The following is a 57,671-nucleotide window of genomic DNA, read 5'->3' as shown; positions in this document are numbered from 1 at the left end:
GTCGCCGAAGCGGATCTCGTCGGTGGCGACCGTGTCGTTCTCGTTGACGACCGGCAGGGCCCCCATGGCCAGCAGTTGGTCCAGCGTCCGGTAGGCGTTGCGGTAGTGCGCGCGGCGGCTGGTGTCGTCGGTGGTGAGCAGCACCTGGCCGACCCGTACGCCGTAGCGGGCGAACGAGGCGGTGTAGCGGGCGACGAGCAGCCCCTGGCCCACGCTTGCGGCTGCCTGCTGCCGCGCGAGGTCGCGGGGGCGCCGCTGGAGGCCCAGGGGCGCGAGCCCGGCGGCGATGGCGCCCGAGGAGACGAGCACGATCTCCTTCTCGCCTCCGCTGCGCGCCTTGGCAAGGACGTCCACGAGTGCGTCGACGCGGTCGGCGTCGAGGCCGCCCGCCGCCGTGGTCAGGGACGAGGAGCCGACCTTGACGACGATCCTGCGGGCACCCGCGACACCGTCCCGAACCGATGCTGACCCTGCTGCCCCAGACACCTGTGTCCCCTGTCCCCCTGATCGACCGAGCCTTCCGCTCGCAATCTACGTCAGCGGGGACGGCCGGTGCCCGGCAGTCCCGTTCAGCGGACGCGCACGCGGACCGGGCCGGCCGCGGCCCGAGCGCGGCCGGAAGCACGGCGGGTGCGGCCGGCGTCCTCGACGGACGCGGCAGGTGGCGGTGCCAGCAGATGGGGGTGCGGGCGCCGCGGCGTGGCGGACGACACAATCGGCCAATTGGTTCACCGCCTTTGGCCCCTTTCGCGGTGATAGCAGTCACGGCAGATTGTCATTCAGGCGGCGCACGTCATACGGTCAGTGGTCGACCTGCGCTGCTGCTGCCCTTGTGCCGCACCGGCTCCGGCCCTGGCCGCCCCACACGGCCCACCCCCCCATCCGTTCGCCTCCCCCGCCAGGAGCCCAACCCGTGCCCTCAGCCGGACTCGCCCCCCGCCGCGTCGTACAGCTCTCCGCGCTGTCCGCGATGTTCGCGGCCTTCGCGGCCCAACTCGCGGGCGCTCTGCTGCCCAACGTGCCGATGTTCGTCGCCGCCACCGCGGCAGGCCTCTCCCTCGATCTCTATTTGCAGCGCAAGCAGCCAGGCCTGCTGTCGCTGCTGGGCAAGATCCGGTTCGACGTCACCGTCCGGCAGTTGCTGCGGGACATGCTGATCCTGGTCGGCCTGCTGCGTGTCGAGGGCATCAACCCGCTGCGCGAGCAGTCGCCGCTCACCATCGCGCTGCTCGTCCTCTACGCCCTGCACTTCCTCTGCCAGGCGGTCGCGGTGATGGTGCGGCGCAGCCGTACGATGCCGATCGTCACGCGGAACATCGACACCTCGGCGCTGGGCCTCTCCGCCGCCCCGCCGCGCATCCTCTCGCGCCGCCCCGGGCACCGGCTGCTGACGTTCTCCGTGCCGGCCACCGCCGGCCTGATGGTGACCGCCATCACCCGGGACGCCCTGTGGGGCGGCCTCGGACTCGGTGTCGCCCTGGCCCTCGCGCTCGCCGGAACCGTGTACCTGGGCACCTGGCTGCTGCCGGGCAAGCGGTCCGCGAACGAGAAGAGGACCCTGGAGTGGCTGGACGAGTGGCTCGCCGCGTACGAGCCGACCGTCGGGATGTACTTCTCCGGCGGCACCACATCCGCGTACCAGGCGAACATGTGGCTCTCGACGCTCGCCGCGCTCGACGGAAACCCGATCATCGTGCTCCGTGAGCGCTTCATGGTGCAGAAGATCGACGCGACGGACGTGCCGATCGTGTGCATCCCCAAGGTCGCCCATCTGATGCACCTGGAGCACTCGACGCTCAAGATGCTGCTGCACCCGGCGAACTCCGGCAAGACCTCGCAGGTGCTCCGGATTCCGTCGATCAAGCACGCCTTCATCAACCACGGGGAGAGCGACAAGCTCTCCAGCTGCAACCCGTACGCGAAGGCCTACGACGAGGTGTGGGTGGCCGGTCCGGCCGCGCGCGAGCGGTACCAGCTCGCCGACATCGGCGTCGAGGACAAGGACGTCGTCGAGGTGGGCCGGCCGCAGCTGGCGCCGATCCGGCCGTACGCGGGCGTGCCGACGGGCGAGTACACCACCGTTCTCTACGCTCCCACCTGGGAGGGCTGGACGAACGACCCGGGCAACACCTCGGTGATCCTGGCCGGCGAGAACATCGTCCGTGAGCTGCTGGCCGACCCGAAGGTGCGGCTGCTCTACAAGCCGCACCCGATGACCGGCTCCGTCGATCCCCGTGCCGCCCGCGCCAACGAGCGCATCAAGGCCATGATCGTCGAAGCGAACGGCCGACGCGGCGGCGACCGGCCCGGTCCGGAGGCGGCCGAGGAGCTCCAGCGCGCCACCGCCGAGCTCAACCAGCTGACCAGCACGGCCTTCGGGCCCAGCGCCGACGAGTCGGAGCGGATGCTGCTGCAGGGGTCCCCGGAGAGCGGCCGCGCGGCGGCGGTCGCCGCGGCCACGGCCGCCTGGGAGGCCGCGTACTGGGCCTCGTTCCCGGAGTGGGAGCACCAGATCATCACCGCGGCCCGCCCGGCCATCTACACCTGCTTCAACCAGGCCGACCTGCTCATCAGCGATGTGTCGAGCGTCGTCTCGGACTACTTGACGAGCGAGAAGCCGTACGCCGTCGCGAACACCAGCGGTATGGCCGAGGAGGACTTCCGGGTCGGCTTCCCGACCGTACGGGCCGCGACGATCCTGGAGCCGGAGGCGACGGGCGTCCCGGCGCTGCTGGAGGCTGTGCGGAATCCCGAGAAGGACACGCTCGCGGCAGCGCGGGCCGAACTCAAGGAGCATCTGCTCGGGCCCTCCGACCCGCCGTCCCTGGTGCGCTTCAACGAGGCCGCGCTGGCGCTCTGCGCGAAGGCCGACGAGCGGCGCGCCCGGATGGCCGCCCGCCTGGCGTCCGAGATCCCGGCGCAGCGTGAGGACGCCGAGGAGACCGAGACCGCGATGTCCGAGGAGGAGCGGGAGCTGGAGCCGAACGGTGCCTCGGAGGACGTGACGGCCTGATTCCTGCGGGCGCGTCCCGCGGCACTCACCTGCTGCGGTGGGGCGGCACAGAGCCACCCATACGGCCCCGGCAGCGTCATCCGACGCTACCGGGGCCGTCGTGCGAGGCCGTCCCTGTGCCCGCGGTGGCGGCGCGGTCCTCGACGGCGGCCGGGGCCTGCGCCGGGCCGACGTCGTGACCGTGACCGGCCGAGGAGCCGTCAGGCGAACGGGTCGAACCCGTGGTACTCCTCGTCCGCCGCGTCGCCGCGCTCCGCGTCCCGTTCGCGGCGGCGCTGAGCGGCCGGCCGCGGGGGCTCGAAGCGGTGGTCCTCGCCACGCCGGCCGAGCATCTCGGCGCCCGCGGCCAGCGACGGCTCCCAGTCGAAGACGACCGCGTCGTCCTCGCCGCCGATGACGACCTCGTCGCCCGCGCGGGCCCCCGCCTTCACCAACTCCTCCTCGACACCGAGGCGGTTGAGCCGGTCCGCGAGGTAGCCGACGGCCTCGTCGTTGGAGAAGTCGGTCTGCCGGACCCAGCGTTCGGGCTTCTCGCCCCGCACTCGGTAGGAGTCGCCCTCCGCGGTCACCGTGAAGCCCGCGTCGTCCACGGCCTTCGGGCGGATGACGATCCGGGTCGCCTCCTCCTGGGGCTTGGCGGCCCGGGCCTCGGACACGATCCCGGCGAGCGCGTACGACAGCTCCTTGAGGCCCAGCCGGGAGACGGCCGACACCTCGAAGACCCGGTAGCCGCGCGCCTCCAGATCGGGGCGGATCATATCGGCGAGGTCCTGGCCGTCGGGGATGTCGACCTTGTTGAGGACGACCAGTCGCGGACGGTCGTCCAGGCCGCCGTACTCCGCGAGTTCGGCCTCGATCGCATCGAGGTCGGAGAGCGGGTCGCGGTGCGACTCCAGGGTGGCGGTGTCGAGTACGTGCACGAGCACCGAGCAGCGCTCCACATGCCGCAGGAACTCCAGCCCCAGTCCCTTGCCCTGGCTGGCGCCCGGAATCAGCCCGGGCACGTCCGCGATGGTGTAGACGGTCGAACCGGCCGTGACGACACCCAGGTTGGGAACCAGGGTGGTGAAGGGATAGTCGGCGATCTTCGGCTTGGCGGCCGAGAGCACGGAGATCAGCGAGGACTTGCCGGCGCTCGGGTAGCCGACGAGCGCGACGTCCGCGACGGTCTTGAGTTCGAGGACGACGTCCCCGCCCTTGCCGGGCTCGCCCAGCAGCGCGAAGCCGGGTGCCTTGCGGCGGGCGGAGGCGAGCGCGGCGTTGCCGAGGCCCCCGCGGCCGCCCTGGGCGGCGACGTAGGTGGTGCCCTGGCCGACGAGGTCGGCGAGGACATTGCCCCGCTTGTCGAGGACGACCGTGCCGTCCGGGACCGGCAGGACCAGGTCCGTACCGTCCTTGCCGGAGCGGTTGCCGCCCTCGCCCGGCTTGCCGTTGGTGGCCTTGCGGTGCGGGGAGTGGTGGTATTCGAGGAGCGTGGTGACCGACTGGTCGACGACCAGGATCACATCGCCGCCACGGCCACCGTTGCCGCCGTCAGGGCCACCGAGCGGCTTGAACTTCTCGCGGTGCACGGAGGCGCAGCCGTGGCCTCCGTTACCCGCGGCGACATGCAGCTCGACGCGGTCCACGAAGGTGGTCATACGGGGTTCCTCCTGCGGTGCTGACGGGGGTGCTTCTCGGTGTCAGTGATGCTTCTCGGTGTCAGGTGGTGCTTGTCTGTATCAACAGACCGAGGGCGGACCGGCTTCCCCGCGCCGAAGCGGCGGGGAAGGGCGGTCCGCCCTCGGAAAGGTGCTGTGTGTCGCTCGACGGCGGCTGATTACTCAGCGACCGGAACGACGTTCACGACCTTGCGACCACGGCTGGTGCCGAACTCGACCGCACCGGCGGCGAGGGCGAACAGCGTGTCGTCGCCACCACGGCCGACACCGGCGCCCGGGTGGAAGTGGGTGCCGCGCTGGCGGACCAGGATCTCACCGGCGTTCACGACCTGGCCGCCGAAGCGCTTGACGCCGAGCCGCTGAGCGTTGGAGTCGCGACCGTTCCGAGTGGACGATGCGCCCTTCTTGTGTGCCATCTCTCCTCAGTCCCTTACTTCGCAGCCGTGGGGATGCCGGTGATCTTCAGCGCCGTGTACTGCTGACGGTGGCCCTGGCGCCGGCGGTAGCCGGTCTTGTTCTTGTACCGAAGGATGTCGATCTTCGCACCCTTGTGGTGGTCCACGATCTCGGCCTGGACCTTGATGCCGGCCAGCACCCACGGGTCGCTGGTCACGGTGTCGCCGTCGACAACGAGCAGGGTCGAGAGCTCGACCGTGTCGCCCACGTTGCTCGTGGAAATCTTGTCAACCTCAACGATGTCGCCGACAGCCACCTTGTGCTGGCGACCACCGCTGCGCACGATTGCGTACACGCGGATCTCACTCTCTCGCTCGAAACGGGACCCTTGATGCCAGCCGCTCACACGGGCGCGAGGCCCGCGATATCCGGAAGGACGAGCGGCCTCTCCCGGCGGACCGGGAGGGAGTTGCTCAGGGGTTCGGCGTACAGACGCCGACGGTCAAGGTTACGGAACCCTGACCAGGTGGTCAAACCGAGCCCCGGCCGCAGACGACGGCCGGGACGACCCCGCTGTCCGGCGGCCGGTGATCCGGGCGGGACCACCGGCCGCCGGCCTGCTCACGCCTCGTCGGCGGGGGCCGAGACGGACGGGTTGCTCTGCTCCGCCCCGACCGTCTTCTTCGCCGCCTTCTTGGCAGTCTTGGCCGTCTTCGCGGTCTTGGCCGTCGTCTTCTTGGCGGCCGTCTTCTTCGCCGCGGTCTTCTTGGCGGTGGCCTTCTTGGCCGGGGCCTTCTTCGCCGCGGTCTTGCGCGCCGTCTTCTTGGCCGGGGCGGGGGCCTCGCCCTCATCGGGTTCCGCCGCGGCCCCGGCCTCGGCCGCAACGGTGCCTGCTTCGGCCTCGGCGGTGCCTGCCGCGGTGTCCCCCGGCCGCGGCTGCTCCGCCGTCTCCGCCGTCGCGGCCGGAGCCGAGACGACCACAACGCCCGCCTCCTCGGAGCTCGTCGGCGAACCGGCCGGGGCCGACACCTTCCGGGTGGCACGACGGCGCGTACGGGCCGGGGCGGGCTCCGCCGCCGGAGCCGCCGGAACCTCGGTCACGGCCGGGGAGGCGGCCGCAGGCACCGCCCCGGGCTCGGGCCCGGGCTCCGGCTGCGCCTGCGGCTCGGTCCCGGCCTGGCCCTTCGATGCCGGGGCGACGACCACGACCGCCTCCTCCTCCGTCACCCTGGGCGGACCCGCGGGGGCCGACACCTTGCGGGTCGCCCTGCGGCGCGTACGGCTGGGCGTACCTCCCATGCCCTTGCGGCCACGGGGGAGCGTCGCCGCCGCCTCGGCCTCGGCAGCGCTGCTGAACAGCTCCTCGTCCGCGGCGAAGGCAGGCTCCGGCAGCGCCATGGGCTCGGCGGCCTCCGCGGCCACCTCGGCCACGGTCTCGGCCTCCTCCGGCTCCTCCTCGGCGACAGGCTCGTGCACATGCTCGACGACGAGATCGGGCTGCTGAGCGCCGCCCTTGCCCTTCTTCTTGCGCTTGCCGCCGCCCCCGCCGCCGACCGACGCCGGCTGTTCCATATGGACGATGACGCCGCGCCCGCTGCAGTGCACACAGGTCTCGGAGAAGGACTCCAGCAGACCCTGGCCGACCCGCTTCCGGGTCATCTGGACCAGGCCGAGCGAGGTGACCTCCGCCACCTGGTGCTTCGTACGGTCCCGGCCCAGGCACTCGAGCAGACGCCGCAGCACCAGGTCCCGGTTGGACTCCAGCACCATGTCGATGAAGTCGATCACGATGATGCCGCCGAGGTCGCGCAGCCGGAGCTGGCGCACGATCTCCTCGGCCGCCTCCAGGTTGTTCCTGGTGACCGTCTCCTCGAGGTTGCCGCCCTGCCCGGTGAACTTCCCGGTGTTGACGTCGACCACGATCATGGCCTCGGTCCGGTCGATCACCAGCGAGCCACCGCTGGGCAGCCAGACCTTCCGGTCGAGCGCCTTCATCAGCTGCTCGTCGATCCGGTAGGTCGCGAAGACGTCGACCTCCGAGTTCCACTTCTGCAGCCGGTCGCCGAGGTCCGGGGCGACGTGCGAGACATAGCCGTGGATGGTCTCCCAGGCCTCGCCACCGCTGACGATGACCTTGGAGAAGTCCTCGTTGAAGATGTCGCGCACGACGCGGACGGTCAGGTCCGGCTCGCCGTAGAGCAGCGCGGGAGCGTTGGCGCTCTTCGCCTTCTTCTGGATCTCCTCCCACTGCCCCTGCAGCCGCTCGACATCGCGGCGCAGCTCGTCCTCGCTCGCGCCCTCCGCGGCCGTACGGACGATGACGCCCGCGTCCTCGGGAACGATCTTCTTGAGGATCTGCTTCAGCCGTGAGCGCTCGGTGTCGGGGAGCTTGCGGCTGATGCCGGTCATCGAGCCCTCGGGCACATACACCAGGTAGCGGCCGGGGAGGGAGACCTGGCTGGTCAGCCGGGCGCCCTTGTGGCCGATCGGGTCCTTGGTGACCTGGACGAGGACGGACTGGCCGGACTTCAGCGCGGTCTCGATACGGCGCGGGCCGTTGGCCATGCCCAGCGCCTCGAAGTTGACCTCGCCCGCATACAGGACGGCGTTGCGGCCCTTGCCGATGTCGACGAAGGCGGCCTCCATCGACGGCAGCACGTTCTGGACCTTGCCCAGGTAGACGTTGCCGACGTAGCTGGTGGCCTGCTCCTTGTTGACGAAGTGCTCGACGAGGACGTTGTCCTCCAGCACGCCGATCTGGGTGCGGTCCCCCTGCTGCCGGACGACCATCACGCGCTCGACGGCCTCCCGGCGGGCCAGGAACTCGGCCTCGGTGATGATCGGCACACGACGGCGGCCCTGCTCACGGCCTTCGCGGCGACGCTGCTTCTTGGCCTCCAGGCGGGTGGAGCCCTTGATGGACTGCACCTCATCGGAGGGCTCCGCCTTGGCCCGCGGCTCGCGGATCTTGACGACCGTACGCTCCGGGTCGTCGGTCCCCCCCTCGCCCCCGACCTCGGCGGACTCCCCGCTGCGGCGGCGACGGCGACGACGGCGACGGCTGCTGCTGGAGCCACCGGCGGTGGACTCCTCCTCCCGCTCCTCCGCCTCGGTCTCCTCGGCGGCGGCGCGGTCCTGCTCGGCCTCGTCGGTGTCCTCGGGGCTCTCGGCCGTGTCCTCGGCGCCCTCGGCGGCCTCTCCACGGCGGCGGCGACGGCCACCGCGGCGGCGACGGCGGGCCGGGCGGTCGCCCGACTCCTCGTCGGTCTCGGCCCGGTCCTCGGCCTCGGGGCCCGCCTCGGCGGCCTTCTGCTCCGGGGCGGCGGCCTCGGCGGGCGCGGTGCTCTCCTCGGCGCCGCCACGGCGACGGCGACGGCGGGTACCGGGGGCCGCCTGCTGCGGCTCCTCGGTGGCCTCCTCACCCTGCTCACCTGCGGCGTCGGCGGCGGCAGCCGCCGCGGCGCTCTCCGGGGTCTGGAACATCGGCTCGGTGAAGACCGGGGCCTGGAACACGGCGGTCGGCGGCCGTACGGCCCGACGACGCCCACGTGGGGCGGCCTCGGGCGCTGCCTCGGTCGGCTCGGGCTTGCCTGTCGCCTCGGCCTGCCGGCTCTTCTCGCTCTGGTCGGCCTTCTCGGCCTGCGGCTCCGTGGCCGAAGCGGCGGCCTTACGGGAAGCACGGCGCCGGGTGCGCCCCTCCGGGGCGTCCACCGCGTCCGCGACGGTGACCTGCTCGGTGTCCGCCGCGGCAGCGGCTTCGGCCTCGCCGGCCTGCGGCGACTCGGAGGTCCGCGGCGCCTCGGCGGGGGCCGCGGCCTTACGGGTCGAGCGACGGCGGCCCCGTCCACGGGGAGTGTCCTCACCGGGCGCTCCGGCCTCGTGCTCGTCGCCACCTGCGGTGATGGAGCCACCGGACGTACGAGCGGTGGCCGTGGTCTCGTGCGCGCTCTCCTCTGCTGCGACAGCCCGGGTGGCCGGCTCGGCGGCCTCGGTGCCCGCCGGCGGACCTGCCGGGGCGGACGCCTGACGGGTCGCCCGGCGGCGCGTACGTGCGGGCTTCGACTCCTCGACGGACGCGACGGCCTCGGAGGGAATCCCACCGGCTCCGGACCCGGCGACCGGACCCTGATCACCGGACGCCGACGCAGCAGCAGAACCCGCCACCACCGTCACCACCTCCGGCTCACCAGCCTCCGCACCCTGCGGCGCACCAGCCGGAGCCGTCACCTTCCGCGTCGCACGACGCCGCGTACGAGCAGGCTTCGACTCCTCGACGGACGCGACGGCCTCGACCGGCTCCTGCGTACCATCCTCGGTCTCCTGTGCCCCGAGCGTCTCCTGTGCCCCGGGCGTTCCGGCGTCGGACGTTCCGGCCTCGGGCGTCTGCCGTGCCCCGGCCACTCCCTCGGCCTCGGCGGGCTCCTCCGCCACCGGTTCCTGCTCGCCGGACTCGGTGCCGGGCACGGCCGTCACGGCCTCTGCCGGAATCACGGCATCACCGCCGGAGGCACCGGCCGCGGCCGCGGCCTCCACCGAATCCGGGGCCGCCTCCGCGGGCTCCGCGACAGCGGACTCCGTGGACGGTATGGCCGGAGCCGCCGTGGCTTCCGCTCCGGTCGCGACCGGAGGTCCGGCCGGACGCGATGCCGCGCGGCGCCGGCGGCGCGGCGGCAGGTTGTCGCTGGGGCTGTTGTTGTTCTCTGAGCTGTCCCCGGCGGCGCTGTTGCGCGCCGCCTCCGTGGGCTCCATTGGCTCGAGCATGCGGGCGGTTCTCCCGTCACGCTCCCGGGCGCCGCGTCGGATTCCGGCCGCGGCCCGCGTGATGTGCGCGGTGCCGCCGTCCGGGGCGCGGGCGCCACACGGGAGCTGTCGTCTCGCTCGCCGGGGGCCGTAGGCCCGACACCCGGCGAAAGTCTGCTGTGTCAGTGCGTCTGCCGGACCCGGGTGGCTCCCGGTGCATCGGCGGCGCTTCGACGAGCCCTCAGCCCTCCACCGGCAGGGAGTGGCTCGCACGCCCTGCCGACGGACGACCTACGCGGAACCTTCCGGCGCCGTCGCGGTCAGCCCGGCGGCCGTGGGTGGGGCGGCCATGACTGCCTCGCGGTCAGGCGCGAGCGGGTCGGTCACCGTGCCGGACTCCTCATCGAGCAGCCCCTGCGCCAGCCTGGTCACCGCAGCGGGGACCGGCGGCGCCAGGTCGGCCGTGGCGCGGAGACCGGACAGGACGTCGTCGGGTCGCACGGCAGGTGTCAAATGCCGAACAACCAGCCGCAGTATCGCACAGGCGCTGACCCCGGGCCTATCAGCCGGCCCCTCGAACGCCTCGAGACGTGCGACCGCGCCCCGTGCGTCGAAGGTTCGCAACCCGTTTTTCGTCCGCCGCTGGACCTCCACGGTTTCCCGCGCGAGGAAAGCCGCGGCGGCCCGCTCGGCGTCGGCGGCTGCCACCCCGTCGAGCCGCAGCTCCCAGACGGACGCCTCCAGCCGCTCGGCGAGCCCGGAGGCCCGGGCCTCGACGGCGTCGGTGATGTCGAGCCCGGCCGGCAGCGACTCGTCGAGCAGCACCCGCAGTTCCTCGGGGTCCCGCGCTTCGGTGAGCGCGATCTCCAGATACTCGGCCTCGCTGCCCGTGCCGGTGGGTGCGGCATTGGCGTACGACACCTTGGGGTGCGGTGTGAAACCGGCCGAGTACGCCATGGGCACCTCGGCGCGGCGCAGCGCGCGCTCGAAAGCACGCTGGAAGTCGCGGTGGCTGGTGAACCGGAGGCGGCCGCGCTTGGTGTAGCGCAGTCGGATGCGCTGCACCGCGGGCGCGGGCGGGGGGCCTTCGGGCTGTCGCTTGCCCAGTGTCGTTCAGTCCTTCGTGAGAGCTGTCGTACTGCTACCAAGAGTACGTGTCCCGGGAGCGCCCGGTTCCCGGCGGGGCGTGCCGAACAGGGCCCGGCGGATCTCCGCCCGGGTCTGCCGCGCGGAGGCGCGCGCGGAGGCGACAGCCTGCCGGGCTCCGCGTCCGCCTCTCGTACGGCCCGGGCGGCCGGCGCCAGAGCTGGGCGCGGACGGCGTGACCGACCGGTGTCAGCACGGTCCGGTACGCCCAGCGGACGGGCAGGACGAAGAGCCTGCGGAACAGCCTGACGAGATGCGGCGTCTCCCTGGCCGGTCGACGCCGGGACGGTCGATGGTGCTCGGACACCTGCCGGCCGGAAGCGGCGTAACGACCTGATTCACAACTTCTGGCGCGAGCGCATCCAGCCAGAGCAAGGGCCCCAACCACCCGGCGAACGATCGGAAGATGGCGACTCAGCGGCTCGGCGAGCAACGACGACGGCCACAACCAGGCAAGACAGACCAGAGCCCCGGCTCACCCCTCCTTGCGAGGGTTGAGGCCGGGGCCCTTCTCTGCGTTGTGGGCAGGGTCCGCCTACACCCACTCGATCGAGGCGGAGACGGACACTCGGGGCGCCTTCACCTCTGTCGGCAGGGGCCTACGAGGAGCAGGGGCGGAGGTTCGCTCTGGACGTCGAGCGCCCATCCGAGAGAGCGCCTGCACGGCTTGCTCCCGCTCGCTCTCAGACAGCTTGGCCAGCGCCTCGGCTACCGCTTCACGGGCTCTCTCGGGGGCGGGGAGCGGCCTTCCTGACCTGCTCACTTCCCCTCACTGCCGGTGTTGACGGGAGTCAGGGGGAGCAGGCTCTTACCAGCGGTGGGGCTCAGTTGTGGCCATGTGTCGAACTGCGGGCAGACGCCACAGTCGAAGCACGGCGTCCAGCGGCAGTCCTCGACCTCGGTCTCGTCGAGGGAGTCCTGCCAGTCCTCCCAGAGCCAGTCCTTGTCGAGGCCGGAGTCCAGGTGGTCCCAGGGCAGGACCTCCTCGTAGGTGCGCTCACGGGTGGTGTACCAGTCGACGTCGACGCCCTGCTCGGGCAGCGTCTTCCCGGCGCACTCCATCCAGGTGTCGTAGGAGAAGTGCTCGCGCCAGCCGTCGAAGCGGCCGCCGGACTCGTACACCGCGCGGATGACCGCGCCCACCCGGCGGTCACCGCGCGAGAGCAGGCCCTCGACGATGCCGGGCTTGCCGTCGTGGTAGCGGAAGCCGATGGAGCGCCCGTACTTCTTGTCGCCGCGGATCTTGTCGCGCAGCTTCTCGAGGCGCGCGTCGGTGTCCTCGGCGGACAGCTGCGGGGCCCACTGGAAGGGCGTGTGCGGCTTGGGCACGAAGCCGCCGATCGAGACCGTGCAGCGGATGTCGTTCTTGCCGGAGACCTCGCGGCCCTTGGCGATGACATTGACCGCCATGTCGCCGATCTGCAGCACGTCCTCGTCGGTCTCGGTGGGCAGACCGCACATGAAGTACAGCTTCACCTGGCGCCAGCCGTTGCCGTACGCCGTGGCGACGGTCCTGATCAGGTCCTCCTCCGAGACCATCTTGTTGATGACCTTGCGGATGCGCTCGGAGCCCCCCTCGGGGGCGAAGGTGAGGCCGGACCGGCGGCCGTTGCGGGTCAGTTCGTTGGCGAGGTCGATGTTGAAGGCGTCGACGCGGGTGGAGGGGAGGGACAGGCCGATCTTGTCCTCCTCGTAGCGGTCCGCGAGCCCCTTGGCGACGTCGCCGATCTCACTGTGGTCCGCCGAGGACAGGGAGAGGAGGCCGACCTCCTCGAATCCGGTGGCCTTCAGACCCTTGTCCACCATGTCGCCGATGCCGGTGATGCTGCGCTCCCGCACCGGGCGGGTGATCATGCCGGCCTGGCAGAAGCGGCAACCGCGGGTGCAGCCGCGGAAGATCTCCACCGACATCCGCTCGTGGACGGTCTCGGCGAGCGGGACCAGGGGCTGCTTCGGGTACGGCCACTCGTCGAGGTCCATGACGGTGTGCTTGGAGACCCGCCACGGCACGCCCGAGCGGTTCGGCACGACCCGGCCGATGCGTCCGTCGGCGAGGTACTCGACGTCGTAGAACTTCGGCACGTACACACCGCCGGTCCTGGCCAGGCGGAGCAGCAGCTCGTCGCGGCCGCCCAGGCGGCCCTCGCCCTTCCAGGCCCGGATGACCTCGGTGATCTCCAGCACGGCCTGCTCGCCGTCGCCGATGACCGCGCAGTCGATGAAGTCGGCGATCGGCTCCGGGTTGAAGGCGGCGTGGCCGCCCGCCAGGACCACTGGGTGGTCCTCGGTGCGGTCCTTGGCCTCCATCGGAATGCCGGAGAGGTCGAGCGCGGTGAGGAGGTTGGTATACCCGAGCTCGGTGGAGAAGGAGACGCCGAGCACGTCGAAGGCGCCGACGGGGCGGTGTGCGTCCACCGTGAACTGCGGGACGCTGTGCTCGCGCATGAGCTCTTCGAGGTCCGGCCAGACGCTGTACGTGCGCTCGGCGAGCACGCCCTCGCGCTCGTTGAGCACCTCGTAGAGGATCATGACGCCCTGGTTGGGCAGCCCGACCTCGTACGCGTCGGGATACATCAGCGCCCATCGCACATCGCAGGCGTCCCAGTCCTTGACGGTGGAGTTGAGCTCTCCGCCGACGTACTGGATGGGCTTCTGGACATGCGGGAGAAGCGCTTCCAGGCGGGGGAAGACCGACTCGACAGGCATCGCGGCGTCTCTCGTGAGCTGGCGGGGGACGACCCGCCGATGGCGGCGGGCGGGTGACCATCCAGCGTACCGTGTGCCCGGGCGGTGCCTTCCGGCCCGGCCTGCACCGTATGCTCCGCGCCTGAGACGTACGCTCCGCGCCTGAGACGTACGCTCCGTGGGCTGCGGCGACCGCTCCGGGCGGGCCGCACCACTCAGCCCTTCAGCGCGGTGCGGTTCTTCTTCCGGGAGGCTTCCTTCCAGGCCCGGGGCAGCTCGTGCTCGCGGGCAGCCGCGCGCATCTCCTCGTGCCCGTAGAGCACGCCGAAGGTGAAGGCGCTCTCGCCCGCCGCCTGGGCCTGGAGAGCCAGCTCCCGCAGGGCACCGCGGGCGACGACGCTGTCCTGGTGGTCGCCCAGTACGTCCTGGAGGGTCGTCATGTGCCCGACGAACCGTTTGGCCGGTTTGCCGATGGCGGGGTGGGCGGTCTCGGCGGCGTAGCGGACGCGTTTGGCGGCTTTGCGGGCCTCGTGCATGGCGATGTCGCGCTCGCGGCCCTCGGGAGCGGCGAGGGCGGTGTCCATGCGCCCGGCGAGCCGTTCGAACTCGCGCAGTACGGCGTCGGGGAGGACGTCGAGCGGCCCGCGGCCCGCGGCGGGCAGCAGTGGCGGGTCGGCGAGGAGCCGGTCGAGGGTGCCCAGGAGAGCGAGATAGCGGCTGCTGTCGAGGACGGTGAGGAGCTCGTGGCGTGATCCGCTGCGCTTGGCGTTGGACCAGGTGCGCAGGCGTCCTCGCGCTGGCCCGATCAGCAGGGTGTGGGGCAGCTCGCCGAGGCGGTCGTACAGCCGCGCGGTGAGCACCTCGCGGTCACGGTCGACGCCGAGCTCGCCCGCGAGCCACTTCAGCTCCTCACCGACCGGGTCGGTGACGTCCCGGTCGAGGATGCGGCGGAAGGATCTGAAGGCGCTGCGCAGCCTGCGGGTGGCGACGCGCATCCGGTGTACGGAGTCGGGCTGGTCGCGGCGGACGGCGGGGTCGAGTTCGACGAGGGCGGTGACCTGGGTGCGGACGTAGCGGAGGAGATGGTCGCCCGCGGTGGCCCGGGCGGGCAGCTCTGTTGTCCCACCACGCGTCGCCTTCTCGCCGCCCTTGGCCTTCTTCCCACCCTTCTTCTCCGACTTCCCGCCGCCCTTCTCCTCGGTCTCCCCGCCCTGCTCCCCGGCTGAGTCGGCTTCTCCACCGCCGCCCGGGCGGGTCTCGGCGAGGGCGCGTGCGAGCTTGGAGGGTCCGGCCGCGCGCCGGATTCCGGCCTCGCGGAGGGTCTGCTCGACGGTGTCGAGGAAGGTGTGATCGACGCCCTCGCCGAGCTCGACCTCGATCTCGGTCCAGCGCGCGGTCCCCTGGCCGCCGTGGAGCCGGTCGGCCGTGACCGCGTCCACACTGACCTCGGCGAGCACCCTGCCGTCGGCGTCGAGGAGATGCCGCAGGTCACGCTCGGACCGCAGCCGGACGACCGCTACGAGCGGCTGGTCGCGCACCCGCGACCGTACGAGCCGGGCAAGCTCTCGCGGCAGCTCCTCGGAGAGCGGGGCGTGGATCTCCTCACGGGTGTCCGGGCCGAGGGGCAGTTTCAGATGCCAGCCCTCGTCGTCGCCTCCCGTGCGGCGGCGCAGCGTGATGCGGTCCGCGGCCAGCCGTTCCCCCGGGGTGTCGTAGTAGACGGCGTCGAGGTGGGTGACGCCCTGGTCGGCCACGGCCGCGACCCCGGGGATCTCCGACAGGTCTGGAAGCCTGCCGTCCGCAGGAGCCTCGTACTTGCGCTCGACCTCGCGTATCCGGTCCGCCATGACGTGAATCTACCCGCAGAAGTCCGTCCCGGTCAGTCCTCGTCGGGCGGATCAGGCCGACACCCGTCGCTGCACCTTGATGGACTCCAGCAGGCCGACGGCGATCCAGACGGCGAACATGGAGGTGCCGCCGTACGAGACGAAGGGCAGGGGCAGGCCCGCGACCGGCATGATGCCGAGCGTCATACCGATGTTCTCGAACGACTGGAAGGCGAACCAGGCGATGATCCCGGCGGCAACCACCGTGCCGTACAGCTCGGTGGTGTCGCGGGCGATACGACAGGCACGCCACAGGATGACGCCCAGCAGCAGGATGATCAGGCCCGCGCCGAGGAACCCCAGCTCCTCGCCCGCGACCGTGAAGATGAAGTCGGTCTGCTGCTCGGGCACGAACTGGCCGGTGGTCTGGTGGCCGTTGAAGAGGCCGGTACCGCTGAGGCCGCCGGAGCCGATGGCGATACGCGCCTGGTTGGTGTTGTAGCCGACGCCCGCGGGGTCGAGTTCGGGGTTGGCGAAGGCCGCGAACCGGTTGATCTGGTATTCGTCCAGGAGGCCGAGCTGCCAGACCGCGATCGCCCCGGCCGCGCCGGTGGCGATCAGCCCGATCACCCAGCGGTTGGAGGCGCCGGAGGCGAGCAGGACGCCGAGCACGATCACGACGATCACCATCACCGAGCCGAGGTCCGGCATCAGCATGATGATCACGATGGGCAGCGCTGCCAGGCCGAGGGCCTGGACGACGGTGCGGTGGTCGGGATGGATCCGGTCGCCGGCGTCCACCCGCGCGGCCAGCAGTATCGACATGCCGAGGATGATCGTGATCTTGGCGAACTCGGAGGGCTGGAGGGAGAAGCCGCCGCCGATCTGGATCCATGCGTGCGAGCCGTTGATGGTGGAGCCCAGCGGTGTGAGGACGGCCGCGGTGAGCAGGATCGACAGGCCGTAGAGCACTGGGACGGCGCCGCGCAGGGTGCGGTGGCCCAGCCAGATCGTGCCGACCATCAGGGCCAGTCCGATGCCGGTGTTGAGGACGTGCCGGAACAGGAAGTAGTACGGGTCGCCCTGGTTGAGCTCGGTGCGGTTACGGGTCGCCGACCATACGAGCAGCGAGCCGAGGCCGGACAGGGCGAGGGCCGAGCCGAGCAGCATCCAGTCCAGTCGGCGGACCAGCGAGTCGCGCGCGGTGAGCTTGCCCCAGGCGCCGGGTTCGGGGGTGTAGCGGCGGATGGAGAAGCTGGACGAGGTGCTCACTAGTGCCTCCGCCTGTCCAGGGCCGCCTGTTCCACGCCGCCGGGCGACTCGCTCGGCTTCGGGGGCTCGTACGGCTTGGCCTCCTCGGCCTGGATCGAACCGTCCTTCTCGATCTTCGGCAGCGACTTCTCAGGCTCGGGGAGCAGCGCGCGCTTCTTGTCGATGCCGCCCTTCTCGTCGGCCCCGTACAGCGCGTTGTAGATCTTGCGCACCGCCGGACCGGAGGCGCCGGAGCCGGTGCCGCCCTGGGAGATCGTCATGACGATCGAGTAGTCCTTGGTGTAGGTCGCGAACCAGGACGTGGTCTGCTTGCCGTAGACCTCGGCCGTACCGGTCTTGGCGTGCATCGGGATCTCGTCCTGGGGCCAGCCGCCGAACCGCCAGGCGGCGGTGCCCCGGGTGGCGACGCCGGCGAGGGCCTCGTCCATCTGGTTGAGGGTCTTCTTTTTCACCGGGAGCTTCCCGTGGGGCTGGGGCTTGATCTCCTCGATGTGCTTGCCGTCGGGGCTGATGACCGCCTTGCCGACGGAGGGGTTGTAGAGCGTGCCGCCGTTGCTGATCGCGGAGTAGATGGTCGCCATCTGGATGGGGGTGACGAGGGTGTCGCCCTGGCCGATGGAGTAGTTCACCGCGTCGTAGGCGTGCAGTTTCATGCCCTCGAGGCAGCCCTCCCGGGCGAGGAGGGTCTCGTAGTCCTTCTTCCCCGGCCAGGCCTTGGCCCGTTTGCACCAGCTGTCCTTGTTGGCCTTCCAGAAGTCCTTCTTCCACTGGCGGTCGGGGACCCGGCCGGTGACCTCGTTGGGCAGGTCGATCCCGGTCTCCGCGCCGAGGCCGAACTGGTGCGCGGTCCTGAAGAACCAGTCCTTGGCGTCCTTCTTCGGCTTGAGCCCGCCGTCCTTCTTCCACTGCTGGTGCGCGAGGGCGTAGAAGACGGTGTCGCAGGAGACCTCCAGGGCCCGCCCCAGGTCGATCGAGCCATGGCTCTGCGACTCGAAGTTCTTGAAGACCTGTCCGCCGATGCTGTACGAACTGCCGCAGTTGTAGCCGCCGTTGAAGTCGTAGCCGGCGTTGACCGAGGCGGCGGTGGAGATCACCTTGAAGATGGAGCCGGGTGCGGCCTGTCCCTGGATGGCCCGGTTGAGCAGCGGGTAGTTGGACTTCTTGCTGGTCATCCGGGTGTAGTCCTTGCCGGAGATACCGCCGACCCAGGCGTTCGGGTCGTAGTCGGGGTTGGACGCCATCGCGACCACCCGTCCCGTCTTGGCCTCCATGACCACGACCGCGCCCGCGTCCGCCTCGTACGGGCGGTTGGTGTTGCGGTCGATCTGCTTGCGGGCCTCCTTCATGGCCCCGTCCAGCTCCTTTTCCGCTATGGCCTGCACGCGGGCGTCGATGCTGGTGACGACGGAGGAACCGGCCTCGGACGGGTCGCTGCGCTCCTGGCCGATGACCCGGCCGAGGTTGTCCACCTCGTAGCGGGTGACACCGGCCTTGCCGCGCAGGTACTTGTCGTAGCTGCGCTCCAGCCCCGAGCGGCCGATCTGGTCGGAGCGCAGCAACGGGGAACGGCCGTCCTTGGCCTTCTCGATCTCCTCGTCGGTGACGGGCGAGAGATACCCGAGCACCTGGGCGGTGTTGGCCTTGAGCGGCGCGGGGTAGCGGCGTACGGCGGTGGGCTCGGCGGTGATCCCGGGGAAGTCCTCGGCGCGCTCACGGATCTGCAGCGCCTGCTGCGTGGTGGCCTCGTCGGTGACCGGGATGGGCTGGTAGGGGGAACCGTTCCAGCAGGGCTGGGGGGTCTTGGCGTCACACAGCCGGACCTTCTCGCTGACCTCCTCGGGCTTCATACCGAGGACTCCGGCGAGCCGGTCGAGGACGGCCTTGCCGTCGTCCTTCATCTTCAACAGCTCGGTACGGCTGGCGGAGACGACGAGGCGGGTCTCGTTGTCGGCGAGCGGCACTCCGCGGGCGTCCAGGATGGAGCCCCGGGTCGCGGGCTGGACGACCTGCTGGACGTGGTTGCTGGCGGCCTCGTCGGCGTATTCGTCGCCGTTGCGGATCTGGAGGTACCAGAGCCGCCCTCCCAGGGTGAGCAGCAGCGAGAACACCAGGATCTGCAGGGCGACCAGGCGGATGGTGACCCGGGGAGTGCGCCCGGTTTCGGGAATATTGCTCATAGTGCGGGGCGCCTCCGTTGAGGGTGGCGGTGGGCGACGGAGGGACGGTGGGCGACGGGTCCGTCGGGGCTCATAGCCGCTTGACCCCCTTGAGGCGCCCCGCCCGGCTCCTGACCGAACCGCCGAGCACACTGCCGCGACCGCCGCGGAGCCGGCCGACACCGTTCGTACGGCTGGTGCGCGCTCTCGGCTTGAGGAGGCTGCCGGTGGTCCCGAAGCCCCGCAGCGCCGCGTCCGTTCCGCCTGCGCTGCCCGAGGGCTCGGCCATCGGGTCGTTGTCGGCGCGCCGGGCCAGTGCCATGACCCCCGGTACCACGAAGGGCGCGAGCAGCAGGTCGTAGAGCGTGGCCGTGAGGACCAGGCTGACGAGGCCGACCTGGCGGGCCGCGGTGTCTCCGACGAGGGCGCCGACGCCCGCGTACATCAACGTGGTGCTCACGGCCGCGCCCACCACGACGAGCAGCGGTCCGGCCGCCGAGCGCAGCCGGCCGTTCTCCGGCTTCGCCAGCCCCGCGAGGTAGCCGACGATCGACAGCACCAGCGCGTAGCGGCCCACCGCGTGGTCGGCGGGCGGCGCCAGGTCGGCCAGCAGTCCGGCTCCGAACCCGACGAGGGCGCCGCCGACGTGCCCGTACACGAGGGCGAGGGCGAGCACGACGAGAAGCATCAGATCGGGCACCGCACCCGGCAGTTGGAGCCGGGCGAGGATGCTCACCTGGACGACGAGCGCGACGACCACCAGCGTGGCCGAGAGCAGCATCCGGTTGAAGCGCATGGGGGTCAGCTCCTGGTGGGACGCGGGGCGGGCGTTTCCGCGGCGCCGGCGGGACTCGCCCCGTCGCCGGCGGGACTCGCCCCGTCGCCGGCGGGACTCTCCCCGCCCCCGGCGGGAGTCGCCCCGGCGGCGGGCTCGCTCGCCTCGTCCATAGGGGCTCCCGAACCGTCGGCGGAGGGGGTGACGGTGACGGTCACCGTGGGCGTCGGCTTCGGCTTCACGGGCGGCGGGAGCACCGTGTCGCGGGGGTCCTTGCGCGGCGGCTGGACCACCACGCCGACGATGTCGAGCTTGGTGAAGCCGACGTACGGACGGACCTGGAGGGTACGGGTGAGGGCGCCGTTCGCGGGGTCGACACGGACGACCTCGCCGACCGGCACACCGGGTACGAACGGCTTGTCGGCGCGCGAGCCGAAGGTGACCAGCCGGTCCCCCTTCGCCACCCTGGCCTTGCCGTTGAGGAGCTGCACCCGCAGCGGACGGTCTCCCTGCCCGGTGGCGAAGCCCAGCTCGGCGGTCTTCTCCATGCGTGTGCCGACGGTGAAGTCCGGGTCGTTGGCCAGCAGCACGGTCGCTGTGGAGGGTCCGACCGTGGTGACCCGGCCGACCAGGCCGTCTCCGTTGAGGACCGTCATATCGCGGGTGATGCCGTCCTCGCTGCCCGCGTCGATGGTGACGGTCCAGGAGAAGCCCTGCGCGGCTCCTATGGCGATGACCTCGGCACCCTTGATGCCGTACCGGCCGGCACCCGCGGTCTTCAGCATCTTGTCGAGTTCGGCGGCGCGCCCCCGGGTGCGGACATCGCTGCCGAGCTTCACCTTGAGCGCCGCGTTCTCGCGTTCGAGTCTGCTGATCCGGTCGTGCCGCTCACCCGAGTCGCGGACGGCGCCGATGGCGTTGCCGATCGGGTTCACGGCGGAGGCGACGCCGTTCTCCACGGGCCCGAAGGCCGACGCGGCTGCCTGCCGGACGCTGTCGAGCGGGGAATCCTCGCCGCCACGGATATCCACCGTGATCAGTGCGAACGCGATGGCGATCAGCAGCACCAGGAGCAACCGGCTCTCTCGTGTGTCCCTCACGTGCGGCGGCCGTGCCTTCCTCGTCGGACCGGACGGCTGCGGGCCCGCCGGTCGGGAGTGTCATGCCTGAATGCGAACAGGGTGCGGATCGGAAGCTGTTGTTTTGTTGTGCGAACGATCCGCCGTGCGGAACACCGTCACCGCACGGCGGAATCCGTCCCGTGCGTCATCTGCGGGGCTGGGCGTCCAGCACCTGCTGGAGCGCCTCGAACTCCTCCACACACTTGCCGGAACCCAGCGCGACCGAGTCCAGCGGGTCCTCGGCGATATGGATCGGCATACCGGTCTCACGGCGCAGCCGCTCGTCGAGACCGCGCAGCAGCGCACCGCCGCCGGTCAGCACGATGCCGCGGTCCATCACATCGCCGGACAGCTCCGGCGGGCACTTGTCGAGCGTGGTCTTGACCGCGTCCACAATCGAGTTGACCGGCTCCTCCATGGCCTTGCGGACCTCGGCGGCGGAGATGACGACGGTCTTCGGCAGGCCGCTGACCAGGTCGCGACCGCGGATCTCGGTGTGCTCCTCCTGCTCGAGGTCGTACGCCGAGCCGATGGTCATCTTGATGTTCTCGGCGGTGCGCTCACCGAGAAGGAGGCTGTACTCCTTCTTGATGTGCTGGATGATCGCGTTGTCCAGCTCGTCACCGGCGACCCGGATCGACTGTGCCGTGACGATTCCGCCGAGCGAGATCACGGCGACCTCGGTGGTGCCGCCGCCGATGTCGACCACCATGTTGCCGGTGGCCTCGTGGACCGGGAGGCCAGAGCCGATCGCCGCCGCCATCGGCTCCTCGATGATGTGCACCTGGCGGGCGCCCGCCTGGGTGGACGCCTCGATGACGGCACGGCGCTCGACACCGGTGATACCGGAGGGCACACACACCACGACGCGGGGGCGCGCCAGATAACGGCGCTTGTGGATTTTCAGGATGAAGTAGCGGAGCATCCGCTCCGTGATCTCGAAGTCGGCGATGACGCCGTCTTTGAGCGGACGTACGGCGACGATGTTGCCGGGGGTGCGGCCGATCATCTTCTTCGCTTCGGCACCGACCGCCAGGATGCCGCCGGTATTGGTGTTGATGGCGACGACGGATGGCTCGTTGAGGACGATCCCGCGACCCCTGACGTACACCAGCGTGTTGGCGGTGCCGAGGTCGACAGCCATGTCACGGCCGATGAACGACATATTGTTCCCCATGAGGATACGTCTGGCCTTCCCAGCTGGAGCGATGATGAGTTGCAGGTCGGCAGGGCGGGCGCTGTGGGTGTGGAGGTTTCCATCGTAGTCACGCTCGCTGGAACGCGCCGCGAGGGTTACTCCGCCAATTGTCAGCAGAACACGCGCCTACCCCCGTATTGGTGACGTCGTGTCGGAGTGACAGGTTCCCCCAATCGCTGCGCGTATGCCAAGGGGCGATCGAATTTATTCGATCGCCCCAGGTCACAAGCGGATTACGGCTGACAGGGCGTCAGGCAAGGCGGGGAAAGAAAATCTTCAGCTCTCGCTCCGCGGACTCCTCCGAGTCCGAGGCGTGAATGAGGTTCTCCCGGACAATCGTGCCGAAGTCGCCCCGGATGCTGCCGGGCGCGGCGGCGATCGGATCGGTCGGCCCGGCCAGTGTCCGCAGACCCTCGATGACCCGCTCGCCCTCGACGACCATCACCACGACCGGGCCGGAGGACATGAACTCCACCAGCGGCTCGTAGAACGGCTTGCCGACGTGCTCGGCGTAGTGCTGCTCCAGCACGGGGCGGTCCAGGTCGCGCAGCTCCAGCGCGCTGATCTTCCAGCCGGCCTTCCGCTCGATCCGGCCGATGACCTCACCGATCAGACCGCGTCGTACGGCATCGGGCTTGAGAAGGACGAGCGTGCGCTGGCTCACGGTGCGGGCTCCTTAGCTGTGTTCTCCGGGCGCGGTGGCAGAGGCGGCTGACGCCGCGCGGCCCGGGTCCCCGAGGCACTGTGCGGGTGCGAAGAGGCTACATGGGTGAGCGACCGCGCCATCACACAGCGCCCGTCCCCGGGTCCGCCGACCGCGCCGCGAACCTGGCCCTCGCCTCGTCGACCTTCCGGCCGTAGCGGACCGAGGCCCACCACAGCCCCGCGAAGCACGCTCCGAGGAAGTACATCACCGGGACGACGAAGCCGGAGGCGATCAGCCCGAGCTGCAGCGCCCAGCCGATCTGCACCGCCCCCGGCCGTCCCAGCATCCCGCACAGCAGCACACAGAGCAGCATGGCGACGCCGCTCACCGTCCAGACCGTGGCCGCCGACAGATCCGATGTCTGCATCGCGACCAGCCCCGCGAAGCCGATGACGAAGAACTCACCGATCAGCGTGCTCGCACACAGGGTTCGCATCTCAGCCCCTTCCCAGCAGCAGCCGGGCCTCGCCGACCGTGATCACCGAGCCGGTCACCAGCACACCCGCGCCGGAGAACTCGCTCTCCTCCTCCGCCAGGGTGATCGCCGCTTCCAGGGCATCGTCGAGTCTCGGCTCGACCTGCACCCGCTCCTGCCCGAACACCTCCACCGCGAGCGCCGCCAGCTCGTCCACGTCCATGGCGCGATGGCTGGAGTTCCGGGTCACCACGACCTCCGCGAAGATCGGCTCGAAGGCCTCCATGAAGCCCTTCACATCCTTGTCGCCGCTCATGCCGACCACCCCGACCAGACGGCTGAAACCGAACGCCTCGGTGACCGCCTCCGACGCGGCCCGCGCCCCCGAGGGGTTGTGCGCGGCGTCCAGGATCACCGTCGGGCTCTTGCGGACGACCTCCAGGCGGCCCGGCGAGACGACCGACGCGAACGCCGAGCGCACGGTGTCGATGTCGAGCGTACGGGCGTGCTGCGAGCCGATCCCGAAGAAGGCCTCGACCGCCGCCAGCGCCACCGCCGCGTTGTGCGCCATATGCGCTCCGTGCAGCGGCAGGAAGACGTCCGGGTACTCGCCGCCCAGGCCGCGCAGCGTCAGCAGCTGCCCGCCGACCGCGACCTCCCGGTGGGCGACCCCGAACTCCATGCCCTCCCGTGCGACCGTGGCGTCGACCTCGACCGCCCGCTTGAGCATCACCTGGGCCGCGTCCACCGGCTGCTGGGCCAGGACGACGGTGGCGGCCTCCTTGATGATGCCGGCCTTCTCCCCGGCGATCTGGCCGGGCGTGGTGCCCAGCCGGTCCGTATGGTCCAGCGCGATGGGCGTCACCACGGCGACCTGCCCGTCGACCACATTCGTGGCGTCCCAGCTGCCGCCCATCCCGACCTCGACCACCGCCACATCGACCGGTGCGTCGGCGAACGCCGCGTACGCCATACCCGTGAGCACCTCGAAGAAGGACAGCCGGTGCTCCTGCGCGGCGTCGACCATCTCCAGATACGGCTGGAGGTCGCGGTACGTCTCGATGAAGCGCTCGGCGGACACCGGCGCGCCGTCCAGGCTGATCCGCTCGGTCACCGACTGGACGTGCGGGCTGGTGTAGCGGCCCGTACGCAACTCGAACGTGGCCAGCAGCGCCTCGATCATCCGGGCCGTGCTGGTCTTGCCGTTGGTGCCGGTGATGTGGATCGAGGGGTACGCGCGCTGCGGCTCGCCGAGGACGTCCATCAGCGCCTCGATACGCACCAGCGACGGGTCGAGCTTGGTCTCCGGCCACCGGTCGGCCAGGGCGCTCTCGACCTCGCGCAGCGCCCGGTCGACCTCCGGGTCCTGCGGGCGGGCCGGGACACCGTCGCCCTGGGGCGGCCCGGCCTGGGTGCGCAGGGTCCGGCTTCCGGCCTCGATCACCGCCAGGTCCGGGTCACGTTCGGTCTCGGCTCCGACGATCTCCTCGAAGGGGTCGGGGCCGTCGGGGTCGTCGGTCTCGGGGGGCTCACTCACGCCCCCAGTCTACGGAGCCGGTACGGCCGCGCCGCGCCCTGGTAGGAGGCCGTCCACGAGCGTACGGGGCCGCCCCCGGACGGCCGGACACGTCGCGGAAGGCCGGACACGCTCCGGACGGCCGGAACCGCCCCGGACGGCCCCAACCGCCCCGGAGCCGCCGGATAACTGTTCGGCCCGACGGCGCTCGGTGCGGCTCTGGTGCTGCCCGACCCGGCCCGCCATGCCCGCGTAGGGCAGCGGGTCGTCGTGCGTGACCGCCTCCACGGCCCGAGGACGCCTGGCAGGAGACGCCTCCGTAGTCGAAGACCTCGTCACGGCCCAGCAGATACGCGAAAAGCGGCCCCGGGCGGCCGCTGCGGCCGCCCGGGCAGTCGGTCAGGCCTGCGGCAGCCCGTCCAGCTGGGCGGAGATTCGCTCGATATCGGCCTCGGCCGCCTCCCGCCGCTTGCGGATCTTCTCCACGACCTGGTCCGGGGCCTTCGCGAGGAAGGCCTCGTTGCCGAGCTTCGCCGTGGTCTGGGAGAGCTCCTTCTGCGCCGCGGCCAGATCCTTGGCCAGCCGCTTGCGCTCCGCCTCCACATCGATGGCACCCGACAGGTCGAGGGCGACCGTGGCACCCGCGACCGGCAGGGTGGCGGTGGCCGTGAAGCCCTCGCCCTCCGGCTGGAGGCGCAGCAGCTGACGGATCGCGTCCTCGTGGGCCGCGAGCGCCGTACCGGCCAGGTCCAGCCGGGCCGGGACCTTCTGGCCGGGCTGAAGACCCTGGTCGGCGCGGAACCGGCGGACCTCGGTGACCACCTGCTGGACGGTCTCGATCTCCCGCTCCGCGTCGGTGTCACGGAAGCCGCTGTCGGACGGCCAGTTGGCGATGACCAGCGACTCCTGGCCGGTGAGCGTGGTCCACAGCGTCTCGGTGACGAAGGGAACCACCGGGTGCAGCAGCCGGAGGGTGACGTCCAGGACCTCGCCGAGAACCCGCCGGGAGGCATCGGCCGCCGGGCCGCCCTTCTGGAAGGTGGTCTTGGACAGCTCGACGTACCAGTCGAAGACCTCGTCCCAGGCGAAGTGGAACAGGGTCTCGCTGAGCTTGGAGAACTGGTAGTCGTCGTAGTACGCGTCCACCTCGGCGACGACGCTGTTCAGCCGGGAGAGGATCCAGCGGTCCGCCGCCGACAGCCGCTCCGCGGGCGGGAGTTCCCCCTCGACCGTCGCGCCGTTCATCAGCGCGAAGCGTGTCGCGTTCCAGATCTTGTTGGCGAAGTTGCGGGACGCCTGGACCCAGTCCTCGCCGATCGGCACATCGACACCGGGGTTGGCGCCGCGGGCCAGGGTGAAGCGGACGGCGTCGGAGCCGTAGGTGTCCATCCAGTCCAGCGGGTTGACCGCGTTGCCGAAGGACTTCGACATCTTCTTGCCGAACTGGTCGCGGACCATGCCGTGGAGGGCGATGGTGTGGAACGGCGGCGTGCCGTCCATCGCGTAGAGCCCGAACATCATCATCCGGGCGACCCAGAAGAAGAGGATGTCGTAGCCGGTGACCAGGACGGAGTTCGGATAGAACTTCTCCAGGCTCTCCGTCCGCTCGGGCCAGCCGAGTGTGGAGAACGGCCACAGGCCGGACGAGAACCAGGTGTCCAGGACATCGCTGTCCTGCCTCCAGCCCTCGCCGCTCGGCGGCTCCTCGTCGGGGCCGACGCAGACGGCCTCGCCCTCCGGCCCGTACCAGACCGGAATCCGGTGACCCCACCACAGCTGACGCGAGATGCACCAGTCGTGGAGGTTGTCGACCCAGCCGAAGTAGCGGGACTCCATCTCCTTGGGGTGGATGGCGACCCGGCCGTCGCGGACGGCGTCGCCCGCGGCCCGGGCGAGCGGGCCCACCTTGACCCACCACTGCATGGACAGCCGGGGCTCGATGGTCGTCTTGCAGCGCGAGCAGTGCCCGACGGAGTGGGTGTACGGGCGCTTCTCGGCGACGATCCGGCCATCGGCGCGCAGCGCGGCGACGATGGTGGAGCGGGCCTCGAGGCGGTCCAGCCCCTGGAACGGGCCGTGCGCGGTGATGACGGCGTGCTCGTCCATGACCGCGAGATTCGGCAGGCCGTGGCGCTGTCCGATCTCGAAGTCGTTCGGGTCGTGCGCAGGCGTCACCTTGACGGCGCCGGTGCCGAACTCCGGATCGACGTGCTCGTCCGCGACGACCGGGATACGGCGGCCGGTCAGCGGCAGCTCGATCTCGGTGCCGACCAGGTGCCGGTACCGCTCGTCGTCGGGGTGGACGGCGACGGCGGTGTCACCGAGCATCGTCTCGGCGCGGGTCGTGGCGACGACGATGGAGTTGTCGCCCTCGCCGTAGCGGATGGAGACGAGCTCGCCGTCGTCGTCCTGGTACTCCACCTCGATGTCCGAGATGGCGGTCAGACAGCGCGGGCACCAGTTGATGATGCGCTCGGCGCGGTAGATCAGCTCGTCGTCGTAGAGCCGCTTGAAGATGGTCTGGACGGCCCGGGAGAGCCCCTCGTCCATGGTGAAGCGCTCGCGCGACCAGGCGACGCCGTCGCCGAGGCGCTTCATCTGGCCGGAGATCTGCCCCCCGGACTCGGCCTTCCACTTCCAGACGCGCTCGACGAACGCCTCGCGGCCCAGGTCGTGCCGGGACTTGCCCTCCTTGGCGAGCTCGCGCTCGACGACGTTCTGCGTGGCGATGCCGGCGTGGTCCATGCCCGGCTGCCACAGCGTCTCGTACCCCTGCATCCGCTTGCGGCGGGTGAGGGCGTCGATGAGTGTGTGCTCGAAGGCGTGGCCCAGGTGGAGGGAGCCGGTGACGTTCGGCGGCGGGATGACGATCGTGTAGGGCTCTTTGTCGCTCTTCGCGTCCGCCTCGAAGTAACCCCGCTCCACCCAGCGCTCGTACAGCGGCCCCTCCACCTCGGCCGGTGCGTACTGGGTCGGCAGATCGATGGGGGGACTCGTCGGCTGCACAGCCCCGTCGTGGGGGCGCTGGGTGTTGTCGGTCACGACGGTCAGTCTAAGGGCCGTGCCGGGGCTGTTACGAACCACTTCCCCCGCCCGCCGGGCCGGGCGCCGCAGCCGCGGCCGGGGTCCCTGGCGGCCCGGATTGGGCCACTTGTGCCGGAAGCCTCCCGGCAACGGTTTCCAAGCTGTTGCAGCCCCGAGGTAAAGCCGGCGTAAGTCGTCCGGAAGGATGTGACGCTACTGTCATGTGCATCGAGGGGACGCAATGAGCTACAACCAGCCGCCGCCCCAGCCAGGTCCGTACGGCGGGGGGCAGCCGAACCCGTACGGCCAGGGCGGGGCGGCCGGCCGGCCCGGTTACGGGTACCCACCGCAGGGCCAGGTACCGCCGCAGCCGGGCTACGGCTACCCGGGGCAGGGCCAACAGCCCGGCCCCTACGGCCAGCCGCAACAGCCCGGCGGCTACGGGCAGCCGGGACCCTACGGCCAGCAGGCCCCGTATGGTCAGATGCCGATGCCTCCCCAGGGCGGCGGCAACAAGCGGATCGGCATCGTCATCGGTGCGGTGGTGGCGGTCGCCGCCCTCGTCGGCGGTGTCTTCTACGTCGCCGGGGCCGGCGGAGCGGAGGACGACGGCCCCCACAAGCTGACCACGCCGGCGACCGTGGCCACGGAGTTCGAGCGACAGGGACCGGGCAAGGACGACTCCAGCATGAGCTCCGGCGAAAAGGAGGAGCTCACCGAGATCCCGGGTGTCTCCGACCCGCACCCGGTCCAGGCCGAGTACTCCACCTCCTCCAAGAAGCAGATGCTGCTCACGGGCGTCTGGGGCGGAATCGAGAGCCCCGAGCAGGTCGTCGACGCGATGTTCGTCGTGCTGACGAAGTCCGCGTCGGAGGACGAGGACGGCACGGTCGAGCCGGTCGGCAGCCCGGAGGAGATGGAGCCCGACGGGCTGGGCAGCGCGGTCATGAAGTGCCAGAAGTTCAAGATCATCAACGATGAGCCCGGCGCCCCGGTCAAGTCGGCGGAGATTCCCGTGTGCATCTGGGGCGACTCCAGCACGGTCGGCGGGGTCATGACCGTCGACCCGGTGGCCGCCATCGCGGGCAACGCCGACCTCGACGGCGCGGCGGAGACCGCCGCCAAGGTACGCAACGACGCTCGCGTCGAGATCAAGTAGCAGCAGCGAGAGGAACCCCATGAGCTACAACCAGCCGGGTCCGTACGGCGGCCCGCCGCAGCAGCCGGGCCCGTACGGCGGCCCGCCGCAGCAGCCCGGCCCGTACGGCGGTCAGCCACAGCAGCCCGGCCCGTACGGCCAGCCGCCGCAGGGCCAGCCACCGCAGGGCCAGCCCGGGTACGGCTACCCGCAGCAGGGCGGCCCCGTACCGCCGCAGCAGGGCTACGGCTACCCGGGCCAGCCCCAGCAGCCCGGCCCGTACGGCCAGCCGCCGCAGCCCGGTTACGTCCCCCCGCCGCCTCCCGGTCAGGGCGGCGGCAAGGGCAAGACGATCGGCATCATCGCCGGCATCGTGGGCGTGGCCGTGATAGCCGCGGGTGCGTACTTCATCGTCGGCGGCGGCGGAGGCGGCGACGCGTACAAGCTGGCCACGCCGCAGACCGTCATCGGGGGCCAGTACACCAAGGACGACACGAAGAAGCCCCCGGCGTCCCAGGCCGTCAACGACAAGGGCATCGAGGACGGCACCTCCGTCACCGCCGGGTACAAGAGCGGCGAGGGCCAGCTGGTCTTCGCGGGCGCGTACGGCGATGTCACTGACCCCGACGCCGCGGTCAACGCCATTCTCACCGATGGCCCGTTCAAGAGCTCCAAGGCGACGGAGCAGACGCCCTCCGGCTTCGACGGCGACCTCATGAAGTGCGGCGAGTACGACCTCGGCCTGGTGAAGACGCCGTTCTGCGTGTGGGGCGACAGCAGCACGGCCGCTCTCGTCGTGTGGGGCCCGCAGGAGGGCGCCACCGACCCGAGCGCCCTCCAGCCGCCGTCGGTCGAGGACTGGGCGGCGACAACGGCGAAGCTGCGCAACGACGTCCGCGTCGAGAAGTAGACACCCGCGTACGACAGGGGCCGACGAAGGGGCGCCCGGCAGTTGCCGGGCGCCCCTTTCGCGCTGCCTGCGCTCTCGGATCCGTCTCCCCGGCCTTCGGCATCTGCCGCCGTGGTCTCGCAGGACCGGCGCTGGAACTCTCCATGCGCACACCAGGGCGTCGGATGTGATGCCTCACCAGGCAGTCGGGGTGTCCCCTCCTGCTGCCTCCGGGGGCTTCACCGGCCGAAGGCCCGGGAGTGCCGTGGCGGAGTCCGGAGTCGCGGCCCGACAGGAGTCGCGGCCTCCGACAGGGCCGCGCGGACAGGGCCTTTACGCGCTCTTCTCGTGGCGCTCGCCCTTGCCGATAGCTCGCGGCTCGCGCGGGACGAGAGTGGGGTTCACATTCGAGTGCACGACGTCCTCGGTGACGACGACCCGTGCGACGTCCTTGCGCGACGGCACCTCGTACATCACCGACATCAGGACCTCCTCCATGATGGCGCGCAGACCGCGCGCGCCGGTGCCGCGGAGGATCGCCTGGTCCGCGATGGCCTCGAGCGCCGGGCGGTCGAAGTCCAGCTCCACACCGTCGAGTTCGAAGAGCCGCTGATACTGCTTCACCAGCGCGTTGCGCGGCTCGACGAGGATCTGGAGCAGCGCCTCGCGGTCGAGGTTGTGGACCGAGGTGATGACGGGAAGCCGGCCGATGAACTCCGGGATCATCCCGAACTTCACCAGGTCCTCCGGCATGACCTCGCGGAAGTGGTCCGAGGAGTCGATCTCACGCTTGGAGCGGATCGTCGCGCCGAAACCGATACCCTTCGCGCCGGCCCGGGACTCGATGATCTTCTCAAGACCGGCGAAGGCGCCGCCCACGATGAACAGCACGTTCGTCGTGTCGATCTGAATGAACTCCTGGTGCGGGTGCTTTCGGCCGCCCTGCGGGGGCACGGATGCCGTGGTGCCTTCCAGAATCTTCAACAGGGCCTGCTGGACGCCCTCGCCGGACACATCACGGGTGATCGACGGATTCTCGCTCTTGCGGGCGACCTTGTCGATCTCGTCGATGTAGATGATGCCGGTCTCGGCCTTCTTGACGTCGTAGTCGGCGGCCTGGATCAACTTGAGAAGGATGTTCTCGACATCCTCGCCGACATAGCCCGCTTCGGTGAGCGCGGTGGCATCGGCAATGGCGAAGGGGACGTTGAGCATCCGCGCGAGCGTCTGGGCGAGCAGGGTCTTGCCGGAGCCCGTGGGCCCGAGCAGCAGGATGTTGGACTTCGCCAGCTCGATGCCGTCGTCGCGCCCGCCCTGCCCGGTCTCGCCGGCCTGCACCCGCTTGTAGTGGTTGTAGACAGCCACGGACAGCGCCTTCTTGGCGGCTTCCTGACCGACGACATAGCCCTCGAGGAACTCATAGATCTCGCGCGGCTTGGGAAGCTCCTCCCACCGCACCTCCGAGGTCTCGGCGAGCTCCTCCTCGATGATCTCGTTACAGAGGTCGATGCACTCGTCGCAGATATACACACCAGGCCCCGCGATGAGCTTCTTCACCTGCTTCTGGCTCTTTCCGCAGAACGAGCACTTGAGCAGGTCGCCGCCGTCACCGATGCGTGCCACGAGGTGCTTCCCCTTCGCCTGGGATCTGCATCGCTTGCGCAGACCCGGGTGCTTGCCTAACGACGGTACCTTGCCGGGCCCCCCGTGCGGGCCCCCCTTGGGCCGGTTCACTTGTCCGTGACCGGTCCAAGGGGCGACGTCCCTGACGGGAGGTGTCAGCCCAACCCGACGCTGGTCTTGCGGGTGGACACGATCTGGTCCACCAGGCCGTACTCAAGCGACTCCTCGGCGGTGAGGATCTTGTCGCGCTCGATGTCGTCCCGGATCTTCTCGATGGGCGTGGTGGAGTGCTTGGCCAGCATCTCCTCCAGCTGCGAGCGCATCCGCAGGATCTCGTTGGCCGCGATCTCCAGGTCGGAGACCTGTCCGCGACCGGTCTCGCTGTACGGCTGGTGGATCAGGATACGGGCGTTCGGCAGCGCCATCCGCTTGCCGGGCGTGCCGGCCGCGAGCAGCACGGCGGCGGCGGATGCCGCCTGCCCCATGCAGACCGTCTGGATGTCGGGCTTCACGAACTGCATCGTGTCGTAGATCGCCGTGAGCGCGGTGAACGAGCCACCCGGCGAGTTGATGTAGATGGAGATGTCCCGGTCGGGGTCCATCGACTCCAGGCACAGCAACTGCGCCATGACGTCATTGGCCGAGGCGTCGTCGATCTGGACGCCCAGGAAGATCACGCGCTCCTCGAAGAGCTTGGCGTACGGGTCGTACTCGCGCACGCCCTGGGAGGTGCGCTCGACGAAGCGCGGAACGACATAGCGGGACTCTGCGTTGGGGCCCTCGTACAGGCCGGTGCCGGGGAAGTTGTTCATCGGGTTCTTCACCATCCTGGTGGCGATCATGGGCTGGGGGTCGGCTTGCGGGGTGGCGTCCAGGGTCAGGCCCCGGTGCCGCCCCCGCCCGGAACGCTCGAGGCGGAGGTCATGACCTCGTCGACCAGGCCGTAGTCCTTGGCCTCGTCGGCGGAGAACCAGCGGTCACGGTCGGAGTCGCGAGTGATCTGCTCGACGGTCTGCCCCGTGTGGAAGGCGGTCAGCTCCGCCATCCGCTTCTTGGTGTGCAGCAGCCGCTCGGCGTGGATCTTGATGTCCGAGGCGGAACCCGCCAGGCCCGCGGAGGGCTGGTGGATCAGGATCTCGGCGTTCGGCAGCGCGAACCGCTTGCCGGGGGTGCCGGCGCTCAGCAGGAACTGGCCCATCGAAGCCGCCAGGCCCATGGCGATGGTGACCACGTCGTTCTTGATGTACTGCATGGTGTCGTAGATCGCCATGCCGGCCGAGATCGAGCCACCGGGGCTGTTGATGTAGAGGTAGATGTCCTTGTCCGGATCAGCGGCAAGGAGGAGCAGCTGCGCGGTGATCTTGTTGGCGATGTCGTCGTCGACCGGCTGGCCGAGGAAGATGATGCGCTCGTTGAGCAGCCGGTTGTAGACCTGGTCGCCGAGGCCACCACCGATGGACGGCTCGCCGGCGGCGGAAGGCATCAGATTCGTCACGTATCCACCTGCTCGTCTCTGACGGCAACGGGCCGTCTCAGCGTCTTCTTCTGGGGCGCGGGGGTCGGCGGTGCCGACGCTCTCCGGCGTCTCCCGGGGACTCCCCTGCCCTCGTATCTACGGACCCTAACGCGCAGGTCGGACAACGCCATCCCGCATTGAGAACTGTTCGCTGTGAGCGCAGGCTCACGGGCTCCGACGAGGTCCGGGAGGACGCCCGTGAGGCCGCGGGAGGGCGCCCGTGGGGGCCGGGAGGGGTTCTCAGAGCCCGGGAGGCCGCCTGTGGGGCCCCCTCCCGGAGCAGTCCTCCGGGAGGACGCCGGTGCGGCGCGGGAGACGCCGGTGGGCCCGGACGGGCGTGATCACGCTGCGTCCGGGCCCACCGTACGGCTTACGGGAGCGGGCGAGGTCAGGCCTCGGGCTTCTCGTCCCCGGCGGCCTCGTCGGCCTTCTCGCCCTCGGCAGCGTCCTCGGACGCGGCCTCGACCGTCTCGGCGGTCTCGTCCTCCTCGTCCAGGTCAACGGTCTCGCCGTTGGTGTCCTTGACGGTGGCGGCCTCGACGACGACCGCGAGGGCCTTGCCGCGGGCGACCTCACCGACGAGCATCGGCACCTGGCCGCCCTCGACGACGGCCTGGGCGAACTGGTCCGGGCTCATACCGGAGGACTGCGCACGGCGCATCAGGTGCTCGGTGAGCTCCTCCTGGCCGACCGACAGCTGCTCCTTGGAGACGAGCTCGTCCAGGATGAACTGCGTCTTGATGCCCTTCTCGGCCTGCTCGCGGAGCTCGGCGTCGAACTCCTCGGCGGACTTGTTCTGGATCTTGAGGTAACCCTCGATGTCCAGGCCCATCTGCTGGAGCTGGTGGTGCTCCAGGTTGTGCTTACGGGTCTGGATCTCGTCCTCGAGCAGCTTCTCCGGGATCGGGACCTCCACCAGCGCGATGAGGGCGTCGAGCACCTTCTCCTGCGCCTGGGTGGCCTGCTCGTACTTCTTCATCTGCTCGAGGCGCTTACGGCTGTCCGCCTTGAGCTCCTCGAGGGTGTCGAACTCACTCGCCAGCTGCGCGAACTCGTCGTCGAGCTCCGGGAGCTCACGGGACTGGACGGCGGTGACGTCGACCTTGACCTCGGCCTCCTTGCCCTCGGCGGAGCCGCCCTTGAGCTCGGAGGTGAAGGTCGCGGTACCGCCGGCCTCCAGGCCCGTCACGGCCTCGTCGATGCCGTCGAGGAGCTCGCCGGAGCCGACGGTGTAGCTCACGCCGCTCGCGACGCCGTCCTCCAGCACCTCGCCCTCGACCTTGGCCTCGAGGTCGATCGTCACGACATCGCCCTCGGCGGCGGCGCGCTCCACGGCGGAGGTGGAGGCGAAGCGCTCACGCAGCTGCTCGACGGACTTGTCGACGTCCTCGTCGGAGACCTCGACGGCGTCGACCTCGACCTCGATGCCGGAGTAGTCCGGGATCTCGATGGCCGGGCGGATGTCCACCTCGGCGGTGAAGGCCAGCAGCTCGCCGTCCTTCAGCTCGGTGATGTCGACCTCGGGCTGCCCCAGCGGGTTGAGGTCACCCTCGTTGACCGCCTCGGTGTAGAACTTCGGGAGCGCGTCGTTGACGGCCTCCTCGAGCACGGCGCCGCGACCGAACCGCTGGTCGATGACGCGGGCCGGGATCTTGCCCTTGCGGAACCCCGCCACCGTGACCTGCTGGTTGATCTTCTTGTACGCCGCGTCGAGGCTGGGCTTGAGCTCCTCGAAGGGCACCTCGACAGTGAGCCGAACCCGGGTCGGGTTCAGGTTCTCCACGGCGCTCTTCACGGTTGGGTCTCCTTGGGGGCTGACTTCTGGGAGTTCTGCTGATTTTCAGCGGATCGCGCCCGGTTAGAGACACACGAGCACGCAGTTTGCATAGTAACCGCACGTACGTTGAGCCCCACAATGGATCTTGTCGGGGTGGCCGGATTCGAACCGACGGCCTTCCGCTCCCAAAGCGGACGCGCTACCAAGCTGCGCCACACCCCGCTGGTGCGACACGTAGGGTACATGCCCGGGCGCGCTGCGGCTGCCGCATTGATGCGGGTGGGGCCAGGTGTGCGGGAGACCGCGGGAACCCGCTACGATGCTCTGCGTGCCGCGGTCCTCACGTACGGCGGTGCATGCGGGCGTAGCTCAATGGTAGAGCCCCAGTCTTCCAAACTGGCTACGCGGGTTCGATTCCCGTCGCCCGCTCCATGAGGCTCCGGCCCGGTTCGCGACATTCGCGGAGCCGTGCCGGAGCCATTTTTTTCGCCATGGGCGACGCCACCTTGGATGCCGCCACCCTGGGTGCCGCCCCTGCACCACGGGCGCTGCCGGACCGCGGGGCCGGGGGCCGGGGCAGGAGGCCGGGCGTGACGGGCGCGGACCGCCTGACCGCAGGGCCCACTAGGGTGCCGGGCATGGAGATCTGGGTGAATCCCGCGTGCTCGAAGTGCCGGTCCGCTGTGAAGCTCCTCGACGAGGAGGGCGCCGAGTACACCGTGCGGCGCTATCTGGAGGACCCTCCGACCACGGACGAGCTGCGAGCCGTACTGGACCGGCTCGGGCTGGAACCGTGGGACATCGTCCGTACGCAGGAGGACGAGGCCAAGGAGCTGGGACTGCGGGCGTGGCCCCGCGAGCCGGCGGAGCGCGAACGGTGGATCGGGGCGCTCGCGGCGCACCCGCGGCTGATCCAGCGGCCGATCATCACCGCGGACGACGGCACCGCGTCGGTCGCGCGGAGCGAGGACGCCGTACGGGACGCGCTGGCTCGCCGCGTCGGCAGCTGATCGCATCCGCGGCGGTGGCGGTCCGGACAGGAGCGCCGGACCGGGTCGTCGGACACGGACGGGCCGCCGGAGGCCGGACCGGGTCATCAGAAGCTGGAACCGGTCGTCGAAGGCCGGACCCGTCGGACACGGACCGGGCGTCGGAGGCCGGATGGGCCCGCGGGCGGGTCCGGGCCTGGTCCGGTCGGCCCTCGGGACCGGGCCGGAGCGGGCCCGGTCAGAAGCTGATCTGGCTGATCGTCTCCGATATGGAGTTCAGGAAGCGGTTGATCGACGGGGCCATGTCCGTCGAGGCGAGGAAGAAGCCGAACAGCGCCGCCACGATGGCCGGCCCCGCCTTGAGCGAACCCCCGCGGATCATGACCACCAGGACGATCGCCAACAGCACCACCACGGACAGCGAAATGGCCACAACGGATCACACCCTCGGTCGGAACGTCTCACCGGCCCGGGAAGCATGCCCCGCACACCCCCGTGGTGACCATGGTGCCATCAACCTGTTGCCCGCTAGCCCCGGGTGACGCGTCGTCGGTCACACCGTCGGGCCTTTGTGGCACCGGTCACTCCCGTCCCGCGGCCGGCAGGAGCGCCGGGCAATTCCCGGGTCCCGTACTCCGGTTAATCAGACCTGATCAATTCTGTGTGCGCGATATGGCCCGACGACAGGCTCCGCGGTGCCCCGCGATCAGTAATTCTGAATTTGCGTGCGAGTCATCGACGGGGACGACAAAGGCTCAATGGACCGGACATTCCGCCGGAGACTCCTGCGGGGCATATGCCCTATTTAAGGGGGATGAGCCGTGACAGAACGGGCACTTGGCGCCATCACACCCCACAGCTCGACGGCCACGTTTACTTCCCATGAACCGGGTAGCTGTTGGATTCGTAGACAGGAGGATGAAGGTTTTACGGAATCCCCCTTCCGACGCTATGGTGCCTCAGATGTTCAGCGCTGCCACGACCCTCGCACGCGCAGTGAGGTCCAGGATCGTCTCCCCCAGTTCGTGGTGGGAGGGCCTGTGACGAACACGTTGCGCCCGCACGGCTATCAGCGGACCCCGCTCCCCCCGGCCCGGGATGCGGCGGCCACCGACCCGGGCCCGCGTCCTGATGACAGGGACGCCGCGGCTCACGGAAGAACCACCGCTTCACCGGCCGGAGAGGGCAAGCCGAAGCAGCGTGATTCGTTCTTCGACAACGCCAAGTACCTGGCCATCGTATTGGTGGCCATGGGCCATGCGTGGGAACCTCTCACGGACGGCAGCCGGACCGCCGAAGCGCTGTACATGGTCGTGTACGGCTTCCATATGCCGGCGTTCATCATCATCTCCGGCTATTTCTCCCGCAGTTTCGACATGCGTGCGGACCGGCTCAAGCGGCTGGTGACCACCATCGCGGTGCCGTATGTCGTCTTCGAGGTCGCGTACTCCTTCTTCAAGCGCTGGGCGGACGACGACCCGACACAGCCGATCAGCCTGCTCGACCCCTGGTACCTGACCTGGTTCCTCATTGCGCTGTTCGTCTGGCGGATGTCCACCCCGCTGTGGAAGGTCGTCCGCTGGCCGGTACCGCTGGCACTGGCGATCGGAGCGCTCGCCTCGATCTCGCCCGACATCGGTGACGACCTCGATCTGCAGCGTGTCCTGCAGTTCCTGCCGTTCTTCGTGGCCGGTCTGTTCCTGAAGCCGGAGCACTTCCAGCTGGTACGCCGCCGTGAGGTGCGGATCCTCTCCGTACCGGTCTTCGCGGTCGCCCTCGTCGTCGCCTACTGGGCCGCTCCGCGGATGTCCTCCGCGTGGTTCTACCACCGGGACAGCGCCCAGGAGCTGACCGCCCCCTGGTGGAGCGGCATGATCATGACGCTGGCGCTGTTCGGCTGCTCGATGGTGCTGGTCGCCTGCTTCTTCGCCTGGGTTCCGCGGCGGAAGATGTGGTTCACAGCGCTGGGCGCGGGGACGCTGTACGGCTACCTGCTGCACGGCTTCCTCGCCAAGGGCTCGCGCTTCTGGGGCTGGTTCGACAACTGGGACTGGCTGCAGACCCCGTGGGGCGCCGTCCTCGTGACGTTCATCGCCGGTGGCATCGTGACCGTACTGTGCACCCCGCCGGTACAGCGGCTGTTCCGCTTCGCGATGGAGCCGAAGCTGGAGTGGGCCTTCAAGAAGGACGCGGCCGAACTGGCCCGCGGCCGTACGAAGACCCCCGCCGGCTGACCCACCCACCCCGCCGGGCACTCTCACAGCGCGTACGTACGGCCCCGGAGCCCATGCTCCGGGGCCGTACGCGTATATCCGCCGCGTGGCGGTCAGAGCCGTGCGGGAGGAGAGGAGCAGCTGCCGTTCACCGGCCTCCGCACGTCCGGGAACGGCCTCCGCACGTCCGGGAACGCGCCCGCGACGGGTGTCTCGCCCAAGGCCCGCGACGGCTCGCAACAGCCCAGGCAGGCAACGGGCGCGGGGCGCGGGACGTATGTCCCCCTACGAGTGCCCCGCGCTCCCGGCCGGAGTTCGGTGTCCGAAAGCGGACGATGCACAGGAAACATCCCGGGCCGCGCAGAGCCCTCGGAACCGGCTCAGTCCCGGCAGATCAGCAGCAGAGCACGGTCGTCGTTGACGTCCTTGGCCACGGCTTCGATCAGATGCCAGGCCGCGCCGTGGAAGCCGGACGCGACATAGCGGTCGGCTTCGCCGGTGAGGCGGTCGATGCCTTCCGTCAGCTCGCGTTCGGCGGACTCCACGAGCCCGTCGGTGAACAGCATCAGGACGTCACCGGCGCGCAGAGTTCCCTTGACGGGGTCGAACTGCGCCCCGTCGTACACCCCGAGCAGCGGTCCCTCCGCGCTCTTCTCCTCCCACCGCCCCGTTCCGGCGCTGAGCTGCAGGGCGGGGAGGTGACCGGCCGAGAGGAGCTCGTAGTCCCCGCTGTCCAGGTCGAGGACGAGGTGGATGGAGGTTGCGAAGCCCTCGTCCCAGTCCTGGCGGAGCAGATAGCCGTTGGCGGCGCGGAGGAAGGCGTGCGGCGGAAGGGAGCCCAGCAGTCCGCCGAACGCGCCCGACAGCAGCAGCGCGCGGGAGGCCGCGTCCATCCCCTTGCCGGAGACGTCGGTGAGGACGACCTCCAGGGTTCGGCCGCCGTTCGTACGGGCCGCCACGACGAAGTCGCCGGAGAAGGACTGGCCGCCCGCGGGCCGCAGCGCCATCTCCCGGTGCCAGCCCTGGGGCAGCTGCGGCAGTTTGCTCTGCACCCGGATCCGCTCGCGCAGGTCGAAGAGCATGGTGCCGCCGCGCCGCCACGGCACTCCGACCCGGCTGCGGAACTGGGCGATGACCAGTCCGACGAAGCCCACCGCGCCCACCACGAGGACCGTGCCCGGGCTGACCCGCGAGGGCCCCTGGGAGTACGGGCCGAGCGCCGCGGCCTCGATGATCAGTGCCGCTGCCGACCCGGCGTAGAGGAGCAGAAGACTGGACGGCCGTAGCAGCAGTCCGCCGAGGACGATCGGGAGGACGAGCGCGGCCGGCGGGCACCAGTCGGGGACGGCGATCGTCCCGGTGGCGATGGCCGGGACGGTGAGCAGGAGGGCGGCGAGGGCGATCCAGTCGGAGGCGTCTCCGCGGAAGTAGTCGACCCCGGCTCGGCGCAGGCCGGTGCGGACCCGGTGCACCTGCTTCCGCATCCGGGCCGTGGGGGTCTCTGCTCCCGCGACGCGTGCCATTTCACCGGGACCCTATCCACCCGTTCGGCGGCGCGTCGATTCACGGCGCGCCGGGCTCCTCGGCATTCGGCCTCGGCCCGTCGGCGCGGGGGCGCGGTGCGCAAATGCGGTCGCCTGCGTGCGAAAACGCTGATACGGGTTCCAGCTGCCGGCCGCCGGGCGGGCGCGGCCGGTACCCGCGGCGGGATCGCCCGTGGCCGGTGTCCGGCCGGTCGCGGCGGCAGCGGGGTGTCCCGCTCTCGATGCCGCGCCGGCAACGGGGCGACGTGCGTTCCCGTGGGCGGCGCCCACGGGTCGGGCTGCCGCTTCGGAGCCCTCGGTCCCCGCCGGTTCGGCTACGGTCCCGCGACCGGGCAGCAGTCGGGCGAGGTGGACACCGAACGGTACGGCGGGCCCGCCCGGCCGGTACCGATGACGTAGGACTGCGTCAGCTGCATCCAGGCCTCCGGGTGCCCCGGTCAGTCCCGCTGGCAGGCGGGGCACCAGAAGAGATTTCGGGCGGCGAGGCCGGCGGTGCGGACCTCGCCGCCACAGATATGGCAAGGCTGGTGGGCCCTGCGGTAGACGTAGACCTCGCCGCCGTGGTCGTCGACGCGCGGCGGGCGGCCCATCGCCTCGGGGGTGTGCTCGGGGCGGACGGTGTCGATGCGGTTGTTGCGGACGCCCTCGCGCATCAGGGCGACCAGATCGGCCCAGATGGCGTCCCACTCGGTGCGGGTGAGCGCGCGCCCGGCGCGGTACGGGTCGATTCCGTGCCGGAAGAGGACCTCCGCACGGTACACATTGCCGACGCCCGCAATCACCTTCTGGTCCATGAGCAGCGCGGCGACGCTCGTTCGGCTGCGGCTCACCCGCTGCCACGCCGCTTCGCCGTCATCCCCGGGCCGCAGCGGGTCCTGACCGAGCCGGTCGTGTATCGCCTGCTTCTCGGCCGCGGTGATCAGCTCACACGTCGTGGGGCCCCGCAGGTCGGCGTAGTGGCCGTCGGCCGCGGTGCCGCCGACGAGCCTCATCCGGACCTGGCCGACCGGCGCCGGCACGGGAGGGATCCCGAAGCCGACCTTGCCGTAGAGGCCCAGGTGGACATGGACCCAGCCCACCGCCTCGAAGGCGAGGAACAGATGCTTGCCGTGGGCCTCCGCGTCGCTCATCACCTGGCCGTCGAGCAGGGCCGCGCCGTCGGAGAACTTGCCCTGGGGGCTGCTGACCCGGACTTCCCGGCCCGCGAAGCGGTCGAGGCAGTCCGCCGCGAGGCGGTGGATCGTATGCCCCTCGGGCACGGTGTCTCCTCAGGAATCGCAGATCTCGTGGTGCCCGCCCGCCGCGCCGGCGGCAAGCGGGCAGGACGAGGCCGGGCCGCCCCCGGGCACGGGAGCGGCGCGGGTACGGCGCCGACGCGGACGCGAGTACGGGTACGGGCACCGACGCGGACGCGAGTACGGGTACGGTCGCCGACGCGGGCGCAAGTACGGCGTGGGCGCCGGTGCGGGCTACGGCTGGGGGTGGTGGGCGGGGATCGCCGGAAGCTCGCCCGTCGTCTCGTATGCCGTCAGCATCTCGATACGGCGGGTGTGCCGCTCCTCGCCCGAGTACGGGGTGTTCAGGAAGACCTCGACGAACCGGGTCGCCTCGTCCTGGGTGTGCATGCGTCCACCGATGCTGATCACATTGGCGTCGTTGTGCTCGCGTCCGAGTGCGGCGGTCTGCTCGCTCCAGGCCAGCGCCGCACGGACGCCCTTGACCTTGTTCGCGGCGATCTGCTCGCCGTTGCCCGAGCCGCCGATGACGATGCCGAGGCTGTCCGGGTCCGCGGCGGTCCGCTCCGCCGCGCGGAGGCAGAACGGCGGGTAGTCGTCCTGGGCGTCGTAGATGAGCGGGCCGCAGTCGACGGGGTCGTGACCCTGGGCGGTGAGCCACTCGACGAGGTGGTTCTTCAGTTCGAAACCGGCGTGATCGGAGCCGAGGTAGACGCGCATGTCCAGAGTGTGGCATGTCCGCCACCGGGCAGACCTCACTGGGTGTGACACGCCACTTCTCAAGGGCAACCGAATGCAACGATCTGGAATCAAAGGTTTTCCTGGACCTTCTCCTGAGATTCACTGGCCGAGCTCGTAACCCGAGAGCTAAGGATCCCGTACATGAGTGCGCAGTCGACGCCCACGAAGGCGGACGCCCAACACGGCGGCCCCGGACAGGCCCCCTCCCCCGACGGTCTCAAGGCCGGACTGAAGAACCGCCATCTGTCCATGATCGCGATCGGTGGTGTCATCGGCGCGGGCCTGTTCGTCGGCTCCGCGTCCGGCATCGCGGCCGCCGGCCCCGGCATCCTGCTGTCGTACGCCCTCGTGGGGGCGATGGTGGTCTTCGTGATGCGGATGCTCGGCGAGATGGCCGCGGCCGACCCGACATCCGGATCGTTCTCCGCCTACGCGGACCGGGCGCTCGGGCGCTGGGCAGGATTCTCCATCGGCTGGCTGTACTGGTTCTTCTGGGTCGTGGTGCTGGCCGTGGAGGCCACCGCGGGCGCCAAGATCCTGGAGGGCTGGGTACCGGCCGTACCGCAGTGGGGCTGGGCGCTGATCGTCATGGTGGTGCTCACGGCGACCAACCTGGCCTCGGTCTCCTCCTACGGTGAGTTCGAGTTCTGGTTCGCCGGCATCAAGGTCGTCGCGATCGCCGCCTTCATCGTCATCGGCGCTCTCGCGGTCTTCGGGCTGCTGCCCGGCGCGGAGAACGAGGCGGCGGGGTTCGCCAACCTCACCGGACACGGCGGCTTCCTGCCGAACGGCCCCGGTGCGATCCTCACCGGTGTGCTGATGGTCGTCTTCTCGTTCATGGGCAGCGAGATCGTCACCCTCGCCGCCGGAGAGTCCGAGGACCCGCAGCGGGCGGTCACCAAGGCCACCAACAGCGTGATCTGGCGGATCGGTGTCTTCTATCTGGGTTCGATCTTCGTCGTGGTGGCCCTGCTGCCCTGGGACGACGCCTCGATCGTCAAGGACGGCTCCTACGTCGCCGCGCTCAACTCGATCGGCATCCCGCACGCCGGCCAGATCATGAACGTCATCGTGCTCACGGCCGTGCTCTCCTGTCTCAACTCGGGCCTCTACACCGCCTCCCGTATGGCCTTCTCGCTCGGCCGGCGCGGCGACGCACCGAAGGCCTTCGCCCGTACGAACGCACGGGGCGTCCCGCAGGCCGCCATCCTGGGCTCGGTGCTCTTCGGCTTCGTCGCGGTGTTCTTCAACTACAAGTGGCCGGACACGGTCTTCCAGTTCCTGCTGAACTCCTCGGGCGCGGTCGCGCTCTTCGTCTGGCTGGTCATCTGCTTCACCCAGCTGCGGATGCGGCGGATCATCCTCCGCGAGAGCCCGGAGAGGCTCGTCGTCCGGATGTGGCTCTTCCCGTATCTCACCTGGGCGACCGCAGCGATGATCGGCTTCGTCCTCGTCTACATGCTCACGGACGAGGCCGGGCGGGAGCAGGTCATCCTGTCGACACTGGTGGCCGCGCTGGTGGTCGCCATCGGCGCCCTGCGCCACCGCGGCAGCCGCGCCGCCGTCGAGGCGGAGTGACCCGTACCGCTCCAACGGGCCGGGGCCCGCACCCACAGAAGAGGGGTGCGGGCCCCGGCCCGTTCCGCGTCCCTTATCGTCTTCTCACCGTTCACCGTTCACCGTTCACCGTTCACCGGCAGGCGGAAACGGAAGGCCCCCGCGCGTACCCGTCGCGCGGGGGCCTTCCGTCACACGGAGCGTGTCACGGGCCGGCGGACAGCGGCCGTATCGCCCATGCCCCGCGCACCCGGGGTCACTCGAAGCTGGGGCCCACCGTGCGCGTGCGCTTGATCTCGTAGAAGCCCGGGGTGGAGGCGACCAGCAGGGTGCCGTCCCAGAGCCGGGCGGCGGCCTCGCCCCTCGGGGTGGGGGTGACGACCGGGCCGAAGAACGCGATCCGCTCGCCGTCGGCGCCGGGGACGGCGATCACCGGGGTGCCGACCTCCTGGCCGACCAGCTCGATGCCCTCGCGGTGAGAGGCGCGGAGCTCGGTGTCGTACTCGTCCGAGCCGGCGAAGTCCGCCAGGTCGGCCGGGAGACCCGCGTCCTCCAGGGCGGCCCTGATCGCCTCGGGCGTCGGGCCCTCGCCCTGGTTGTGGAAGCGGGTGCCGAGGGCGGTGTACAGCCGGCCGAGCACCTCACTGCCGAACTTCTGCTCGGCGGCTATGGCGACCCGCACCGGGGCCCAGGCGGTGGTGGTCATCATCTCCTGGTACTTCTCGGGCAGCTCGTCGAGCTTGGGCTCATTGAGCACCGCCAGGCTCATCACATGCCAGCGCACCTCGATCGGGCGCAGCTTCTCCACCTCGAGCACCCAGCGGGAGGTGATCCAGGCCCAGGGGCACAGCGGGTCGAACCAGAAGTCGACCGGGGTCGCCCCGGACGAGTTCGAGGGGTGTGTCTTCTCCGGTGCGGCGGTCACGCGGTCTCCTCAGGCGGACGTCGTGGCTGGTGGTACCAGCAACGCCCGAGGGCGCCGCGGCCATTCCCGGCAGCCTCCGGCCGGCGCGGCGTGGCACCATGGCGGCGTTCGGAGTGTGAGACGGATGAGACCGAAGGAGCCGTCGTGCCCGGTGAGAACCTGACCCGTGACGAGGCCCGGGAGCGGGCCCGGCTGCTGGCCGTGGACGGGTACGACGTCGCCCTGGACCTGCGGTCGGCGGTCGGGGCGGAGGCGGGGACGGATCCCGCGGACGGCGAGCGGGAGCCGCGCACCTTCCGGTCGACGACGACGATCCGCTTCCGCTGTTCCGAACCGGGCGCCGCCACCTTCGCCGACCTCATCGCCTCCTCCGTGACCTCGGTGGTGCTGAACGGACGGGAGCTGAAGCCGGCCGCGGTCTTCGACGGCGCGCGGATCGCGCTCGAGGGGCTGGCGGCGGAGAACGTCCTCACGGTGGACGCACAGTGCGCGTACAGCCGGACCGGAGAGGGGCTGCACCGCTTCGCCGACCCCGAGGACGGTGAGGTCTACCTCTACACGCAGTACGAACCGGCAGACGCCCGGCGTGTCTTCACCACCTTCGAACAGCCGGACCTCAAGGCGCCGTTCACCTTCTCGGTCACGGCCCCCGCCGACTGGACGGTGCTGAGCAACGCCGCCGTCGACGGGGAGCCGGAGCCGACCGGCACGGGTGCCGCGACCTGGCGGTTCGTACCGACGCAGCCGATCTCGACCTACATCACGGCGGTGGTCGCCGGCCCGTACCACGTCGCGCGTGACCACTACAGCCGCGCCTCGGCCGGGGGCTCCGTCCAGGCGGAAGGCTCCGTCCTGGAGATCCCGCTGAGCGCACTGTGCCGCAGGTCCCTCGCCAAGCACTTCGACGCGGACGACATCTTCACCATCACCAAGCAGGGCCTGGACTTCTTCCACGACCACTTCGACTATCCGTACCCGTTCGGGAAGTACGACCAGGCGTTCGTACCGGAGTACAACATCGGCGCGATGGAGAACCCGGGCTGTGTGACCTTCCGGGAGGAGTTCGTCTTCCGCGGCAAGGTGACCCGGACGTCGTACGAGGGCCGGGCGAACGTCATCCTGCACGAGATGGCGCACATGTGGTTCGGCGACCTCGTCACCATGGAGTGGTGGGACGACCTGTGGCTCAAGGAGTCCTTCGCCGACTTCATGGGCGCTCTCTCCCTGGTCGAGGCGACCCGCTTCCAGGACGGCTGGATCACCTTCGCCAACCGCCGCAAGGCGTGGGCCTACCGCGCCGACCAGTTGCCCTCCACCCACCCGGTCACGGCCGACATCCGCGACCTGGAGGACGCCAAGCTCAACTTCGACGGCATCACCTACGCCAAGGGCGCCTCGGTGCTCAAGCAGCTCGTGGCGTACGCCGGGCGGGAGGCCTTCCTCGAGGGCGCCCGGCGCTACTTCCAGCGGCACGCGTACGGCAACACCCGGCTGGAGCATCTGCTGGAGGTCCTGGAGGAGACCTCGGGACGGGACATGGCCGCGTGGTCGCGCGCCTGGCTGCAGACCGCGGGCGTCAACTCGCTCACCCCGCAGGCGACCTACGACGCCCACGGCCGGATCACCGAGCTCGCGGTCCTCCAGGAGGCACCGGAGGCACAGCCCACGCTCCGGCCGCACCGGGTCGCGGTGGGGCTCTACCGGCGGTCCGCGGCCGATGGCGCGCTGGTGCGCTACGCCCGCGCCGAGGTGGACGTCGACGGGCCCCGTACGGTCGTGACCGAACTGACCGGAGCCGAGCGCCCCGAGCTGATCCTGGTCAACGACGAGGACCTCACCTACTGCAAGATCCGCTTCGACGAGGACTCGCTGGACACGCTGCGCCGGCATCTCGGCGACCTCTCCGACCCGCTCGCCCGGGCGCTGTGCTGGTCCGCGCTGTGGAACCTGACCCGCGACGGGCTGATGTCCGCCGGGGACTACCTCGACCTGGTGCTCCGCTTCGCCGGGCGGGAGAGCGACATCGGCGTCCTGCAGATGCTGCACGCCTGGGCCAAGACGGCTCTGGTGCACTATGTGGCGCCGGAACGGCGGGAACAGGGCGGATCGGCGCTGTCCGACGGCGCGCTGCGGGAGCTGCGGCTCGCCGAGCCCGGCAGCGGCCACCAGCTGGCGTGGGCCCGCTTCTTCGCCCGGACCGCCACCACCCCCGCCGATCTGCAGCTGCTCGAAGGCCTGCTGGCGGGCACCGCGTCCATCGACGGCCTGGACGTGGACCAGGAGCTGCGCTGGACGTTCCTGGAGCCCCTCGCCGCGCACGGGGTGGCCGACGCCACGGTGCTGGGCGCCGAACTGGCCCGGGACGACACGGCGTCCGGGAAGCGGCACCAGGTGCGCTGTCTCGCGGCGCGGCCGTCCGCCGGAGTGAAGGCCGAGGCGTGGGCCGATGTCGTGGAGTCCGACAAGCTGTCGAACGCGCTGGTGGAGGCCACGATCGCGGGCTTCATGCAGCCGGACCGGCGCGACCTGCTGGCTCCGTACGCGCAGCGGTACTTCGCCGCGATCGAGAGCGTGTGGCGGGAGCGGTCGATCGAGATCGCCATGGCCGTCGTCAGAGGGCTCTTTCCGAACCTCCAGGACAACCGGGGGACGCTGGAACTCGCCGAGGCATGGCTCGACGGCCACCCGGACGCACCGCCCGCACTGCGCAGGCTGGTACTCGAGGCGTACGACGATCTGGCGCGTGCGCTGCGTGCCCAGGAGTGCGACGCGGGGGCGCCGGCCGCCGCGACGAGCTGACAACGGCTCCCGTCCTCGCCCCCCTGGACCGTCCGGCTGATCGGGTGAATCCTCGGTCGGTCATCGAACTCCCGTACTTTAGGACGGTGATGTCCTGGTTTGTCGACGGGCGTGTAACAGCGGTTAGAGGGCGGTCCGGGGGAGGGAATCGGCGGGTCATGACCTTCGACACCCCGCTCTCCCAGCGCCCGGTCCGCCACCTCTCCGACGTCCGGCGCCGCGTCCTGACACTTCGCCAGCTACGGGCCCGTGGCGCGACCGCCGCCGATGTGGCCGACCGCATCCAGCCCGGCGGCGGATGGCAGCAGCTCCTTCCCGGCGTCTATCTGCTGCACCAGTCCACACCGACCAGCGAGGAGCGGCTGCACGCCGCACTGCTGTACGCGGGGCGGCCCACCCCCAGCCGGCGGCCGGGAGTGCCGCCCTCGGGCGACGGGCCGGACGGCGAGGCGATGATCACAGGCCTGGCGGCGCTCGCCCTGCACCGTTTCGCCTCCGCTCCCCCGCTGCGGTCGCTGGCCCGCATCGAGGTCCTGATCTCCCGGACCCGCCGGCTCCGCTCCACCGGTCCGGTACGACTCGTCCGGACGCACGCCCTGCCCCAGCCGGTGGAGATCACCGGCCTGCCCGTCGCCCCCGTGCCCCGTGCCCTCGCCGACGCGGTGGCACAGCTCGCCGACGCCTCGGCCGTACGCCGTCTGCTGACCGAGGCCGTACGCGGCGGCCACTGCGAACCCGCGCCAGTCGTACGGGAGTTGAGCCGCCTCCGGCTGCTGTCCCGGCCGCATGTGGTCGACGCCGTGGACACCCTCCTCGCCGAGGGCCGGGCGCTCACGGAAGGCCGCCTCTACGAGATGGTGCGCACCCACGCCCTGCCCGATCCGCTCTGGAACGTCGACCTCCGGCTGCCCGGCGGCCCTCACCTCGGAGGAGTCGACGCGTACTGGCCGGACCACTCCGTCGCGCTGGAGATCGATGTGCGCACACCGCGACACGACGAGAACGCCGCGTGGTCGGAGGCCGCCCGCAAGCGCGAGCATCTGGAGCGGCTCGGCATCACGGTGGTGCACACCACGCCGAGGAAGCTCCGGGAGGCGATGGAACAGCAGGCGACCGTGGTGCGTACGGCACTGACGGCCGCGGGGGACCGCGACCCGGCCGCCTATGTGGTGGTCACCCCGCGGTGAGCCCCGGTGGCCGGAGCGGAGGCGGGAACGGTGTTCAGCGCCGCTTCAGCAGGAGTTCGGTGTTGCGGTCGCCCGGCTCGCCCGCCAGCGCGGTGCGGGACCCGGGAGCGTTGAAGGACAGCTCACGGTAGAGGGCGGCCAGTCCGGTCTGGGAGAGGTCGGCGAAGTCCGTCCGGTGCGGAGCGGCCGACTCGACGAGTGTGGTGAACAGGGACAGGGTCCCGTCGTGGTTGTCCACCAGCTCGATGACACGGGCGAGTTGGGGGAAGTCGACGTGTGAGGCGGTGGAGATCTCCCAGAGGGTGTCATGGGGGATGATCTCGTTCTTGTGGCTGTGGCCGTTGATCCAGGCCAGTACGTTGCGGTGACGTTTCAGCAGGGCGACCAGCTCCTCTCCGCCGTGCCGCCGCTCCGCCGGCCGGGCCGGGTCGGGCCGGAGATTGCGCATCGTCTTGCTGGTGTGGTGGCTGAAGACGAGGACGTGGCTGTCCTGATGGGCGTCGAGGGTCCGTTCCAGCCAACGGAGCTGGGCGGTACCGAGCGAACCCTCGTAGTGGCCACCGGAGTTGGTGGTGTCGAGGCTGATGCCCAGGACGTCGTCGGAGATCCTGAAGGAGTAGTACAGCCGGCCGGCGGCGAGGTCGGCGGCGGTGTAGCCGTGCCCGACCGGGCCGGCACCGGTGTACCGGGGGTCCAGATGGGCCTTGAGGTACTCGTGCGGAGTGAAGGGCGCCCGTTCCGGGTCCGGTGTCACACTGCGCATCTCCCGGGTGCGGGTGCGCAGCAGTTCCTCGTAGCCCTCGCCCTTCGGATCCCGGCCCTTCTTGACCGCGTCCCAGAGCGAGGCGGCCTCCCCGGCGGAAATCGTCTCCAGCTTGCGGCCGCCGACGGCGAAGTCGGCGAAGAAGTTCTTGCCGGGCGCGTAGCAGCCGCCGGGCAGACCGTCGTGGTTGCCGACCGTCGAGTACCAGGGCATGCGCAGACCGGGGCTGTCGACGCTGCGGATCGACGCCTCCAGGAAGCCGTCGAGCTGCGGGAACCCGAGCTGTTTGTCGGTGTCCCGTATCGGGCTGTCCGGCTGCCAGTAGAGCTTCAGGCCGCTGTTCTGGACCCCTTCGTAGTGGCGGGGATCGCCCGTGTTGGGGGTGATGCGGCCACCGCTCATGGCGGTGAGGAACCAGTCGAGCTCGGACTTGGCGTTGTTGTCGGTGTTGTCGCCGGTGGTCATGGTGAAGCCCAGCGGGGCGCCGGTGACCGGACCGCCGCGCAGTCCGTTGACGCGCTCGACGAGCGAGACGGCACCGGCGACCGACAGGGCCTCCTGCGGACGGAAGGAGCTGATCAGCTCGGAGCGCAGGAACTCACTGCGCAGCGGGTGCTGGACGTCGACCACGTGGAGGTCGGTGAACTGCACGAACGACGCGAGAGCGGTACGCCGGTCCGCTCGTCCGGACTTGGCGGCGGCCAGTTCGGGCCGTACGACGCGGGACCAGCCGGGGCCGTCGGCGAGCCGGCGGTAGCCGCCGGAGCCGCGCGGAGCCGCGACCGTACGGAGAGTGGTGCCGGCCGTCGACGGCTCGGCGGGGGCGGCGGGCGGGGCGCCGGGCGCGGCCCGTACCGCGCGCCGCGCCGCGAGCCGGCCGGTCGCCGGAGCCGTCGCCTCGGCGGACCCGCTGCCCGGGCCGAAGGCGAGCCCGAGCCCGGCGGAGGCTCCTACGGCGCCCACGGCGGCGAGCAGGGCGCGGCGGTCGACAGCGGAGACGACGGACCTGGTCCGGGACATGCGCGATCCCCCCGAGTGCGTGAGTGCGGGGATTCCCCCGCTCACTGGGGATGGTTGGCACCCGGGGTGGCGTGCGCCTTAACGACGCAGAAACGACCGACGCCGATCACAGCACATGGATCATGAGGACGGTTGAGCGCCATCCGTTCCTCGCGTCGGGGAGGGTTGGCGCTCACCGCGTGTTCATACGGCGGGGTACGAGCCCCTCCCCGGTGCGTGCCGTGGCGCGTGCCGCGCATTGGCCGACGGGTTCGGTTCACTGGCCGCGCTCCCGGACGGTGGCGGGCGGCCCTCGCCGGTCCGCGGGCCGGTGGGCGTACGGACACGGGGACCCGCTTCGGGCGGCTGGGTCCGTCGTCCGGATGCCCGCGCGTAGGTCAGCCCTCCGGATGCCCGCGCGTAGGTCAGCCCTCCGCCGCCGAGGCACGGCGGACCGGCCGTCGTCCGGCGGCCCCCGCCGCGTGTCAGCCCGTCGTCGTCGACGCCCGGTGGATCGCGCCGAGCAGCTGCCCGACCTGGCGGGCGAACACCTGCGGGGTGGCCACGATCAGCCCGTGCAGCCAGTCCGCCGGAATCCCCGTAAGCGTGGAAGGATGGCTGGAAAAGCCGCGGAAACAAGGAGATGACCAGGTGCCTGGCACGAACCTCACCCGCGAGGAGGCGCAGCGGCGGGCCGGCCTGCTGCGCGTCGACTCGTACGAGATCGACCTCGACCTGAGCGGGGCACAGGAGGGGGGTACGTACTCTTCGGTGACCACGGTGCGCTTCGACTCCGCCGAGGCCGGAGCGGAGTCGTTCATCGACCTGGTGGCGCCGACCGTGCACGAGGTGGTGCTCAACGGCACCGCGCTCGACCCCGCCGAGGTCTTCAAGGACAGCCGTATCGCGCTGCCGAACCTGGAGGCGGGGCCCAACGAACTGAAGGTCGTCGCCGACTGCGCGTACACCAACACCGGCGAGGGCCTGCACCGCTTCGTCGACCCGGTCGACCAGCAGGCGTATCTCTACACCCAGTTCGAAGTGCCGGACGCCCGACGGGTCTTCGCGTCCTTCGAACAGCCGGACCTCAAGGCGACGTTCCGCTTCACCGTGAAGGCCCCCGAGGGCTGGACGGTCGTCTCCAACTCCCCCACGCCGGAGCCCGTGGACCATGTCTGGCGCTTCGAGCCGACGCCGCGTATCTCCACCTATGTCACGGCGCTGATCGTCGGCCCGTACCACAGTGTGCACAGCAGCTGGGAGAAGGACGGCCGGTCGGTGCCGCTGGGCATCTACTGCCGTCCGTCGCTCGCCGAGCACCTCGACTCGGACGCGCTCTTCGAGGTCACCCGGCAGGGGTTCGACTGGTTCGAGGAGAAGTTCGACTACGCGTACCCCTTCGCCAAGTACGACCAGCTCTTCGTGCCGGAGTTCAACGCGGGGGCGATGGAGAACGCGGGTGCGGTGACCATCCGGGACCAGTACGTCTTCCGTTCGAAGGTGACGGACGCGGCGTACGAGACGCGGGCCGAGACCATCCTCCACGAGCTGGCCCACATGTGGTTCGGCGACCTGGTGACCATGGAGTGGTGGAACGACCTGTGGCTGAACGAGTCGTTCGCCACCTACACCTCGGTCGCCTGCCAGGCCCACGCGCCGGGCAGCAGGTGGCCGCACGCGTGGACCACCTTCGCGAACTCGATGAAGACGTGGGCCTACCGGCAGGACCAGCTGCCCTCCACCCACCCGATCATGGCCGAGATCCGCGACCTGGACGATGTCCTCGTCAACTTCGACGGCATCACCTACGCCAAGGGCGCGTCGGTGCTGAAGCAACTGGTGGCCTACGTCGGCATGGACGCGTTCTTCCAGGGAGTCCAGGCCTACTTCAAGCGCCACGCCTATGGGAACACCCGGCTCAGCGATCTGCTCGGCGCCCTGGAGGAGACCTCCGGCCGCGATCTCAAGACCTGGTCGAAGCAGTGGCTGGAGACCGCGGGCATCAACATCCTCCGACCGGAGGCCGGGACCGACTCCTCGGGCACCATCACCTCCTTCTCCGTGCGCCAGGAGGCCCCGGCTCTGCCACCGGGCGCCAAGGGCGAACCGACGCTCCGTCCGCACCGGATCGCCATCGGCCTCTACGACCTCAAGGACGGCAGGCTCGTCCGGACCGAGCGGGTCGAGCTGGACGTGGACGGCGAACTGACGGAGGTCCCGGCCCTGGTGGGCAAGGAGCGCCCGGCGGTGATCCTGCTCAACGACGACGACCTGTCCTATGCCAAGGTCCGGCTCGACGCCGACTCGCTGGCGACCGTCACCCAGCATCTGGGCGACTTCGAGGAGTCGCTGCCGCGGGCCCTGTGCTGGGCCTCGGCCTGGGACATGACCCGCGACGGCGAACTGGCGGCCCGCGACTACCTCGACCTGGTGCTGTCCGGTGTCCACAAGGAGTCGGACATCGGGGTGGTCCAGTCGCTGCAGCGCCAGGTGAAGCTGGCGCTGGACCTCTACGCCGCCCCCTCCTGGCGGGAGACCGGCCTGGCGAAGTGGAGCGGCGCGGCCCTGGAGCAGCTGCGCGCTGCCCGGCCGGGCAGCGACCACCAGCTGGCGTGGGCCCGCGCGTTCGCGGCCACGGCACGTACGAACGCACAGCTCGACCTGCTCTCGGGCCTGCTGGACGGGTCCGGGACGATCGAGGGCCTGGCCGTCGACACCGAATTGCGCTGGGCGTTCCTGCAGCGGCTGGCGGCGACCGGCCGCGCGGACGACGACGCGATCTCGGCGGAGCTGGAGCGGGACAGGACCTCGGCGGGTGAGCGGCACGCGGCGACCGCCCGGGCGGCCCGTCCGACGGCGGAGGCGAAGGCCGAGGCGTGGGCGTCGGTCGTCGAGTCCGACAAGCTGCCGAACGCGCTGCAGGAGGCCGTCATCGGTGGCTTCCTCCAGGCCGACCAGCGCAAGCTGCTGGCCCCGTACGCCGCGAAGTACTTCGACGCCGTGAAGGGCGTGTGGGACTCGCGCAGCCACGAGATGGCTCAGCAGGTCGCGGTCGGTCTCTACCCGACGCTCCAGGTCTCGCAGGCGACGCTGGACGCGACGGACGCGTGGCTGGCGTCGGCCGAACCGTCGGCGGCGCTGCGCCGGCTGGTCACCGAGTCGCGGGCGGGCGTGGAGCGCGCCCTGAAGGCCCAGGCGGCGGACGCGGCGGCGGCCGACCAGCCCTGACGCGAAACGCAGCCGGCAGCCCTGGGTCGCCGTCGGCCCAGGGCTGCCGGACGCCTGGTCGTCGTCCGTCGTACGCCCACGGCAGCCGGACGCCCTTGGCCGGCGGCTGCCGGGCTGCTCCTCGGGCGGCGACCGGGGCGGCCCGGTCGCGTCGGGGCAGTCACGGCGGCGGCCGTGGGCGTCCTCCGTCAGGCGGCGGCAGGTCCGGCCGACAGGCCCCGGCGGTCGTACGGCCACGGTCACGGCAGCCGGTTCGGACAACGGCTCCCGGCCCCGGGCAGGCGGCCGCGGGCCGACGGGGCCCCCGGTCCTCCGTGGCCCACGGGAACGGGCCCTCACCACGTTCGCCGGGACGGCACGTCATGGCCGTCCCGGCCGGGACGGCGGGGCGTCACTCGCCGGGGGCCCGGTAGGGCACCTTCCGGCGGGTGGCCTCGTCGATCTCCTCCGCCGTCAGCAGGACGACCGTGCTCGTACGGACCGCGCCGGCTGCCGACACCACGAGGCCCAGCGCGGCCGCGGATGCGTTGTTCGGCAGCTCGACCACGAGGTAGGCGTCCTCTGTGCCGAACGCCCAGTACATCGTCTCGAGCCGGCCGTCCAGCCTCTGGACCATCTGCTCGACCGCCCCTCGACGACCGGTGCCGCCTTCTTCGAGCAGCCCTTTCAGGCCGACCGGGGTGTAGGTCGCCTTGATGAGGTACTTCGGCATGGGGCTCGCCTTCCCGTGATGATCCGTTTTGTCGGGTGTCACAGAAAAGACTGTGCTGTCCGTGAGGTTCGTGCGACTCCACGGGCGTCGGGCGAGGAGAACAGCCGCCGAACGGCTTACGCGGCCCCGTACCACCCCGCGCGTACGCGACGAGGGCGCCCCCGCCTCGTACGGCCGGGGCGCCCTCGTCGGTCAGGCGTGATGCGGGTGGCGTCGAACCCCGCTACTGCTTGCGGCTCTTGTCACCGACGATCACCAGGCCGGCGATCACCAGGAAGAGAACGATCGGAGCGAACACGTAGAGGCCCAGCGTCTCGCCGACGCTCAGGCCCGGACCCGGGTCGTCGCCGTCGTCGCGGGTGAGCGCGAGCGCGGGGGACGACATCAGCAGCATCATCAGCGTCGTACCGGCAGTGACGGCTCCGGCGCGCAGGGCGTTCTTCTTGTCCACGGGGTCACCGTAGCCAACGCCCTCGGACCGCGCGCGCCCGGGGTGCCCCTGTGGCCGGTCGGCCGAGTGCCCGACGCGGGTCCGGCCAGGGCGACGGGAGCGGGACTGCCGCACGGCCGCCGGCAAACGAAGGACCGGCCGTGGGCCCGAGGACCGGTCATGGTCGCGAGCGCCCCGACGGCCACCCGGCTCGGCCAGGCGTATCGATCACGAGCGTTGTCGACACCTCGAAACCGGCGCCGTCCGGATGGGAGCGGCGGCCCGGACGGCGGGGAGTTGCTCCGCGAGTTCGGCCATCAGGGAACGCAGCCGCGGTGAGGCCACCAGCTGCTCCAGGCTGACCGGCCGGCCGTCCGCGCCCGCGATCGGCAGCCGCCAGTTCGGGTACTGGTCCCAGGTCCCGGGGAGGTTCTGCGGCCGGCGGTCGCCGACCGCGTCCGGCAGCCAGACACCGACCATGCCGGCCGGTGTACGGGCGAGGAAACGGTAGACCGCCTTGATCGACCCCTCCTCGTCCTCGACACCTTCCGGCAGCAGCCCCAGCCGGCGCAGCAGCCCCAGCCACTCCGCGACCTCCACCGCGTCCTCGGCCTGCTCCTGTGCGAGCGGTCGCGTCAGCAGCCCGAGCCGGTGGCGCAGTCCGACATGCTCACCGGTGAGCCGGGCGGCGGTGCTCGGCAGGTCGTGCGTGGTGGCGGTGGCGAGGCAACCCGCGCGCCACGCCTCGGGCGGCAGCGGGCGGGCCCGGCCACCGGACGCCGTCGCCGCCTTCCCGTCACCACCGGGGCCGGCCGCCCCCGCACCGCCGTGGTCCCGCTTCGCCGCGTCGCCGGGCACCCCCGCACCGCCGTGGCCGGGCACCCCCGCACCATCGTGGTCGGGCACCGCGCGGGCGTGGTCGCGCTTCGCCGCACCGTCGTAGTCGCGTTCGAACCACAGCACCGAGGTGCCCAGCACACCGCGCGCGGCCAAGGCGTCGCGGACGCCCGCCTCCACCGTGCCCAGGTCCTCTCCTATGACGACGGCGCCCGCGCGGTGTGCCTCCAGGGCCAGCACACCGAGCATCGCCTCGGCGTCGTAGCGAACGTATGTGCCCTGGGTCGGCTCACTCCCCTCCGGCACCCACCACAGCCGGAACAGCCCCATCACATGGTCGATGCGCAGCGCACCCGCGTGGCGCATGAGCCCGCGCAACAGGTCGCGGTAGGGGGCGTAGCCCGCGGCCGCGAGGGAGTCGGGGCGCCAGGGCGGCAGCCCCCAGTCCTGACCACGGGAGTTGAAGGCGTCCGGGGGCGCGCCGACCGACATCCCGGTGGCGAAGGCGTCCTGTTGCGCCCAGGTGTCCGCGCCTCCCGGGTGCACACCGACGGCGAGGTCGTGCACCAGGCCGATGCCCATCCCCGCGTCCCGCGCGGCGCGTTGGGCGGCGGCCAGCTGGGTGTCGGCCAGCCAGGCGAGCCAGCAGTGGAAGTCGACGCGGTCGAGGAGCCCGCCGCGCATCCGGTCGGTTTCGCGGGAGCGCGGGTCGCGCAGGGCCGGGGGCCAGGTGTGCCAGTCGGAGCCGTGGACCTCGGCGAACGCGCACCAGGTGGCGTGGTCGTCCAGCGCCTGGCCCTGCTCGGCGAGGAAGTCGCAGTAGGCGGCGCGGCGGCCGGGGCTCAGCGGCACGTCGCGTACGAGCTCCAGGGCCTCGCGTTTGAGCCGCCACACCGCGTCGCGGTCGATCAGAGCGCCCTCGCGGAGGACGGAGTCGCGTAACGCGGCCGCCCGGTCCAGGAGTCCGGCCGTACGCCCACGGGCCGGGCCCGCCAGATACGCGTACTCCGGCACGTCCTCGACCCGCAGATGCACGGGGTCGGGGAAGCGGCGGGAGGACGGGCGGTACGGGGAGGGGTCGGTCGGGTCGGTCCCGTTGCCCGGCACGGCCGCGTGCAGCGGATTGAGCTGGACGAAGCCGGCGCCGAGCGATCGGCCGGACCAGGCGGCCAGGTCGGCGAGGTCCCCCAGGTCGCCCATGCCCCAGGAGCGGGCGGAGAGCAGGGAGTAGAGCTGGACGAGGAAGCCGTAGGCCCGGCCGCCGGGCTGCGGGGCGCGGTCGGGGGTGACGATCAGGGTGGCGCGGGCGGAACGGCCGTCGGGCGCCAGCGCACGCACCGTATGCGTCCCGAGCGGGAGACCGGGCGCAGCGGCGCTGCCGGACCCACCGTCCGCCGGGGTCGCAGCACTCCCCCGGAAGGAGGCGGCCCCCCGGAAGAAGGCGGCGCCGTCCCACGGAAGGCTGTCGCCGTGCTCGGTCTCGACCCGCAGCACGGTGCCCTCGGGGAGGGCCGGGGCGGTCCGGCGCCGGGGGGCGCCGACCGCGGCCGGGGTGGCATGGGGGGCAGGTGCGGCGGGCACCCGCAGAATCACGGTGTCGGGGAGCAGGCGGTTCGCTGCACCATGCGCGTGCGCATCGAGGGCTGCTCGCACGGCGCGGGGCGTGGAGGCGTCGACACCCAGCGCGGCCAGGACGGCGACGACGGTGTCCTCGGGTACGTCGGCCGTACGGCCGGGCGAGGGCGCGTAGGAGGTGGCGACTCCGTGCAGTGCGGCGAGCCGCGCTCGGCCCATCTAGACCTCCGTGGACTCCGTGCCCGCACCCATACCGGTGGCGGTCGGCTCGCTGGTCAGCGGAAGTTCAGTGGCGAGTGGGGGCTCGCTGGTGAGGGGGGAGGAGTCGGCGAGCGGCGGCTCGCTGGTGAGCGGCGGCTCGGCCCACTCACTGGAGCTGGCGCCGTCCAGGCCGGAGTCCGGGTCGGACAGACCGTCCAGGTCGAGCGGGTTGGCGGGCATGGGATCCAGGGGCTCGGCGGGTTTGGAAAGGACGGAAGGAAGCAGTTGAGCGGACGCAGCCACGGTGGGCCTCCGGTGCTTTCGACGGCAGTGGGTCACAGCAGCCATACCCAGCGGGCGCCGGGGCAGACGTAAACACCCGGGGAAGGTGTCTCAGGTCACAATAGGCCTCCCGTGCTCGATTTCACTGCGGGACGGGGTGGCGGGCGCAGGGATTGCGGGGGGACGGCAGGTCCGGACGGCGGTTTTCCGTGACGAAACGGTACCGACTCCGCCCGGCGGCGGGCCCGCCGCCCACCGTCGCGAGCGACGCCCAGCGGCCCTTCCCCAGCCGCCCCTGCCCGGCCGGAGCACCTCCCGCGCGGGGCCGGGACCGCCCTCAGGGGCCGGGAGTGCCCCGGCGCGTACGGAGGCCTCGGCCCCTGGGTGGAGGCGGGGGCTCCGAGGCGCGGGAGCCCCGATGCGGGTGTCGGCCTCGTCTGTGTCCGCGTTGTCGGTGTGGGCCTTGTCGGTGTCCGCGTTGTCGGTGTCCGCCTCGTCGGTGTCCGCGTTGTCGGGGACCCCGGGCTCTCGAGCGGCGGATCGTCGGCCCAGGGGCAAGCACTCCGGCCACAGAACGGCCGGGCACGGGACCGGGCCGGGCACGGAACCGGGCCCGCCGCTGCGCGAGGTGGTCCGGGCGGCCCTGCGGTGCCCCCGGGTCACCACACCTGGGGGCGGCGGTCCTGCCAGGGCGACGCCGACTCCAGCTGCGCCGCGAGTGCCAGCAGCGTCCCCTCGGCACCGTGCGGTGCGCCCAGCATCGTGCCGATGGGCAGGCTCTCACCGGTCCAGCTGGGCGGAACGGACACCGCGGGCAGCCCGGCGATGTTCCAGGGCCCGGTGAAGGGGGTGAAGGCTACC

The 57,671-nt window shown here is 71.0% G+C and carries 40 protein-coding genes, 2 tRNA genes and 2 pseudogenes (1 of these 44 running past the window's edge); 10 read left to right on the top strand and 34 right to left on the bottom strand.

Annotation, left to right across the window (positions count from 1 at the left end; all coding sequences use genetic code 11):
- Window positions 1-486: the 5' portion of a glutamate 5-kinase gene (gene proB, locus ACTWQE_RS10355; RefSeq protein WP_443328562.1), read on the bottom strand. Its footprint begins 660 nt before the window's first position; only the first 486 of its 1,146 coding nucleotides appear in the window; it begins with the start codon at window positions 484-486; its stop codon lies off the left edge, out of view.
- A gap of 427 nt (window positions 487-913) precedes the next feature.
- Between proB and ACTWQE_RS10350 the strand changes: the two genes are divergently transcribed.
- Window positions 914-3,013: a hypothetical protein gene (locus tag ACTWQE_RS10350; protein ID WP_443328561.1), complete on the top strand. Its 2,100-nt coding sequence runs from the start codon at window positions 914-916 to the stop codon at window positions 3,011-3,013.
- 200 nt (window positions 3,014-3,213) lie between these two features.
- Here ACTWQE_RS10350 and obgE read toward each other — a convergent pair whose 3' ends face one another.
- From obgE to ACTWQE_RS10265, 17 genes and pseudogenes are all read right to left on the bottom strand, one after another.
- Window positions 3,214-4,653, bottom strand: coding sequence for a GTPase ObgE (gene obgE / locus ACTWQE_RS10345; RefSeq protein WP_443328560.1), 1,440 nt, complete (start codon window positions 4,651-4,653; stop codon window positions 3,214-3,216).
- 179 nt (window positions 4,654-4,832) lie between these two features.
- Window positions 4,833-5,090: a 50S ribosomal protein L27 gene (gene rpmA / locus ACTWQE_RS10340; RefSeq protein ID WP_443328559.1), complete on the bottom strand. Its 258-nt coding sequence runs from the start codon at window positions 5,088-5,090 to the stop codon at window positions 4,833-4,835.
- Between the two features lie 14 nt (window positions 5,091-5,104).
- Entirely contained in the window at window positions 5,105-5,425 is a 321-nt protein-coding gene (rplU, locus tag ACTWQE_RS10335; protein WP_351512048.1) for a 50S ribosomal protein L21, read from the bottom strand.
- A gap of 266 nt (window positions 5,426-5,691) precedes the next feature.
- A complete protein-coding gene (locus ACTWQE_RS10330; RefSeq protein ID WP_443328558.1) occupies window positions 5,692-9,831 on the bottom strand; it encodes an Rne/Rng family ribonuclease in 4,140 nt (1,379 codons plus the stop codon).
- A gap of 270 nt (window positions 9,832-10,101) precedes the next feature.
- Window positions 10,102-10,875, bottom strand: coding sequence for a TIGR03936 family radical SAM-associated protein (locus tag ACTWQE_RS10325; RefSeq protein WP_443328557.1), 774 nt, complete (start codon window positions 10,873-10,875; stop codon window positions 10,102-10,104).
- 48 nt (window positions 10,876-10,923) lie between these two features.
- A pseudogene (locus tag ACTWQE_RS10320) lies at window positions 10,924-11,200 on the bottom strand (hypothetical protein); the annotation flags it as partial.
- A gap of 515 nt (window positions 11,201-11,715) precedes the next feature.
- Complete coding sequence (locus tag ACTWQE_RS10315; RefSeq protein WP_443328556.1) at window positions 11,716-13,662, bottom strand: TIGR03960 family B12-binding radical SAM protein; 1,947 nt, start codon at window positions 13,660-13,662, stop codon at window positions 11,716-11,718.
- Window positions 13,663-13,856: 194 nt separating this feature from the next.
- A complete protein-coding gene (locus ACTWQE_RS10310; protein WP_443328555.1) occupies window positions 13,857-15,488 on the bottom strand; it encodes a CYTH and CHAD domain-containing protein in 1,632 nt (543 codons plus the stop codon).
- A 51-nt stretch (window positions 15,489-15,539) separates the two neighbouring features.
- Window positions 15,540-16,739 carry a rod shape-determining protein RodA gene (rodA, locus tag ACTWQE_RS10305; protein ID WP_443328554.1) on the bottom strand — a complete coding sequence of 400 codons (1,200 nt, stop codon included), beginning with the start codon at window positions 16,737-16,739 and terminating at the stop codon, window positions 15,540-15,542.
- Complete coding sequence (gene mrdA, locus ACTWQE_RS10300) at window positions 16,739-18,916, bottom strand: penicillin-binding protein 2 (protein ID WP_443328553.1); 2,178 nt, start codon at window positions 18,914-18,916, stop codon at window positions 16,739-16,741. Before mrdA ends, rodA begins: the two co-directional genes overlap by 1 nt.
- Window positions 18,917-18,986: 70 nt before the next feature.
- Window positions 18,987-19,691 carry a rod shape-determining protein MreD gene (gene mreD / locus ACTWQE_RS10295; RefSeq protein ID WP_443328552.1) on the bottom strand — a complete coding sequence of 235 codons (705 nt, stop codon included), beginning with the start codon at window positions 19,689-19,691 and terminating at the stop codon, window positions 18,987-18,989.
- Between the two features lie 5 nt (window positions 19,692-19,696).
- Entirely contained in the window at window positions 19,697-20,770 is a 1,074-nt protein-coding gene (mreC, locus tag ACTWQE_RS10290) for a rod shape-determining protein MreC (protein ID WP_443328551.1), read from the bottom strand.
- Between the two features lie 166 nt (window positions 20,771-20,936).
- A complete protein-coding gene (locus ACTWQE_RS10285; RefSeq protein WP_443328584.1) occupies window positions 20,937-21,956 on the bottom strand; it encodes a rod shape-determining protein in 1,020 nt (339 codons plus the stop codon).
- Between the two features lie 283 nt (window positions 21,957-22,239).
- Window positions 22,240-22,653, bottom strand: coding sequence for a nucleoside-diphosphate kinase (ndk, locus tag ACTWQE_RS10280; protein WP_443328550.1), 414 nt, complete (start codon window positions 22,651-22,653; stop codon window positions 22,240-22,242).
- A 121-nt stretch (window positions 22,654-22,774) separates the two neighbouring features.
- A complete protein-coding gene (locus tag ACTWQE_RS10275) occupies window positions 22,775-23,131 on the bottom strand; it encodes a DUF4233 domain-containing protein (RefSeq protein WP_443328549.1) in 357 nt (118 codons plus the stop codon).
- Between the two features lies 1 nt (window position 23,132).
- Window positions 23,133-24,647, bottom strand: a complete 1,515-nt coding sequence (gene folC / locus ACTWQE_RS10270) for a bifunctional tetrahydrofolate synthase/dihydrofolate synthase (protein ID WP_443328548.1) — start codon at window positions 24,645-24,647, stop codon at window positions 23,133-23,135.
- 378 nt (window positions 24,648-25,025) lie between these two features.
- Window positions 25,026-27,668, bottom strand: a complete 2,643-nt coding sequence (locus ACTWQE_RS10265; RefSeq protein ID WP_443328547.1) for a valine--tRNA ligase — start codon at window positions 27,666-27,668, stop codon at window positions 25,026-25,028.
- A 223-nt stretch (window positions 27,669-27,891) separates the two neighbouring features.
- Between ACTWQE_RS10265 and ACTWQE_RS10260 the strand changes: the two genes are divergently transcribed.
- Both ACTWQE_RS10260 and ACTWQE_RS10255 read left to right on the top strand, forming a co-directional pair.
- A complete protein-coding gene (locus ACTWQE_RS10260) occupies window positions 27,892-28,809 on the top strand; it encodes a hypothetical protein (protein ID WP_443328546.1) in 918 nt (305 codons plus the stop codon).
- Window positions 28,810-28,828: 19 nt separating this feature from the next.
- The gene (locus ACTWQE_RS10255; protein ID WP_443328545.1) at window positions 28,829-29,698 is read left to right on the top strand and encodes a hypothetical protein; all 870 of its coding nucleotides are present in this window, start codon (window positions 28,829-28,831) and stop codon (window positions 29,696-29,698) included.
- A 312-nt stretch (window positions 29,699-30,010) separates the two neighbouring features.
- On the opposite strand, the gene clpX is transcribed toward ACTWQE_RS10255, so the two are convergent.
- The 5 genes from clpX to ACTWQE_RS10230 all read right to left on the bottom strand — a co-directional run bounded on the left by clpX (window position 30,011) and on the right by ACTWQE_RS10230 (window position 34,815).
- Entirely contained in the window at window positions 30,011-31,300 is a 1,290-nt protein-coding gene (gene clpX, locus ACTWQE_RS10250) for an ATP-dependent Clp protease ATP-binding subunit ClpX (protein ID WP_443328544.1), read from the bottom strand.
- A gap of 155 nt (window positions 31,301-31,455) precedes the next feature.
- Window positions 31,456-32,112, bottom strand: coding sequence for an ATP-dependent Clp protease proteolytic subunit (locus ACTWQE_RS10245; RefSeq protein ID WP_443328583.1), 657 nt, complete (start codon window positions 32,110-32,112; stop codon window positions 31,456-31,458).
- Between the two features lie 65 nt (window positions 32,113-32,177).
- Entirely contained in the window at window positions 32,178-32,783 is a 606-nt protein-coding gene (locus ACTWQE_RS10240) for an ATP-dependent Clp protease proteolytic subunit (RefSeq protein ID WP_443328582.1), read from the bottom strand.
- A 421-nt stretch (window positions 32,784-33,204) separates the two neighbouring features.
- Window positions 33,205-34,611, bottom strand: a complete 1,407-nt coding sequence (gene tig, locus ACTWQE_RS10235; protein WP_443328543.1) for a trigger factor — start codon at window positions 34,609-34,611, stop codon at window positions 33,205-33,207.
- A 130-nt stretch (window positions 34,612-34,741) separates the two neighbouring features.
- Window positions 34,742-34,815, bottom strand: a tRNA-Pro gene (locus tag ACTWQE_RS10230).
- A 136-nt stretch (window positions 34,816-34,951) separates the two neighbouring features.
- Between ACTWQE_RS10230 and ACTWQE_RS10225 the strand changes: the two genes are divergently transcribed.
- Both ACTWQE_RS10225 and ACTWQE_RS10220 read left to right on the top strand, forming a co-directional pair.
- Window positions 34,952-35,025, top strand: a tRNA-Gly gene (locus ACTWQE_RS10225).
- A 206-nt stretch (window positions 35,026-35,231) separates the two neighbouring features.
- A complete protein-coding gene (locus ACTWQE_RS10220; RefSeq protein WP_443328542.1) occupies window positions 35,232-35,603 on the top strand; it encodes an arsenate reductase family protein in 372 nt (123 codons plus the stop codon).
- Window positions 35,604-35,820: 217 nt separating this feature from the next.
- Here the strand turns inward: ACTWQE_RS10220 and ACTWQE_RS10215 are convergent, their stop codons facing one another.
- Window positions 35,821-36,015, bottom strand: a complete 195-nt coding sequence (locus tag ACTWQE_RS10215) for a hypothetical protein (protein WP_443328541.1) — start codon at window positions 36,013-36,015, stop codon at window positions 35,821-35,823.
- A 607-nt stretch (window positions 36,016-36,622) separates the two neighbouring features.
- Here ACTWQE_RS10215 and ACTWQE_RS10210 point away from each other — a divergent pair.
- Window positions 36,623-37,816 carry an acyltransferase family protein gene (locus ACTWQE_RS10210; protein WP_443328540.1) on the top strand — a complete coding sequence of 398 codons (1,194 nt, stop codon included), beginning with the start codon at window positions 36,623-36,625 and terminating at the stop codon, window positions 37,814-37,816.
- A 359-nt stretch (window positions 37,817-38,175) separates the two neighbouring features.
- On the opposite strand, the gene ACTWQE_RS10205 is transcribed toward ACTWQE_RS10210, so the two are convergent.
- The 3 genes from ACTWQE_RS10205 to ACTWQE_RS10195 all read right to left on the bottom strand — a co-directional run bounded on the left by ACTWQE_RS10205 (window position 38,176) and on the right by ACTWQE_RS10195 (window position 41,294).
- Window positions 38,176-39,318 (bottom strand): PP2C family protein-serine/threonine phosphatase, encoded by a 1,143-nt coding sequence (locus tag ACTWQE_RS10205; RefSeq protein ID WP_443328539.1) that lies wholly within the window; start codon window positions 39,316-39,318, stop codon window positions 38,176-38,178.
- A 458-nt stretch (window positions 39,319-39,776) separates the two neighbouring features.
- Entirely contained in the window at window positions 39,777-40,598 is an 822-nt protein-coding gene (locus ACTWQE_RS10200) for an Fpg/Nei family DNA glycosylase (protein WP_443328538.1), read from the bottom strand.
- Between the two features lie 210 nt (window positions 40,599-40,808).
- Window positions 40,809-41,294, bottom strand: coding sequence for a ribose-5-phosphate isomerase (locus ACTWQE_RS10195; protein WP_443328537.1), 486 nt, complete (start codon window positions 41,292-41,294; stop codon window positions 40,809-40,811).
- Between the two features lie 162 nt (window positions 41,295-41,456).
- On the opposite strand from ACTWQE_RS10195, the gene ACTWQE_RS10190 reads away from it, so the two are divergent.
- On the top strand, window positions 41,457-42,893 hold the full coding sequence (locus tag ACTWQE_RS10190) for an amino acid permease (RefSeq protein ID WP_443328536.1): 1,437 nt from the start codon (window positions 41,457-41,459) through the stop codon (window positions 42,891-42,893).
- A 235-nt stretch (window positions 42,894-43,128) separates the two neighbouring features.
- Here the strand turns inward: ACTWQE_RS10190 and ACTWQE_RS10185 are convergent, their stop codons facing one another.
- Window positions 43,129-43,797, bottom strand: coding sequence for a mycothiol-dependent nitroreductase Rv2466c family protein (locus ACTWQE_RS10185; protein ID WP_443328535.1), 669 nt, complete (start codon window positions 43,795-43,797; stop codon window positions 43,129-43,131).
- Between the two features lie 144 nt (window positions 43,798-43,941).
- Between ACTWQE_RS10185 and pepN (ACTWQE_RS10180) the strand changes: the two genes are divergently transcribed.
- Complete coding sequence (gene pepN, locus ACTWQE_RS10180; protein WP_443328534.1) at window positions 43,942-46,596, top strand: aminopeptidase N; 2,655 nt, start codon at window positions 43,942-43,944, stop codon at window positions 46,594-46,596.
- A gap of 158 nt (window positions 46,597-46,754) precedes the next feature.
- Window positions 46,755-47,783, top strand: coding sequence for a hypothetical protein (locus ACTWQE_RS10175; RefSeq protein ID WP_443328533.1), 1,029 nt, complete (start codon window positions 46,755-46,757; stop codon window positions 47,781-47,783).
- Window positions 47,784-47,817: 34 nt separating this feature from the next.
- Here the strand turns inward: ACTWQE_RS10175 and ACTWQE_RS10170 are convergent, their stop codons facing one another.
- Window positions 47,818-49,566, bottom strand: a complete 1,749-nt coding sequence (locus ACTWQE_RS10170) for a TIGR03767 family metallophosphoesterase (protein WP_443328532.1) — start codon at window positions 49,564-49,566, stop codon at window positions 47,818-47,820.
- A gap of 630 nt (window positions 49,567-50,196) precedes the next feature.
- Here ACTWQE_RS10170 and pepN (ACTWQE_RS10165) point away from each other — a divergent pair.
- On the top strand, window positions 50,197-52,773 hold the full coding sequence (gene pepN, locus ACTWQE_RS10165) for an aminopeptidase N (protein WP_443328531.1): 2,577 nt from the start codon (window positions 50,197-50,199) through the stop codon (window positions 52,771-52,773).
- A 391-nt stretch (window positions 52,774-53,164) separates the two neighbouring features.
- Here pepN (ACTWQE_RS10165) and ACTWQE_RS10160 read toward each other — a convergent pair whose 3' ends face one another.
- The 5 genes and pseudogenes from ACTWQE_RS10160 to ACTWQE_RS10140 form a co-directional block, all read right to left on the bottom strand.
- Window positions 53,165-53,485 (bottom strand): GYD domain-containing protein, encoded by a 321-nt coding sequence (locus ACTWQE_RS10160; RefSeq protein WP_443328530.1) that lies wholly within the window; start codon window positions 53,483-53,485, stop codon window positions 53,165-53,167.
- Window positions 53,486-53,708: 223 nt separating this feature from the next.
- Window positions 53,709-53,936 carry a hypothetical protein gene (locus ACTWQE_RS10155; protein WP_443328529.1) on the bottom strand — a complete coding sequence of 76 codons (228 nt, stop codon included), beginning with the start codon at window positions 53,934-53,936 and terminating at the stop codon, window positions 53,709-53,711.
- 207 nt (window positions 53,937-54,143) lie between these two features.
- Window positions 54,144-56,546 carry a 4-alpha-glucanotransferase gene (gene malQ / locus ACTWQE_RS10150; RefSeq protein ID WP_443328528.1) on the bottom strand — a complete coding sequence of 801 codons (2,403 nt, stop codon included), beginning with the start codon at window positions 56,544-56,546 and terminating at the stop codon, window positions 54,144-54,146.
- Window positions 56,547-56,768, bottom strand: coding sequence for a hypothetical protein (locus ACTWQE_RS10145; protein ID WP_443328527.1), 222 nt, complete (start codon window positions 56,766-56,768; stop codon window positions 56,547-56,549).
- A 701-nt stretch (window positions 56,769-57,469) separates the two neighbouring features.
- Window positions 57,470-57,671: pseudogene (locus tag ACTWQE_RS10140) on the bottom strand (amidase); the annotation flags it as partial.

The sequence above is a fragment of the Streptomyces sp. 8N706 genome (assembly GCF_052245415.1).
Taxonomy (GTDB): Bacteria; Actinomycetota; Actinomycetes; order Streptomycetales; family Streptomycetaceae; genus Streptomyces.
This window is presented reverse-complemented; position numbering and strand designations above follow the sequence as displayed.

Bases quoted from the DNA above. Each gene is read 5' to 3' on its own strand.
- ACTWQE_RS10245 (WP_443328583.1), bottom strand. From the start codon at position 32,112: ATGAACAACTTCCCCGGCACCGGCCTGTACGAGGGCCCCAACGCAGAG.
- ACTWQE_RS10285 (WP_443328584.1), bottom strand. From the start codon at position 21,956: ATGTCGTTCATCGGCCGTGACATGGCTGTCGACCTCGGCACCGCCAAC.
- mrdA (WP_443328553.1), bottom strand. From the start codon at position 18,916: ATGAGCAATATTCCCGAAACCGGGCGCACTCCCCGGGTCACCATCCGC.
- ACTWQE_RS10220 (WP_443328542.1), top strand. From the start codon at position 35,232: ATGGAGATCTGGGTGAATCCCGCGTGCTCGAAGTGCCGGTCCGCTGTG.
- obgE (WP_443328560.1), bottom strand. From the start codon at position 4,653: ATGACCACCTTCGTGGACCGCGTCGAGCTGCATGTCGCCGCGGGTAAC.
- ACTWQE_RS10240 (WP_443328582.1), bottom strand. From the start codon at position 32,783: ATGCCTTCCGCCGCCGGCGAGCCGTCCATCGGTGGTGGCCTCGGCGAC.
- ACTWQE_RS10160 (WP_443328530.1), bottom strand. From the start codon at position 53,485: ATGCCGAAGTACCTCATCAAGGCGACCTACACCCCGGTCGGCCTGAAA.
- malQ (WP_443328528.1), bottom strand. From the start codon at position 56,546: ATGGGCCGAGCGCGGCTCGCCGCACTGCACGGAGTCGCCACCTCCTAC.
- ACTWQE_RS10315 (WP_443328556.1), bottom strand. From the start codon at position 13,662: ATGCCTGTCGAGTCGGTCTTCCCCCGCCTGGAAGCGCTTCTCCCGCAT.
- ACTWQE_RS10145 (WP_443328527.1), bottom strand. From the start codon at position 56,768: ATGCCCGCCAACCCGCTCGACCTGGACGGTCTGTCCGACCCGGACTCC.
- rpmA (WP_443328559.1), bottom strand. From the start codon at position 5,090: ATGGCACACAAGAAGGGCGCATCGTCCACTCGGAACGGTCGCGACTCC.
- ACTWQE_RS10195 (WP_443328537.1), bottom strand. From the start codon at position 41,294: ATGCGCGTCTACCTCGGCTCCGATCACGCCGGTTTCGAACTGAAGAAC.
- ACTWQE_RS10260 (WP_443328546.1), top strand. From the start codon at position 27,892: ATGAGCTACAACCAGCCGCCGCCCCAGCCAGGTCCGTACGGCGGGGGG.
- ACTWQE_RS10275 (WP_443328549.1), bottom strand. From the start codon at position 23,131: ATGCGAACCCTGTGTGCGAGCACGCTGATCGGTGAGTTCTTCGTCATC.
- ACTWQE_RS10205 (WP_443328539.1), bottom strand. From the start codon at position 39,318: ATGGCACGCGTCGCGGGAGCAGAGACCCCCACGGCCCGGATGCGGAAG.
- ACTWQE_RS10330 (WP_443328558.1), bottom strand. From the start codon at position 9,831: ATGCTCGAGCCAATGGAGCCCACGGAGGCGGCGCGCAACAGCGCCGCC.
- mreD (WP_443328552.1), bottom strand. From the start codon at position 19,691: ATGCGCTTCAACCGGATGCTGCTCTCGGCCACGCTGGTGGTCGTCGCG.
- ACTWQE_RS10310 (WP_443328555.1), bottom strand. From the start codon at position 15,488: ATGGCGGACCGGATACGCGAGGTCGAGCGCAAGTACGAGGCTCCTGCG.
- ACTWQE_RS10255 (WP_443328545.1), top strand. From the start codon at position 28,829: ATGAGCTACAACCAGCCGGGTCCGTACGGCGGCCCGCCGCAGCAGCCG.
- ACTWQE_RS10175 (WP_443328533.1), top strand. From the start codon at position 46,755: ATGACCTTCGACACCCCGCTCTCCCAGCGCCCGGTCCGCCACCTCTCC.
- ACTWQE_RS10170 (WP_443328532.1), bottom strand. From the start codon at position 49,566: ATGTCCCGGACCAGGTCCGTCGTCTCCGCTGTCGACCGCCGCGCCCTG.
- ACTWQE_RS10190 (WP_443328536.1), top strand. From the start codon at position 41,457: ATGAGTGCGCAGTCGACGCCCACGAAGGCGGACGCCCAACACGGCGGC.